Annotated in this window: 59 protein-coding genes (2 of these 59 only partly in view); 28 read left to right on the forward strand and 31 right to left on the reverse strand. The window is 73.2% G+C overall.

Features of this window, described 5'->3' with window-relative positions:
- On the forward strand, window positions 1-300 hold the final stretch of the coding sequence (locus tag DMH12_RS00785; RefSeq protein ID WP_125489547.1) for an isocitrate lyase/phosphoenolpyruvate mutase family protein. It extends 462 nt beyond the left edge of the window; 300 of the gene's 762 nt are visible here — the last part of the coding sequence; its start codon lies off the left edge, out of view; its stop codon occupies window positions 298-300.
- An 85-nt stretch (window positions 301-385) separates the two neighbouring features.
- Here DMH12_RS00785 and DMH12_RS00790 read toward each other — a convergent pair whose 3' ends face one another.
- The 4 genes from DMH12_RS00790 to DMH12_RS00805 form a co-directional block, all read right to left on the reverse strand.
- Entirely contained in the window at window positions 386-715 is a 330-nt protein-coding gene (locus tag DMH12_RS00790) for a putative quinol monooxygenase (RefSeq protein ID WP_125489548.1), read from the reverse strand.
- 82 nt (window positions 716-797) lie between these two features.
- On the reverse strand, window positions 798-2,309 hold the full coding sequence (locus DMH12_RS00795; RefSeq protein WP_125489549.1) for a tripartite tricarboxylate transporter permease: 1,512 nt from the start codon (window positions 2,307-2,309) through the stop codon (window positions 798-800).
- A 1-nt stretch (window position 2,310) separates the two neighbouring features.
- A complete protein-coding gene (locus tag DMH12_RS00800) occupies window positions 2,311-2,865 on the reverse strand; it encodes a tripartite tricarboxylate transporter TctB family protein (protein ID WP_125489550.1) in 555 nt (184 codons plus the stop codon).
- On the reverse strand, window positions 2,862-3,848 hold the full coding sequence (locus DMH12_RS00805) for a tripartite tricarboxylate transporter substrate binding protein (protein WP_185832080.1): 987 nt from the start codon (window positions 3,846-3,848) through the stop codon (window positions 2,862-2,864). The genes DMH12_RS00800 and DMH12_RS00805 overlap by 4 nt, the downstream gene beginning before the upstream one ends.
- A 243-nt stretch (window positions 3,849-4,091) precedes the next feature.
- Here DMH12_RS00805 and DMH12_RS00810 point away from each other — a divergent pair, with 243 nt between their 5' ends.
- Window positions 4,092-5,738 (forward strand): ATP-binding protein, encoded by a 1,647-nt coding sequence (locus DMH12_RS00810; protein WP_125489552.1) that lies wholly within the window; start codon window positions 4,092-4,094, stop codon window positions 5,736-5,738.
- Complete coding sequence (locus DMH12_RS00815; protein WP_125489553.1) at window positions 5,735-6,520, forward strand: response regulator; 786 nt, start codon at window positions 5,735-5,737, stop codon at window positions 6,518-6,520. Before DMH12_RS00810 ends, DMH12_RS00815 begins: the two co-directional genes overlap by 4 nt.
- On the opposite strand, the gene DMH12_RS00820 is transcribed toward DMH12_RS00815, so the two are convergent.
- Window positions 6,483-7,073 carry a TetR/AcrR family transcriptional regulator gene (locus tag DMH12_RS00820; RefSeq protein ID WP_122620795.1) on the reverse strand — a complete coding sequence of 197 codons (591 nt, stop codon included), beginning with the start codon at window positions 7,071-7,073 and terminating at the stop codon, window positions 6,483-6,485. The two genes, DMH12_RS00815 and DMH12_RS00820, sit on opposite strands and share 38 nt — an antisense overlap.
- Window positions 7,074-7,308: 235 nt before the next feature.
- Here DMH12_RS00820 and DMH12_RS00825 point away from each other — a divergent pair, with 235 nt between their 5' ends.
- The 4 genes from DMH12_RS00825 to DMH12_RS00840 are packed head-to-tail and all read left to right on the forward strand — an operon-like array spanning window position 7,309 to window position 12,182.
- A complete protein-coding gene (locus DMH12_RS00825) occupies window positions 7,309-7,902 on the forward strand; it encodes a 2Fe-2S iron-sulfur cluster-binding protein (protein ID WP_125489554.1) in 594 nt (197 codons plus the stop codon).
- A complete protein-coding gene (locus DMH12_RS00830; protein ID WP_125489555.1) occupies window positions 7,899-8,891 on the forward strand; it encodes a xanthine dehydrogenase family protein subunit M in 993 nt (330 codons plus the stop codon). The genes DMH12_RS00825 and DMH12_RS00830 overlap by 4 nt, the downstream gene beginning before the upstream one ends.
- Complete coding sequence (locus tag DMH12_RS00835) at window positions 8,888-11,059, forward strand: xanthine dehydrogenase family protein molybdopterin-binding subunit (RefSeq protein ID WP_125489556.1); 2,172 nt, start codon at window positions 8,888-8,890, stop codon at window positions 11,057-11,059. Before DMH12_RS00830 ends, DMH12_RS00835 begins: the two co-directional genes overlap by 4 nt.
- Entirely contained in the window at window positions 11,052-12,182 is a 1,131-nt protein-coding gene (locus DMH12_RS00840; RefSeq protein ID WP_125489557.1) for an XdhC/CoxI family protein, read from the forward strand. The genes DMH12_RS00835 and DMH12_RS00840 overlap by 8 nt, the downstream gene beginning before the upstream one ends.
- A 55-nt stretch (window positions 12,183-12,237) precedes the next feature.
- Here the strand turns inward: DMH12_RS00840 and DMH12_RS00845 are convergent, their stop codons facing one another.
- From DMH12_RS00845 to DMH12_RS00855, 3 genes are read right to left on the reverse strand one after another with little or no spacing between them, the layout of a single operon-like run.
- Window positions 12,238-13,032 (reverse strand): polysaccharide deacetylase family protein, encoded by a 795-nt coding sequence (locus DMH12_RS00845; RefSeq protein ID WP_125489558.1) that lies wholly within the window; start codon window positions 13,030-13,032, stop codon window positions 12,238-12,240.
- A 30-nt stretch (window positions 13,033-13,062) separates the two neighbouring features.
- A complete protein-coding gene (locus tag DMH12_RS00850) occupies window positions 13,063-13,983 on the reverse strand; it encodes a DMT family transporter (protein ID WP_125489559.1) in 921 nt (306 codons plus the stop codon).
- A gap of 16 nt (window positions 13,984-13,999) precedes the next feature.
- The gene (locus DMH12_RS00855; RefSeq protein WP_185832081.1) at window positions 14,000-14,854 is read right to left on the reverse strand and encodes an SDR family oxidoreductase; all 855 of its coding nucleotides are present in this window, start codon (window positions 14,852-14,854) and stop codon (window positions 14,000-14,002) included.
- 273 nt (window positions 14,855-15,127) lie between these two features.
- Between DMH12_RS00855 and DMH12_RS00860 the strand changes: the two genes are divergently transcribed.
- Both DMH12_RS00860 and DMH12_RS00865 read left to right on the forward strand, forming a co-directional pair.
- Entirely contained in the window at window positions 15,128-16,198 is a 1,071-nt protein-coding gene (locus DMH12_RS00860) for an MGDG synthase family glycosyltransferase (protein ID WP_125489623.1), read from the forward strand.
- A 79-nt stretch (window positions 16,199-16,277) separates the two neighbouring features.
- Complete coding sequence (locus DMH12_RS00865; protein ID WP_125489561.1) at window positions 16,278-16,670, forward strand: DUF2267 domain-containing protein; 393 nt, start codon at window positions 16,278-16,280, stop codon at window positions 16,668-16,670.
- A 30-nt stretch (window positions 16,671-16,700) separates the two neighbouring features.
- On the opposite strand, the gene DMH12_RS00870 is transcribed toward DMH12_RS00865, so the two are convergent.
- Window positions 16,701-17,108 carry a DUF5997 family protein gene (locus DMH12_RS00870; RefSeq protein ID WP_125489562.1) on the reverse strand — a complete coding sequence of 136 codons (408 nt, stop codon included), beginning with the start codon at window positions 17,106-17,108 and terminating at the stop codon, window positions 16,701-16,703.
- Window positions 17,109-17,166: 58 nt separating this feature from the next.
- On the opposite strand from DMH12_RS00870, the gene DMH12_RS00875 reads away from it, so the two are divergent.
- Entirely contained in the window at window positions 17,167-17,958 is a 792-nt protein-coding gene (locus tag DMH12_RS00875; protein WP_125489563.1) for a LysR family substrate-binding domain-containing protein, read from the forward strand.
- Between the two features lie 36 nt (window positions 17,959-17,994).
- On the opposite strand, the gene DMH12_RS00880 is transcribed toward DMH12_RS00875, so the two are convergent.
- The 3 genes from DMH12_RS00880 to DMH12_RS00890 form a co-directional block, all read right to left on the reverse strand.
- Window positions 17,995-18,735 (reverse strand): DUF4142 domain-containing protein, encoded by a 741-nt coding sequence (locus DMH12_RS00880; protein ID WP_125489564.1) that lies wholly within the window; start codon window positions 18,733-18,735, stop codon window positions 17,995-17,997.
- A gap of 63 nt (window positions 18,736-18,798) precedes the next feature.
- Window positions 18,799-19,509 (reverse strand): HAD family phosphatase, encoded by a 711-nt coding sequence (locus tag DMH12_RS00885; protein WP_125489565.1) that lies wholly within the window; start codon window positions 19,507-19,509, stop codon window positions 18,799-18,801.
- 20 nt (window positions 19,510-19,529) lie between these two features.
- Entirely contained in the window at window positions 19,530-20,006 is a 477-nt protein-coding gene (locus DMH12_RS00890) for an Lrp/AsnC family transcriptional regulator (protein ID WP_125489566.1), read from the reverse strand.
- A gap of 206 nt (window positions 20,007-20,212) precedes the next feature.
- Here DMH12_RS00890 and DMH12_RS00895 point away from each other — a divergent pair, with 206 nt between their 5' ends.
- Both DMH12_RS00895 and DMH12_RS00900 read left to right on the forward strand, forming a co-directional pair.
- Complete coding sequence (locus DMH12_RS00895; protein WP_125489567.1) at window positions 20,213-21,703, forward strand: FUSC family protein; 1,491 nt, start codon at window positions 20,213-20,215, stop codon at window positions 21,701-21,703.
- A gap of 138 nt (window positions 21,704-21,841) precedes the next feature.
- A complete protein-coding gene (locus DMH12_RS00900; protein WP_125489568.1) occupies window positions 21,842-22,876 on the forward strand; it encodes a lactonase family protein in 1,035 nt (344 codons plus the stop codon).
- Between the two features lie 161 nt (window positions 22,877-23,037).
- Here DMH12_RS00900 and DMH12_RS00905 read toward each other — a convergent pair whose 3' ends face one another.
- From DMH12_RS00905 to DMH12_RS00925, 5 genes are all read right to left on the reverse strand, one after another.
- Entirely contained in the window at window positions 23,038-23,961 is a 924-nt protein-coding gene (locus tag DMH12_RS00905) for a sirohydrochlorin chelatase (protein ID WP_125489569.1), read from the reverse strand.
- Window positions 23,962-24,096: 135 nt separating this feature from the next.
- Window positions 24,097-25,080, reverse strand: coding sequence for an N-acetylglucosamine kinase (locus DMH12_RS00910; RefSeq protein WP_125489570.1), 984 nt, complete (start codon window positions 25,078-25,080; stop codon window positions 24,097-24,099).
- Window positions 25,077-25,754 (reverse strand): uracil-DNA glycosylase, encoded by a 678-nt coding sequence (locus DMH12_RS00915; protein ID WP_125489571.1) that lies wholly within the window; start codon window positions 25,752-25,754, stop codon window positions 25,077-25,079. The genes DMH12_RS00910 and DMH12_RS00915 overlap by 4 nt, the downstream gene beginning before the upstream one ends.
- A gap of 70 nt (window positions 25,755-25,824) precedes the next feature.
- Window positions 25,825-26,979, reverse strand: a complete 1,155-nt coding sequence (locus DMH12_RS00920; protein ID WP_125489572.1) for an exo-alpha-sialidase — start codon at window positions 26,977-26,979, stop codon at window positions 25,825-25,827.
- Window positions 26,980-27,075: 96 nt separating this feature from the next.
- The gene (locus DMH12_RS00925; RefSeq protein ID WP_125489573.1) at window positions 27,076-28,782 is read right to left on the reverse strand and encodes a DNA alkylation response protein; all 1,707 of its coding nucleotides are present in this window, start codon (window positions 28,780-28,782) and stop codon (window positions 27,076-27,078) included.
- Between the two features lie 102 nt (window positions 28,783-28,884).
- Here DMH12_RS00925 and DMH12_RS00930 point away from each other — a divergent pair, with 102 nt between their 5' ends.
- On the forward strand, window positions 28,885-29,637 hold the full coding sequence (locus tag DMH12_RS00930; protein ID WP_125489624.1) for a PaaX family transcriptional regulator C-terminal domain-containing protein: 753 nt from the start codon (window positions 28,885-28,887) through the stop codon (window positions 29,635-29,637).
- Between the two features lie 4 nt (window positions 29,638-29,641).
- Here the strand turns inward: DMH12_RS00930 and DMH12_RS00935 are convergent, their stop codons facing one another.
- Window positions 29,642-30,442 (reverse strand): pectate lyase, encoded by an 801-nt coding sequence (locus DMH12_RS00935; RefSeq protein WP_125489574.1) that lies wholly within the window; start codon window positions 30,440-30,442, stop codon window positions 29,642-29,644.
- Window positions 30,443-30,638: 196 nt separating this feature from the next.
- On the reverse strand, window positions 30,639-31,718 hold the full coding sequence (locus tag DMH12_RS00940) for an NADH:flavin oxidoreductase/NADH oxidase (protein ID WP_125489575.1): 1,080 nt from the start codon (window positions 31,716-31,718) through the stop codon (window positions 30,639-30,641).
- Between the two features lie 122 nt (window positions 31,719-31,840).
- Here DMH12_RS00940 and DMH12_RS00945 point away from each other — a divergent pair, with 122 nt between their 5' ends.
- The gene (locus DMH12_RS00945) at window positions 31,841-32,203 is read left to right on the forward strand and encodes a helix-turn-helix transcriptional regulator (RefSeq protein WP_125489576.1); all 363 of its coding nucleotides are present in this window, start codon (window positions 31,841-31,843) and stop codon (window positions 32,201-32,203) included.
- Between the two features lie 115 nt (window positions 32,204-32,318).
- Complete coding sequence (locus DMH12_RS00950; protein WP_125489577.1) at window positions 32,319-32,774, forward strand: DUF6214 family protein; 456 nt, start codon at window positions 32,319-32,321, stop codon at window positions 32,772-32,774.
- A gap of 18 nt (window positions 32,775-32,792) precedes the next feature.
- Here DMH12_RS00950 and DMH12_RS00955 read toward each other — a convergent pair whose 3' ends face one another.
- Window positions 32,793-33,446: a DUF305 domain-containing protein gene (locus DMH12_RS00955; RefSeq protein WP_185832088.1), complete on the reverse strand. Its 654-nt coding sequence runs from the start codon at window positions 33,444-33,446 to the stop codon at window positions 32,793-32,795.
- 208 nt (window positions 33,447-33,654) lie between these two features.
- Between DMH12_RS00955 and DMH12_RS00960 the strand changes: the two genes are divergently transcribed.
- Window positions 33,655-35,157: an LVIVD repeat-containing protein gene (locus DMH12_RS00960; protein ID WP_125489579.1), complete on the forward strand. Its 1,503-nt coding sequence runs from the start codon at window positions 33,655-33,657 to the stop codon at window positions 35,155-35,157.
- On the opposite strand, the gene DMH12_RS00965 is transcribed toward DMH12_RS00960, so the two are convergent.
- Both DMH12_RS00965 and DMH12_RS00970 read right to left on the reverse strand, forming a co-directional pair.
- The gene (locus DMH12_RS00965) at window positions 35,145-35,828 is read right to left on the reverse strand and encodes a TetR/AcrR family transcriptional regulator (protein ID WP_125489580.1); all 684 of its coding nucleotides are present in this window, start codon (window positions 35,826-35,828) and stop codon (window positions 35,145-35,147) included. The genes DMH12_RS00960 and DMH12_RS00965 overlap by 13 nt on opposite strands.
- 480 nt (window positions 35,829-36,308) lie before the next feature.
- The gene (locus DMH12_RS00970; protein ID WP_241000106.1) at window positions 36,309-36,557 is read right to left on the reverse strand and encodes a hypothetical protein; all 249 of its coding nucleotides are present in this window, start codon (window positions 36,555-36,557) and stop codon (window positions 36,309-36,311) included.
- A gap of 113 nt (window positions 36,558-36,670) precedes the next feature.
- Here DMH12_RS00970 and DMH12_RS38890 point away from each other — a divergent pair, with 113 nt between their 5' ends.
- A complete protein-coding gene (locus DMH12_RS38890) occupies window positions 36,671-36,832 on the forward strand; it encodes a hypothetical protein (RefSeq protein ID WP_185832082.1) in 162 nt (53 codons plus the stop codon).
- A 147-nt stretch (window positions 36,833-36,979) separates the two neighbouring features.
- On the opposite strand, the gene DMH12_RS00975 is transcribed toward DMH12_RS38890, so the two are convergent.
- The 5 genes from DMH12_RS00975 to DMH12_RS00995 all read right to left on the reverse strand — a co-directional run bounded on the left by DMH12_RS00975 (window position 36,980) and on the right by DMH12_RS00995 (window position 41,178).
- Complete coding sequence (locus DMH12_RS00975) at window positions 36,980-37,405, reverse strand: hypothetical protein (protein WP_125489581.1); 426 nt, start codon at window positions 37,403-37,405, stop codon at window positions 36,980-36,982.
- 611 nt (window positions 37,406-38,016) lie between these two features.
- Window positions 38,017-38,724, reverse strand: coding sequence for an HAD family hydrolase (locus tag DMH12_RS00980; RefSeq protein WP_125489582.1), 708 nt, complete (start codon window positions 38,722-38,724; stop codon window positions 38,017-38,019).
- A gap of 39 nt (window positions 38,725-38,763) precedes the next feature.
- Entirely contained in the window at window positions 38,764-39,435 is a 672-nt protein-coding gene (locus DMH12_RS00985) for a phosphatase PAP2 family protein (RefSeq protein ID WP_125489583.1), read from the reverse strand.
- A gap of 66 nt (window positions 39,436-39,501) precedes the next feature.
- Window positions 39,502-40,437 (reverse strand): M56 family metallopeptidase, encoded by a 936-nt coding sequence (locus tag DMH12_RS00990; RefSeq protein ID WP_125489584.1) that lies wholly within the window; start codon window positions 40,435-40,437, stop codon window positions 39,502-39,504.
- A gap of 186 nt (window positions 40,438-40,623) precedes the next feature.
- Window positions 40,624-41,178, reverse strand: coding sequence for a DUF5134 domain-containing protein (locus DMH12_RS00995; protein WP_125489585.1), 555 nt, complete (start codon window positions 41,176-41,178; stop codon window positions 40,624-40,626).
- A 148-nt stretch (window positions 41,179-41,326) separates the two neighbouring features.
- Between DMH12_RS00995 and DMH12_RS01000 the strand changes: the two genes are divergently transcribed.
- Entirely contained in the window at window positions 41,327-43,048 is a 1,722-nt protein-coding gene (locus DMH12_RS01000) for an FUSC family protein (RefSeq protein ID WP_185832083.1), read from the forward strand.
- Complete coding sequence (locus tag DMH12_RS01005; protein WP_125489587.1) at window positions 43,045-43,602, forward strand: MarR family winged helix-turn-helix transcriptional regulator; 558 nt, start codon at window positions 43,045-43,047, stop codon at window positions 43,600-43,602. The genes DMH12_RS01000 and DMH12_RS01005 overlap by 4 nt, the downstream gene beginning before the upstream one ends.
- Window positions 43,603-43,674: 72 nt before the next feature.
- On the opposite strand, the gene DMH12_RS01010 is transcribed toward DMH12_RS01005, so the two are convergent.
- On the reverse strand, window positions 43,675-44,439 hold the full coding sequence (locus tag DMH12_RS01010; RefSeq protein WP_185832084.1) for a VOC family protein: 765 nt from the start codon (window positions 44,437-44,439) through the stop codon (window positions 43,675-43,677).
- 100 nt (window positions 44,440-44,539) lie between these two features.
- Window positions 44,540-44,932 (reverse strand): VOC family protein, encoded by a 393-nt coding sequence (locus DMH12_RS01015; protein WP_122620756.1) that lies wholly within the window; start codon window positions 44,930-44,932, stop codon window positions 44,540-44,542.
- 76 nt (window positions 44,933-45,008) lie between these two features.
- Here DMH12_RS01015 and DMH12_RS01020 point away from each other — a divergent pair, with 76 nt between their 5' ends.
- Window positions 45,009-45,548: a GNAT family N-acetyltransferase gene (locus DMH12_RS01020; protein ID WP_125489588.1), complete on the forward strand. Its 540-nt coding sequence runs from the start codon at window positions 45,009-45,011 to the stop codon at window positions 45,546-45,548.
- 14 nt (window positions 45,549-45,562) lie between these two features.
- On the opposite strand, the gene DMH12_RS01025 is transcribed toward DMH12_RS01020, so the two are convergent.
- Window positions 45,563-46,246 carry a glycerophosphodiester phosphodiesterase family protein gene (locus tag DMH12_RS01025; RefSeq protein ID WP_125489589.1) on the reverse strand — a complete coding sequence of 228 codons (684 nt, stop codon included), beginning with the start codon at window positions 46,244-46,246 and terminating at the stop codon, window positions 45,563-45,565.
- Between the two features lie 228 nt (window positions 46,247-46,474).
- On the opposite strand from DMH12_RS01025, the gene DMH12_RS01030 reads away from it, so the two are divergent.
- The 4 genes from DMH12_RS01030 (at window position 46,475) to DMH12_RS01045 (ending at window position 50,404) form a co-directional block, all read left to right on the forward strand.
- Window positions 46,475-47,872 (forward strand): DUF6421 family protein, encoded by a 1,398-nt coding sequence (locus DMH12_RS01030; RefSeq protein ID WP_125489590.1) that lies wholly within the window; start codon window positions 46,475-46,477, stop codon window positions 47,870-47,872.
- 59 nt (window positions 47,873-47,931) lie between these two features.
- The gene (locus DMH12_RS01035; RefSeq protein WP_125489591.1) at window positions 47,932-48,678 is read left to right on the forward strand and encodes an SDR family NAD(P)-dependent oxidoreductase; all 747 of its coding nucleotides are present in this window, start codon (window positions 47,932-47,934) and stop codon (window positions 48,676-48,678) included.
- Entirely contained in the window at window positions 48,675-49,745 is a 1,071-nt protein-coding gene (locus DMH12_RS01040) for a low specificity L-threonine aldolase (RefSeq protein WP_125489592.1), read from the forward strand. The genes DMH12_RS01035 and DMH12_RS01040 overlap by 4 nt, the downstream gene beginning before the upstream one ends.
- An 86-nt stretch (window positions 49,746-49,831) precedes the next feature.
- On the forward strand, window positions 49,832-50,404 hold the full coding sequence (locus tag DMH12_RS01045) for a transglutaminase domain-containing protein (RefSeq protein ID WP_185832085.1): 573 nt from the start codon (window positions 49,832-49,834) through the stop codon (window positions 50,402-50,404).
- 10 nt (window positions 50,405-50,414) lie between these two features.
- Here the strand turns inward: DMH12_RS01045 and DMH12_RS01050 are convergent, their stop codons facing one another.
- Window positions 50,415-51,143, reverse strand: a complete 729-nt coding sequence (locus DMH12_RS01050; RefSeq protein ID WP_125489594.1) for a 1-acyl-sn-glycerol-3-phosphate acyltransferase — start codon at window positions 51,141-51,143, stop codon at window positions 50,415-50,417.
- A gap of 266 nt (window positions 51,144-51,409) precedes the next feature.
- Here DMH12_RS01050 and DMH12_RS01055 point away from each other — a divergent pair, with 266 nt between their 5' ends.
- The 4 genes from DMH12_RS01055 to DMH12_RS01070 form a co-directional block, all read left to right on the forward strand.
- Window positions 51,410-51,790: a thioredoxin family protein gene (locus tag DMH12_RS01055; protein WP_125489595.1), complete on the forward strand. Its 381-nt coding sequence runs from the start codon at window positions 51,410-51,412 to the stop codon at window positions 51,788-51,790.
- 145 nt (window positions 51,791-51,935) lie between these two features.
- On the forward strand, window positions 51,936-52,445 hold the full coding sequence (locus DMH12_RS01060; RefSeq protein ID WP_125489596.1) for a flavin reductase family protein: 510 nt from the start codon (window positions 51,936-51,938) through the stop codon (window positions 52,443-52,445).
- A gap of 232 nt (window positions 52,446-52,677) precedes the next feature.
- Window positions 52,678-53,466: an electron transfer flavoprotein subunit beta/FixA family protein gene (locus DMH12_RS01065; RefSeq protein WP_125489597.1), complete on the forward strand. Its 789-nt coding sequence runs from the start codon at window positions 52,678-52,680 to the stop codon at window positions 53,464-53,466.
- Between the two features lie 82 nt (window positions 53,467-53,548).
- Window positions 53,549-53,806, forward strand: partial view of an electron transfer flavoprotein subunit alpha/FixB family protein gene (locus tag DMH12_RS01070; protein WP_125489598.1) — the start only. It continues 705 nt past the right edge of the window; 258 of the gene's 963 nt are visible here — the first part of the coding sequence; the start codon lies at window positions 53,549-53,551; the stop codon falls past the right edge of the window.

Genomic DNA, 53,806 nt, shown 5'->3' on the forward strand with positions numbered 1-53,806 from the left:
GACCTCTTCCTGCACGCGGAGGACGCGTCCGGCGTCCTCGACGAGGCGATCGAGCGGCTGCGGGCCCTGGAGCAGGCCGGCGCCGACAGTGTCTACCCGGTGCGTATCCAGGACGACGACGACCTGCTCGCGGCTGTGGTCGGCGCAGTCTCCATCCCCGTGAACTCCACGGCCCACCCGGTCAAGCACGACCTCGAGCGCTTCCGCCGCCTCGGCGTCGGCCGGATCACGTACGGCCCGCTGCTGCAGTTCGCGATGACGGACGCGATGAAGGACATGCTCGGGCCGTGGACGCCCTGACAGGCTGATCGAGCGACGGGCGCCCCCTGGGGAAGGGCGCCCCGAGCTCCGGCGGAGGCCGTCCCGACCGGACGACCGAAGACCGTCAGCCGCGATCGACCGCCATCTCACCCAGAAGCGACCAGTCGTCCTGGTCGAGCGACGCGTTCACGATGCGCGGTGTCCGGGCGAGGTAGCGCGGCAGCTGCTCCTGCGCGGCGCGGAAGTGTGCCGACTGGACGTGCGCGGCGCCCGCCTCGTCGTCGCGGAACGCCTCGACCAGGACGTATTCCGCGGGGTCCTCGACGCTGCGGGACCAGTCGAACCAGAGACAGCCGGGTTCCGCCCGGGTGGCCCGGGTGAAGTCGCCGGAGATCTCCGGCCACCGGTCCGCGTGCTCCGGAAGGACCTGGAACTTCGCGGTGATGAAAATCATGGGGCTCTCCCTCTGTCGTGCGGATGCGGGTCCTGCCGGACGGAGCAGGACCCGTCTCCGATCACGGTACGAGGATCCGGGGTCAGGCGTCGGCCCGCGTCCGTCCCCGGCCCGCCAGCCGCGCCAGCGGTCGCCTCAGCAGCGGCCAGGCCAGCAGCAGCACGATCACCGCGTACACCGTCACCGCGAACGGTGTGTCGACCAGGCCCGTCACGCTGCCGTCGCTGATCTGCAGGGCGCGGCGCAGCTGCTGCTCGGCGTTCGGGCCGAGGATGACGCCGATCACCGCGGGCAGGACGGGCAGGCCGTAGCGCCGCATGCCGAACCCCACCAGGCCGATGATCAGCAGGATCACCAGGTCGACGACCTCGCCGCCGACGGCGTACGCGCCGACCGCCGCGAAGAACATGATCCCCGCGTACAGGTACGGCCGCGGGATCCGCAGCAGCTTGGCCCACACGGGTGCCAGCGGCAGGTTGAGCGCGAGCAGCAGCACCATGCCGACGAAGAGGGACGCGATGAGGCCCCAGACCAGCTCGGGTTCGCGCTCGAAGAGGAGCGGGCCGGGCTGGATGCCGTACTGCTGGAAGGCGGCCAGCATGACCGCCGCGACCGCCGTCGTCGGCAGGCCCAGGGTCAGCATGGACACCAGCGTGCCCGCCGCCGAGGCCGACGCCGCGGACTCCGGTCCCGCCACGCCCTCGATGGCGCCCTTGCCCCACTCGTCCTTGTGCTTGGACAGGCGCTTCTCCGTGACGTAGGAGAGGAAGGTGGGTATCTCCGCACCGCCCGCCGGGATCGCGCCGAACGGGAAGCCGATGAAGGGGCCGCGCAGCCACGACTTCCAGGTGCGGCGGACGTCGCCGCGGCCCAGCCAGGGGCGGCCCACCGGGATCGGCTCGGCAGCGCCGCGCCGCAGGTGCGCCGCCACCCACAGGGCCTCGCCGATCGCGAACAGACCGACCGCGACGATCACCACGTCGACGCCGTCGGCGAGTTGCAGCGAACCGAAGGTCAGCCGCTGCTGCCCCGTCATCTGGTCCAGGCCCACCAGGCCGATGGTCAGGCCGATCAGCAGCGAGGCCAGACCTCTGACACGCGAGGAACCCAGCACCGACGTCACGGCGATGAACGCCAGCACCATGATGGCGAAGTAGTCCGGCGCACCGATGTCCACCGCCAGGTCGGCGACCGTCGGCGCCAGCGCCACCAGCAGGATCGTGCCGATCATGCCGCCCGCGAAGTGGCCGATGGCGGCGGCCGCCAGTGCCTGCGCACCGCGCCCCGCCTTGGCCATGGGGTTGCCCTCCATGGCCGCCACCACCGCGGCGCTCTCGCCGGGGGTGTTCAGCAGGATGGAGGTGGTCGAACCGCCGAACATCGCGCCGTAGTAGATGCCGGCGAACATGATGAACGCCGCGACCGGGTCGAGGCCGTACGTCACCGGCAGCAGCAGCGCAACCGCCATCGCCGGGCCGATGCCGGGCAGGACGCCGATCGCCGTGCCGAGCAGCACACCCAGGGCGGCCCACAGGAGGTTGAGCGGGGACAGGGCCGTGCCGAACCCGTCCATGAGGGAGTTGAGGGCGTTCATGTCAGAGCACTCCCATCAGCGGACCGCCGGGCAGCGGCACACCGAGCAGCTTGTCGAAGACGACATAGGTGAGCAGGGACAGCGCCGCGGCGATCAGCGGGTCGCGGTCCACGCGCCGGCTGCCCAGGGCGAAGGCGGCGCCCCAGAAGAGCAGGGCCCCGGCGACCGGGAAGCCGGCCGGCTCGATGAGCGCCGCGGCGCCCAGGAAGATCCCGGAGAGCAGCAGCACCGTGCGCCAGTCCGCCGGTTCGGACAGGTCGATGTCCTCGCCGCCCTCGGCCTCGCCCCGCCCGCCGCGCAGGACGTCCACGGCGAGCAGCGCGGCGATCACCAGCAGGCCGATGCCGACCACGATCGGCACGGTCTTCGGGCCGACCGGACCGCGCTGGGTGATGTCGACGTCCATGGTGAGCGCGTCGGTCAGGACGAGGACGCCCAGCGCCAGCAGCATGGCGCACACGCCGAGTTCGGAGTGGTCCCGCAGCCAGGAGCGGCGCTCGGGCGCCGGGGCGCCGGCCGCCTCCGGGGCGGGGGTGGCGTCGGTCGGAGTCGTCACAGTCCCAGCTCCTTCAGCACCGACACCACACGCTTGTCCTGGGCTTCCAGGAAGGTGCCGAACTTCTCACCGGTGAGGAACGCGTCGTCCCAGCCGTTCTTGTCCATCGACTCGCGCCACTCGGGCGAGTCGTGCAACTCCTCGACCAGGCGCGTCAGTTTGTTCCGCTCCGCCTCCGAGAGGCCGGGCGGGGCGACGATGCCGCGCCAGTTGGTGAAGTCCACGTCGTAGCCGGACTCCTTCAGCGTCGGCGCGTCCTCGAGGTCGTCCACCCGCTCGGGGCCGGTCACCGCGAGCACCCTCAGCTCGCCCGCCTTGATCTGGTCCAGGTACTCGCCGACGCCGGAGACGCCGAAGCCGACCTTGTTGCCGAGGATCGAGGCGAGCAGCTCGCCGCCGCCGTCGAAGGGGATGTAGTTGACCGACTTCGGGGCGATCCCGGCGGCCTGCGCCATCAGCATCGGCGCGAGGTGGTCGGGCCCGCCGGGCGACGAGCCACCGCCCACGGGGATCTTGCCCGGGTCCTTCTTCCAGGCGTCGATCAGCTCGCCGATCGTCCGGTACGGCGAGTCCTTGGCGACCACGACGACGTCCTGCTCCTCGGTGAGCCGCGCGATCGGCGTGGTGTCGGCGAGGGTCTTGGGCGCGTGGTTGGAGCGGGCGGCGCCGACGACGCCGAGGCCCATGGACATCGCGAGCTTGCCGTTGCCGTGTTCGCTCACCAGCCGGCTCAGACCCACGGTGCCGCCCGCGCCGGGCAGATTGAACACCTCGATGTTGTGCGTGAGCCCGGCGTCCTCGGCGTTCTTCGCGGCCGTGCGGGCGGTGATGTCGTAACCGCCGCCGGGCGTGTTGGGAACCATGAAGCGCAGGCCGGGAATCTGCGTGCCGGAGTCGGAGTCGCCGCCGGAGGAGAGCAGCGGCGGTCCCGCGAGCACGAGCACGGCGGCCCCGAGCAGGGCAAGGGGGGTGCGCAGGCGCACGTATGACACCACCTGTCGGTTGGGTAGATCGGTACGGGGAGCCCTGTGGGGAAGGGTGACGTGGGCCACATGGTGCCCGCGCTCCGGCGGCGTGTCTTCCTTGCGGAACCAAGGGAGGTTGTGGTCATTGCGGTCGCCGCTTCATTGCGAAGACGGCACATCTCTTTCCTTCGCCGCAGGTGGGCGCCATGATGGCGACCCGGCACACCCGCCCGCCCCCAGTCAGCCGAGATCGAGTCCGCCGTGGCACCCACCTTCCGCCGTCAGACCCTCGCGGGCGAGATGCTGGTCCTCCAGCTCGCCATCGTCGTGGTGGTCCTGTGCGCGGTCGCCGCCGTCTCGCTCGCCCAGTCCCGCGCCACCTTCAACCGCGTCGAGGGCCGCCGGGTCACCGCGCTGGCCGAACAGCTGGCCGCCACGCCGCTGGTCCGCAGCCAGCTGCTGCGCCCCGTGCCGCAGGAGGCCCTCGCCCCGCTGGTCAACTCCACGCAGACCCAGTCCGGCGTCACCTCCGTCACGATCGCCGACGCCGACGGCGGCGTCGTCAGCTCCACCGACCCCACGCTGATCGGCGGCCGGCTGCCGCGCGTGGCGGGCTCCGCCGCGGGGCGCGGCTGGTCGGGGCCCCTGACCCTGCGGGGCAGCCGTGAACTCGTCGCCCAGGTCCCGGTGCTCGGCGCCACCCGGGACACCCTGGGCCGGCATCTGGGCACGGTGATGGTCGGCGAGGCCGACCCGACGGTGTGGCAGCGGCTGAGCGGCGCCTCCTCCTACCTCCTCGCCTACCTCGGCATCGCCAGCGGCCTCGGCGTGGCCGGCTCCTGGCTGCTGGCCCGGCGCGTCAAACGGCAGACGCTCGGCCTGGAGCCGCGCGAGATCGCGGGGCTCGCCGAGCACCGGGAAGCCATGCTGTACGGCATCGCCGAGGGCGTCGTCGCCCTCGATCCACAGCACCGGCTCACCCTGGTCAACGAGATGGGCCGGCGCCTGCTCGACCTTCCCGCCGACTGCGTCGGCCAGAGCCTGGACGGCCTCGGCATCGAGGGGCGGCTGCGCGACGTACTGGCCGGGACCGCGCCGGACGCCGCCGAGCCCCGCGACGAGGTCGTCGTCCGCAACGGGCGGGTCCTGGTCATGAACCGCATGACCGTCACCAAGGACGGCCGCCCGCTGGGCTCGGTCACCACCCTGCGCGACCGCACCGAACTGGCCCGCCTGGAGCGGGAGATCGGCTCCTTCCGCAGCACCTCCGAGCTGCTGCGCGCCCAGGCCCACGAGTTCGCCAACCAGTTGCACACCATCTCCGGGCTCATCCAGATCGGTGAGCAGGACGAGGTGGTGCGCTACATCCGCGCGCTCAACCAGCGCCGCCAGTCCCTGGACGTCACGCTCAGCCGCCGGGTCCGCGACACCGCCGTCGCCGCGCTGATCACGGCCAAGTCCTCGCTCGCCGCCGAGCGCAGGGTCGCGCTGCGGGTCTCGGACCGCACGGCACTGGACCGGCTCGTCCCGCAGGACGCCGCCGACGTGGCGACCGTCCTCGGCAACCTCGTCGACAACGCAGTGGACGCCGCCGCGGCGGCGGGCGAGGACCACGACGCCTGGGTCGAGGTCGAGCTGCGGCAGGACGCCGCCAGCGTCGAGATAGTGGTCCGCGACTCGGGGCCCGGCGTGGCTCCCGAACTGGCCCGCGAGGTCTTCTCCCACGGCTTCACCACCAAGGCCGCCCGGCAGGGCGAGCGCGGCATCGGCCTGGCGCTGACCCGGCTCGTCTGCGAACGTCACGGCGGTGAGATCTCGGTGACCAACACCCCCGAGGGGGCCATGTTCACCGCACGCATGACCGTCAGCCACCTCACCGACGCGGTGGCGGAAGGAGCAACCTCATGACGGGTACGAGCGGCACGCCCCACGCCGCCGGTACGGCGGGGGCGCCGGCGGCCCACGGCCACGACGGCGCGATCGGCGTGCTCGTGGTCGACGACGACTTCATGGTGGCCCGCGTCCACCGCGCCTTCGTCGAACGCGTCGAACCCTTCCGGGTCGTCGGCGTCGCCGGCACCGGCGAGGAGGCGCTCGCCGCCGTCGCCGAACTCCGCCCCGACCTCGTCCTGCTCGACCTCTACCTGCCGGACGTCTTCGGCCTGGACGTCATCCCGAGGCTGCGCGCGGCCGGACACGACTGCGACGTCATGGTCATCAGCGCGGCCCGGGAGGCGGACGCGGTGCGCGGCGCGGTCCGCCACGGCGTGGTCGACTACCTGCTCAAGCCGTTCGAGTTCGAGGACCTGCGGGTCCGGCTGGAGCGCTACGCCGTCCAGCGCGGGCGGCTGCTCGGCACGGTGGTGCGCAGCCAGGCCGACGTCGACCGCGTCCTGGCGGGCGCGGTACCCACCGCCGCGGCACCGGCGCTGCCCAAGGGCATGAGCGTGGAGACCGCCGAGCTGGTCGAACGCACCCTCCGGGAGGCCGACGGCACGCTCTCCGCGAGCGAGTGCGCGGCACTGACCGGTATCTCCCGGGTCAGTGCCCGCCGCTACCTCGAGCACTTCCACACCGTCGGCACCGCGGAGGTCTCGCTGCGCTACGGCGTGGCGGGCCGCCCGGAGCGCCGCTACCGCTTCCGGGGCCCGGTCACCGGCCTGGCGCTCCCGCCCGCAGCCCGTCCATGACGAGGTCGAGGAGACGGGTGACCCTCGGTTGCCAGTCCTCGCTGGCGTCGACCTGCCAGAGGCCGCCGATGGCCAGGAAGAAGTCGTCCGCCGACACGCCGGGGCGGATGGTGCCGGCCTCCTCGTTCGCGCGGAGCAGCAGCTCGGTCGCCTCCGTGACCGGGGCGGGCTCCGGTTTCGCCGGGCTCCCCGGTGCGCTGGTGACCAGCCGGATCGCGTCCGCCAGGCCGACCTTGGTCAGGGCGAACCGGGCGAGCCGGTCCATCCACTCGCGCAGCGCCCGGTCGGGTTCCCGCGTGGCCAGCAACTCCCTCGCGGCCTCCGCCACCTGCTGCATCTCGTAGCGGTAGACCTCCAGGACCAGCGCCTCGCGATGCGGGAAGTTGCGGTAGAACGTGCCCTGCCCGACGCCCGCCTTCTTGGCGATCATGCTGAGCGGGGCGTTCGCGCAGCGCGTCAGCTCCTCCGTGGCGACGCGCAGGATGCGCTCGCGGTTGCGCTGCGCGTCGGAGCGCAGGGGCGCGTCCGTCCTGTCCTTCTTCGGCGGCGGCACTCCTCCTCCTTCCGGGTTCGTGGCCGAATCCCGTTCTTGCTAACCGGACAACTGTCCGTTACGTTTGCGTTCTCAGTGAGCGGACAGCTGTCCGGTTGTGAGTCCACTCTAACGGCGATCGGGGCCGGCGAGACCAGCCGGAGGCCCCCGGCCACGGATGATCTTCCCGCCCGCAGCCCGTTTCCAGTCGTCGGACACCCAAGAAGCTGTCACCAGAGACCAGAGAAGGCTGATCATGGCCCCAGCACCCTCCTCTACGACCAGCGCCGTAGCCCTGAACATCAACGGCGAGAAGCACCAGCTGACCGTCGACCACCGCACCACCCTGCTCGACGCCCTGCGCGAGCGGCTCGATCTCACCGGCACCAAGAAGGGCTGTGACCAGGGGCAGTGCGGAGCCTGCACCGTCCTGGTCGACGGGCGCCGCGCCGTCTCCTGCCTGAATCTCGCCGTCGCCGCCGAGGGACGCGAGATCACCACCATCGAAGGCATGGCCGAGGGCGACCGGCTGCACCCGGTGCAGCAGGCCTTCCTCGACCTCGACGGCTACCAGTGCGGCTACTGCACCCCAGGCCAGATCTGCTCGGCGATCGCCGTCATCGAGGAGCACGCCGCGGGCTGGCCCAGCGCCGCCACCGACGACGTACGCCCCGAGGCCGGGCCACCACCCCTGACGCCGGACGAGATCCGCGAACGCATGAGCGGCAACCTGTGCCGCTGCGGCGCCTACGTCTCCATAGTCCAGGCCGTCACCCGCGCCGCCGAGGCCCACGAGGCCGCGGTCCGCGACGACGACCACGCCCCGACCGCAGAGGAGGCGGCGGCATGAGGGAGTTCGGATACCAGCGTGCCGACGACGTCTCCGGCGCGGTGGCGCTGCTCGCCGCCGACCCGGACGCCCGCTTCCTCGGCGGCGGCACCAACCTCGTCGACCTGATGAAGACCGGCGTCGAACGCCCCGCCCGCCTCGTCGACGTCCGCGGACTCCCGCTGGACGGCATCGAACCGACCGCTGACGGCGGCCTGCGCATCGGCGCCACCGTCACCAACAGCGACCTCGCCGCCCACTCCGAGGTGCGCCGCCGCTACCCCGCGCTGGCCCAGGCGGTCCTGGCCGGCGCCTCCGGCCAGCTGCGCAACATGGCCACCGTCGGCGGCAACCTGCTCCAGCGCACCCGCTGCGGCTACTTCGCCGACCCGAGCCGGCCCTGCAACAAGCGCGCCCCCGGCAGCGGTTGCCCCGCCGTCACGGGCGAGCACCACAACCACGCGATCCTCGGCGCCTCCGACCACTGCGTGGCCACCAACCCGTCCGACATGGGTGTGGCACTCGCGGCCTTCGACGCCGTCGTCGGCTACGAGACCCTCGACGGCCCCGGCGAGCTGCCGCTCGCCGACTTCTACCTCCCCGTCGGCGACACCCCCGACCGCGAGACCGCCCTGCCGCCCGGGGCGCTGATCACCGGCATCACCCTGCCGCCCGCCCCGGTCGCCGCCCGCTCCCGCTACCGCAAGGTGCGCGAGCGCGCCTCGTACGCCTTCGCGATCGGCTCCGTCGCCGCCGCGCTCGACATCGAGGACGGCGTCGTGCGCGAGGCGCGGCTGGCCCTCGGCGCGGTGGCCTCGCGGCCCTGGCGGGCCCACGCGGCCGAGGCCGTGCTGACCGGCGCACCCGCCGACGGCGACACCTTCGCCGCCGCCGCCGACGCCGAACTCGCGGCCGCCAGGCCGCTGCCCGACAACGGATACAAGGTGACCCTCATGCGCAACCTCGTGGTGGCCGTGCTCACCGAACTCACCGAGGAGGCCGCCCGATGACCACCGCCACGACCGGCGGCCGTACGACGGTCAAGGGCGTCGTCGGCACCTCGCAGACCCGCGTCGAGGGCCGCGAGAAGGTCACCGGAGCGGCCCGCTACGCCGGTGAGATCCCCTTCGCCGACCTCGCGCACGGCTGGCTGGTGCTGTCCACCGTCACCCGTGGCCGCATCCGTGCGGTCGAGACCGAACCCGTCCTCGCCATGCCCGGCGTCCTCGCCGTCCTGCACCACGGCAACGCGCCGCGCCTCGAAACCGACTACGTCGGCCTGCTCGGCATCCCGCCGGACCCGACCGCCGCCGTCTTCCAGAGCGACCGGGTGCCGCACCTCGGCTGGCCGGTCGCCCTCGTCGTCGCCGAGAACTCCGAGCAGGCCCGCGAGGCCGCCGAGGCCCTGGTCGTCGCCTACGACGAGGAACCCCACGACACCCTGCTCACCGGCGCCCACCCCGAGGCGTACCCGGCCGCCGGGGTGATGCCCGCCGAGACCGTGAAGGGCGACCTCGACGCGGGACTCGACGCGTCGCCCGTCGTGGTGGACGAGGAGTACACCACCCCCGAAGAGCACCACAGCATGATGGAGCCGCACGCCGCCACGGCCCTGTGGGACGGCGGACGGCTGGAGGTCGTCGACTCCAACCAGGGAACCACCTGGATCCAGGGTGAACTGGCCAAGATGTTCTCGCTGGACGAGTCCGCGGTGCGGGTGCGCTCCGAGCACATCGGCGGCGGCTTCGGCAGCAAGGGCCTGCGCGCCCACCAGGTGTCCGCCGTGATGGCCGCGACCGTCCTGCAGCGCCCGGTGCGCGTCGTCATGACCCGGCGCCAGATGTTCACCCTGGCCGGCTACCGCAGCCCCACCGCCCAGCGGGTCAGGCTCGGCGCCGACGCCGACGGGCGGCTGCGGGCCCTGGACCACCGCTCGGTGAGCCAGACGTCGACCGTCTACGAGTTCGTCGAGCCCAGCGCGGGCGTGGCCCGGGTCATGTACGACGCCGAGGCGCACCGCACGGCCAACGAGGTGGTCCGCCTCGACGTGCCGTCCCCGACGTTCATGCGCGCGCCGGGCGAGGCGCCGGGCTCCTTCGCCATCGAGTCGGCGCTCGACGAACTCGCCGAGCGCTGCGGCGTCGACCCGGTCGAACTGCGCCTGCGCAACGAGCCGGAGACCGGCCCGGTCTCCGGACTGCCGTTCGGCAGCCGCAACCTGGAGGCCTGCTTCCGCGAGGGCGCCCGCCGCTTCGGCTGGGCCGAGCGGGACCCGCGCCCCGGCGTGCGCCGCGACGGGCGCTGGCTGCTGGGCACGGGCACGGCCGCGGCCTCCTTCGGCGCGGGCGCGGCACCCTCCACGGCGCTCCTCACCGCCGAGGCCGACGGCGGCTTCACGGTGCGGATCTCCGCCGCCGACATCGGCACCGGCGCCCGTACCGCGCTCACGATGATCGCCGCCGACGCGCTGGAGGTGGCACCCGACCGGGTCCGCGTCCGGATCGGCGACAGCGACTTCGGACCCGCCATGATCGCGGGCGGTTCGATGGGCACCCGTTCCTGGGCCTGGGCGGTCACGGAGGCGGCCCGCGAACTGCGCGAGCGGCTGGCGCTGGGCACCACCGTGCCGCCCGAGGGCATCACCGTACGGTCCGACACCACCGCCGCCCTGGGCAGCCTCGCCCAGAAGGAACGGCACTCCTACGGTGCCCAGTTCGCCGAGGTCGCCGTGGACACCGCCACCGGCGAGGTGCGGGTGCGCCGCATGCTCGGCGTCTTCGCGGCGGGCCGGATCGTCAACCCGCTCACCGCCCGCAACCAGCTGGTCGGCGGCATGATCTGGGGCGTCTCCATGGCCCTGCACGAGGAGGCGGTACGGGACCGCGCGAGCGGTGGCCTCTACGCCCCCGACCTCGCCGGCTACCACGTCGCCACGCACGCCGACATCGGCGACATCGACGCGGACTGGGTGGACGACGTCGACCCGGAGGACCCGGTGGGCATCAAGGGCGTCGGTGAGATCGGCATCGTGGGCGCGGCGGCGGCCGTCGCCAACGCGGTGTGGCACGCGACCGGAGTCCGCCACCGCGATCTGCCGATCCGGCCCGACCGCGTCCTGTCGGCGGCGACCGCGGGCGGGGGATCGGCGGGCACGAACGGGGGAGCGGCGGATGCTTGACATCGCCGCCGAACTGAACCGCTGGCTCGACGAGGGCCGGGAGTTCGCCGTCGCCACGGTGGTCTCCGTGGGCGGCAGCGCACCGCGGGGTCCCGGTGCCGCCCTCGCCGTCGACAGCGAGGGCACGGCGATCGGCTCGGTCTCCGGCGGCTGCGTGGAGGGGGCGGTGTACGAGCTGTGCTCCGACGCCCTGCGCAGCGGCGAGACGGTGCGCGAGCGGTTCGGCTACAGCGACGAGGACGCCTTCGCGGTCGGGCTGACCTGCGGAGGGGTCATCGACATGGTGATCACCCCGGTCGGTGCGGACGCGCCGGCGCGGGAGCTGTTCCGGGCGGCGCTTGCGAGCGCCGCCCGGGGCGGGACCGCCGCCCTCGCCCGGGTCGTCCAGGGCCCGTCCGACCTCCTGGGCCGGGCCCTGCTCGTCCGCGCCGACGGCACGTACGAGGGCGGTCTGGGCGGCCACCCGGATCTGGACCGCACGGCGGCGGCCGAGGCCCGTGCCCTGCTGGACAACGGCCGCACCGGCACGGTGGGCCTGTCGGAGGACGGCTCGCACTGCCCCGGTGGGCTCACCCTGCTCGTCGAGTCCAGTGTGCCGCCGCCCCGCATGATCGTCTTCGGGGCGATCGACTTCGCCGCGGCGCTCGTGCGGGCGGGGAAGTTCCTCGGCTACCACGTCACCGTCTGCGACGCCCGGCCCGTCTTCGCCACGCCGGCGCGTTTCCCCGCGGCAGACGAGGTCGTGGTCGACTGGCCGCACCGCTACCTGCGGGGCACCTCCACCGACGCGCGGACCGTGCTGTGCGTGCTCACCCACGACGCCAAGTTCGACGTGCCCCTGCTGACGGAGGCACTGCGGATGCCGGTCGCGTTCGTCGGCGCCATGGGCTCGCGCCGCACCCACCGGGACCGGGACCGGCGCCTGCGCGAGGCCGGCCTGACCGAGCACGAGCTGTCCCGGCTCCGCTCACCGATCGGCCTGGACCTCGGCGCACGCACACCCGAGGAGACCGCGCTGTCCATCGCGGCGGAGATCGTCGCCGCCCGGCGCGGCGGTACGGGCGAACCCCTGACGGGCGGGGCGACCCCGATCCACCGGGACCTGACGGAGACGGCCGCCTGAGCCGAGCGGGCCGTCGCGCATGCCGGCCGGTGCCCCGAGCGGTGACGTACCGACGTCATGGCACGGGCACCGGCACCGGCCCGCGCCGTCCGGCCCCGGTGCCGGTGGCGGCGTCCGCACCGGGGATCCCGTGCTCGCCCAGCGGCCCCACCTCCAGCCCCGTCGCGCGGCAGTCCCGCACGAGGTCGGGCAGGGCGCCGAGCGCGGCCCGCCAGCTGCCCGGGGCGGAGGCGTGGTCGGTGTCGTGGAGGAGGATCGTGCCGCCCCCGCCCAGGTCCGCCGCGACGGTCGCCCGCACCGACGCGGGTGTGGCGTCCGGCCGCCAGTCCTTGCCCCAGGCGGTCCACAGCACCGGCCGCAGCCCGGCCCCGCGGGCGGCGGCCCAGCGCCCCGAGCTGAGGATGCCGTACGGCGGGCGGTACCAGAACGGCGCCCGACCCGCGGCCTCGCCCACCACATGGGCGGCCCGCAGCAGCTCGCGCGCGTCCCGCCCCGGCGACGGCAGCCAGGGACCGTCGTGAGCCCAGCCGTGGACCGCGAGTTCGTGCCCTCGCCGGGCCAGCTCCCGGGCCGTCGCCGGGTGGCGTGCGACGTTCTCGCCGAGCAGGAAGAACGTGGCGCGCACCCCGAGTCCGTCCAGTACGTCGAGGAAGCGCGGCGTGGTCACCGGGTCGGGGCCGTCGTCGAAGGTGAGGGCGACGTGACCGGGGCGGCCCCACCCCGCCAGGCCCGGGAACCGGCACCGGCGCAGCTCCGGCAGCCAGGTCACGGCCGGACCGATGTGGGCCAGCGCGACGAGAGCGGGTGCGACGGCGCAGACCGCCCGTCCGGCATGGAACCCCTGACGCATCCCTGGTGCCTCCCGTCCGCTCGCCCCGACTCATGCCCCCCGGCGTCCCCCGTGCCGCCGCCCGGGTCCGTCCCGCGCGGCCGGCGCCGTGTCCCACGCCCCGTGGACCGACGGCGCCCGCGCCAGTCCGACACTGCCGAGGCCGATCAGCGCCACGCCGATCAGCTCGGGCAGCACCCGCACGCCGAGCACGATCTCCTCACCGAACAGACCCCATCCGAGGGCGACGCTGGTGAGCGCGTCACCGAGGGTCAGGGCCGGTTGCGACGCGGCCAGCGTCCCCGCCCGCAGGGCGCTCTGCAACAGCAGGAAGCTGACCACACCGACCGCCGCGGTGGCGTACGGCGGCCACTGGGACAGCACCGCGCCCACTCCCTGGGGCAGCCGCCCCGTGACCTCCTTCAGCAGCGCCGCAGTACCGCCGAACCCCACCGCGGCCGCCGATCCGAACAGCGCGGCGCGCGGCGCGCCCCGCACCAGGCTGCCGGCCGAGGCGAGCGCCGTCACCAGGACGAAGAGGGTGAGCCCCGCCCAGCCCCACCGGCCCTCGACGGCGGTGTCCTCACCGGCCGAGGGAGCCGCCGCGCCCAGGAACAGCGCGAGCCCCACGGCCAGGGCCACGAAGGCCACCCAGGTCCGCGCATCGGGACGCCGGTGGAAGACCACGCTGCCGACCATCAGGGTGAACAGCAGCTCGCTGGCCATCAGCGGCTGGACGACGGCCAGACTGCCCACCGCCAGCGCGGCCGCCTGCAGGACCGTCGTCACCGCCAGCAGCGCAGCGCCCGCCACCCAGTACCGGTCGCGCACCAGCCGCAGCAGTGAGCGCACCATCGTGTGCCTGGCGCCCGCCCGCTCCTCGTCCTGTGCCGCGGCCCGCCGCTGCAACACCGACGCCGCAGCGTTGGCCAGCGCCGCGAACAGGGCGAGGACGACGGTGAGGACACTCACCGCCGCGCGTTCCCGCTCATCCGAACCGCGCCGCCAGACGCCGGTACAGCCCCGGAGCGGCGCCCCGCACCCGGCACGGCAGCCGCAGCCAGGCGGGCACGTACACCTCGTCCCGGCCCCGCCGCACCGCGTCGCGCACCGCGTCGGCCACCCGCTCGGGGGGCACGGGGCGCGGCCTGGAGCGCCGGTAGGGAGCCCCGCGCCGCTCGAAGAACGGCGTGTCCACGACCCCGGGCACCACATGGGTGACGCCCACGCCGGTGCCCCGCAACTCGTAGCGCAGCGCGTCGGCGAAGGCGCCGATCGCGGCCTTGGCGGCGGAGTACACGGCCTCGTCGCGGACCGCCACACTGCCGGCCAGCGAGCCGATGAGCACCACCCGGCCCGAGCCCGCGGCCACCATCCCCGGCAGCACCAGCCGCACCAGCCGCAGCGTGGCCAGCACGTTGACGTCGAGCACGTCGTCGACCGTGTGCGGGGGCATGTCCAGGAACTCTCCGGCCCAGCCCACCCCGGCACCCGCCACCAGCAGGTCCACGTGACCCACCGTGGCCAGGGCGAAGTCGGTCAGCTGCCGGTCGGCCCCGGGCAGGGTGAGGTCCGCGGCGAATGCGGTGGCCGACGCGTCGTCGGCGACCTCCCGCAGCCGCACCGGGTCACGCCCGGTGAGTACCAGCCGCCAGCCGTCCTCGCCCGCCAGCCCGCGGGCCACGGCCGCGCCGATGCCGGAGGAGGCCCCCGTCACCAGCGCCGTCCGGGTCCGCGTGTCCGGGACGCCCGCGGGCTGCCGCCGGGTGCTCGCACGGTCCGCGTCGGCGGCGACGGCCCGCGGTCCGGGAGCGGACCGAGGACGGGAGAACGCATGGACCATGGGGACCACCTTGGCTCGGGGCGGACACCGGGGGCGTGCGACCGGGCGGTCGGGCTCCGGCGGCCGGCCGGACGGGCGGTCACGGAGTATCCCTGTCAGCCCGCCCGAAACGCACCCATGTGGGATGGTTTGGAACATGCCGGGTGGGCAACTTGGTCCGCCGTGCATCCTCGCAGTTCATCGGCCGGCCCCCCGACGGGCTCCCCGGCGTCCCGGCCGGCGGCACCGTCCGCCGCGCGGGAGGGCAGCCGTCTGCTGGTGGTCAGCGCGAGCATGGGCGCCGGCCACGACACCGTCGCCGCCGAACTGGTCCGCCGCGCCCGCGAGCACGGCGGGGACGCCCTGGTCGTCGACGTCCTCGCACTCCTGCCCTATGGCCTCGGCGGCGTCCTCCGGCGCTTCTACCGCGGGTCGGTACGCCACTTCCCCTGGCTGTACGCCGCGATCCACCGCCTCTTCCTGCGCCCCGGCCCCGGACGCCGCCCCGGCGGCACGCCCCTGGCCCGGCTGGCCGGCGGCCGGCTGCGCGAGCTGGCCGAGCGGTCCGGCGCGGACGTGGTCGTCCCCGTGTTCCACCTCGGCGCCCAGCTGACCGGGCACCTGCGCGGCCGCGGTCTGCTGCCGGTGCCCAGCGTCGTCCTCGTGATCGACTTCGCCGTCCACCGGCAGTGGCTGCACCCCGGCAACGACCACTGCCTGTGTCTCACCGAGGACGCGGCACGCGAGGCGCGCGAGAGTACGGGCGGCCCCGCGGGGACCTGCGGTCCCGTGGTGGCCCCGGAGTTCTTCGCCGAGGCCCCCGGCGCGGCCGCGTGGCGGGCGCTGTTCGACCGGCTCGGTCCCGGGCGGCCTCCCGTCGTGGTGTCCGCCGGCGCCTGGGGTGTCGGCTCCCACCTGGAGGGCACGGTCCGGTTCCTCGCGGACCACGGCTTCCTGCCGGTCGTGCTCTGCGGCGGCAACCAGCGGCTGCGCCGCACCCTGTCCGGCACCCAGGGCGTCGTCGCCCTGGGCTGGGTGACCGACATGCCCGGCCTGCTGCACGCCGCCGGCGCCCTGATCGACAACGCGGCCGGTCAGACGGCCGTACAGGCGCTCGCCGCCGGACTGCCGGTCGTGGGGTACCGCCCGATACCGGGCCACGGCGCGGACGGTGTCCGGCGGATGGCCGCGCTGGGCGTGTCGGAGGTCGCCGGGGACGAGACCGCGCTGCTCGCCGCGGTACGCCGGCTCACCGCCGCGGGCCCGGCCCGCCGTCGGCGGATCGCCGCCGGACGCGCGCTGTTCACGGACGACGCGCTGACCCGGGTGACCGACCTCGCCGCCGCGGTGCGCGCCCGCGGCTGAGCACGGGCGCGGGCTGGTTTCCCTCCGCGGGCCGTGGGCACCCGGCTCCGAGCCGGAAGCGGCGCAGGGAGGCGAGCACGTGCGGCTGGACGAATTCCTGACCCGGGTCCGCGACCTCGGCGAGTACCACGGCGACGACGAGGCCGAGCAGGTCAGCAGGGCCGTCCTGTGGGTGATCGCGTCCCGCGTCGCCCCCGGGGAGGCGGCCGCGCTCGCCGCCGACCTGCCCGCGCCCCTGGACGACGTGCTGCGCCCCGAGCGGGGGCGGCCCGAGTCCTTCGGACGCGAAGAGTTCTTGCGGCGGGTGGCCCAGCAGACCGGCGCCCGGCCGCGCACCGCGGAGTGGGACGCGGGCGCCGTGCTCGCCGCCCTGGCCGAAGCGGTGCCCCGCGAACGCGTCGACGGGCTCCTGGCCCAACTGCCCGCCGACTGCGCCGACCTCCTGGGCGGCACGGGCGAGGCATCGCGCTGAACCCCGGCAAGTCCGGGGCCCGGCGTGAGGTCAATCGCGGTCCGCGCGCTCGGCCCGCTCGGCCCGCTCGGCGTGCAGCTTCTTCACCCGGGCCGCCTCCTTGCGGACGTCGGCCTGGACGGCCTGCTCCCGCTCCAGCCACTCCGGGCGTTCCTGCTTCAGCGTCTCGATCTGCTCCGTGGTGAGCGGCTCCGACACTCCGCCCCGGTGCAGGCCCGCGATGGACACCCCGAGCTTGGCCGCCACCACAGGCCGCGGGTGCGGGCCGTCGCGCCGCAGGTCACGCAGCCACGCGGGCGGTTCGGTCTGGAGCGCGTTCAGCTCGGCGCGCGTGACGACGCCCTCCCGGAACTGAGCGGGTGTGGCTTCGAGGTACACACCCAGCTTCTTCGCCGCGGTCGCGGGCTTCATGGACTGGGTGTTCTGGTGCGACGTCATGCCGTCAAGGGTATCGAGCATGTGAGCGGCCCCCGACCACGCCCGGTAACCTGGCCGGGTGACAGGCTCGGAAGATCGCCCCTCGTTCCGGCTCGCGTACGTCCCGGGGGTGACGCCCGACAAGTGGGCGCGCATCTGGAACGAGCGGCTGCCGGACGTCCCGCTGTCCCTGACCCAGGTCCCCGCGGCCGGCGCCGAGGGCGTCCTGCTGGACGGTGACGCCGACGCCGGACTGGTGCGGCTGCCCGTCGACCGGACCCGCCTCAGCGCCATCCCCCTCTACACCGAGACCACGGTCGTGGTGATCCCCAAGGACCACCTCGTCACCGCGGCCGACGAGGTGACCGCCGAGGACCTCGCCGACGAGATCGTGCTGCACCCCCTGGACGACGTCCTCGGGTGGGAGGAGCGGCCGCCGGGCCGGCCCGCGCTCGAGCGTCCGGCCACCACCGCGGACGCCGTCGAGCTGGTGGCGGCCGGGATCGGCGTGCTGCTGACGCCGCTGTCGCTGGCCCGGCTGCACCACCGCAAGGACCTCACGTACCGCACGGTCACCGACGCCCCCCAGTCGGGCGTGGCGCTGTCCTGGCCGGAGGACGCGCACACGGACCGCGTCGAGGACTTCATCGGCATCGTCCGCGGCCGGACCGTCAACAGCACCCGGGGCCGGCAGCCCGACCCGGCGCCCGCCGGACGGAAGCCGGCGGCCGGGAAGCAGCAGTCGGGGAAGCAACAGTCCGGCAAGCAGCAGACCGGCAAGCAGCAGTCCGGCGGAGCCCGGCGCGGCGGCGGCACCCCGCGCAAGAAGAGCGGCAGCGGCGGCGGGCGCGGCAAGCCCCGCCGCCGCTGACCCGCCGGACCTCCTGACCGCCGGGCTCCGAGGGGGTCAGCGGACCGTCGGACTCGGCGTCGGAGCCGAGGTGTTGACGTCGAGACCCGGCGGCTGGGCGAGCGACAGCACCGGCTCACCCGGCTGCGGCGCGGGCGGTGTCAGCTGCACCTTGGGCAGGCTCGGCGGCGCCGTCTGCTGGAAGTTGACCTGGTCGAAGTTGACCAGCCCGGTCTTCTCCAGCACGGTGATGTGGTCCAGGACGGTGTCGTTGGCCTGATCCGCCAGCTGCCGCACCAGGGAGTTCTTGGTGTTGGCGCGGATCTTGGCGATGGCGGGGAAGATCTGGCCGTGCGTGATGCGCATGATGTTCACCGCGGTGGTGTCGAACTGCTTGCCCGTCGTCCCGTCCACGGTCGACACGAACTGCTGCTGCTGCGGGGACGCCAGGTTGGGCAGGGTGATGCCCAGCTCGGGAGCGATCTTGCGGCAGGTCGCGTCGAGCCGGGAGTGTCCGACGACCAGGTGCTCGCCGGCCTCCTTCATCTCCGGTGTCGTCCCCCGCTCGATCGCCATCAGCCCCAGCGGGTGCTCCCACAGCCCCGCGGCACGCACCTTGACCACGAAGTCCCGGTCCTGCTCGGTGAGCGGCCCGTACCGCGTGTTGGTGATGATCCTGGCCTGGTCACTGCCCGTGTTCTGCACCCCGAGCATGGTCGGGTAGGCGAGGGCGGTGAGGGTGAGGACCAGGGCACCGGCCACGAAGGCCGTCCCTGCCGTGGTGCGCGTGATGCGCATCGTGCCTCCTGGGGCGAAAACAGGCTCGGACACCAGGAGGTACGGATACGGGCCGTGCTCTGATCACCTCTCCGGGCAAAAACTTGCCCGCGCCGGTCCGGCGAGCCAGTCGTACGCCGCCCGTGCGGTGAACGCGTCCTGACCCCCGCGCACCAGCAGTCCGGCGGTGGCGAACTCGGGCGCGTCCGCCTGCGACGCGACGTAGGGCACCGCGATGCAGCGCATCCCCGCCGCGTGCGCGGCGGCGGCCCCGGGAGCGGCGTCCTCCAGGACCACGCAGTCGGCCGGGTCCGCGCCGATCCTGCGGGCGGCCTCCAGGAAGACGTCGGGGGCCGGTTTGCCCCGTGCCACCTCGTCGGCCGAGACGACGGTGCGCAGGTGCGCGTCCAGGCCGGTGCGGGCCAGGATCGCCCCGATGGCCTCGGGCGACGACCCGGAGGCGACCGCCAGCGGGACGCCCTCGGCGGCCAGCCACTCGACCAGCGTCCGCATCTCGGGGTACGCGCGGGCCGAGGTGCGGGCCAGCTCCAGGTAGTGGTGGTTCTTGACGGCGAGCAGCTCCTCCACGGGTGCCGACAGTGCGTACCGCCGCTTCCAGTCGGCGACCGTCTCCTGTGTGCTGATGCCCACGTACGTCTCGTGGTCCGTCCAGGTGAAGTCCGGGACGCCGTACTCGGCGAGGGTCAGCCGACCTGCTTCGTAGTAGTTCGGCTCGCTGTCCACGAGCGTTCCGTCGAGATCGAAGATGACCGAGATGCCGCCGAGAGTGCTCATGCGCTCCAGGATGCCAAGGATCACTTCCGGGCCGAGCGCCCGATCGACTCCACCAGGGGCAGCAGCCGGTGCGTGACGCGTTCGCGGAGCACCACCTCGCTGCGGGTGCGGACCACCCCGGGCAGGCTGATCAGCTTCTGGACGACGTCCTCCAGGTGCGCGTTGTCGCGCGCCACGACCCGGGTCAGCAGGTCCCCGCCGCCCGTGATGGAGAAGGCCTCCACGATCTCGGGCACGGCCGCCAGCGCCTCGCCCACCTCGTCGAGGTGGCCCTGGGTGACCTCGATGTGCACGAACGCGAGCACCGGGTGGCCCAGCGCGGCGGGGGAGAGGGACGGCGCGGTACCGGTGATCACGCCCTCGCGCTCCAGCCGGTCGAGCCGGGCCTGCAGCGTGCCGCGGGCGATGCCGAGGAGCCGGGCGTACTCGCGCACGCTGGTGCCCGGCTGTTCGAGGAGCAGTCGCAGGATGCGGGTGTCGAGTGCGTCGACGGCCATGACGTGCCGCGTCCTCCTTCGTCGGCCATTGGCTCTCGGGTGGCCGGGGGAATGCCACGACGACTGTACCAATGGCTCAGTTGCGAAGCGCCCGGTTGAGCCAGTGGCGGCAGGGATGCTCCTATAGGAGGGTCGATGGCGCTGCGGATCCCGCGGCGCCTTTTTTATGCCAATACGTTCGGGCCGGTGCGAGGGGGCGGTAAGCAGTGCTGAAGAAGGTGTTCATGAGCCCGGATCCGGGGCGGGCGCGGCTGCGGTTCGCCGCGCGCGCCGTCCTCGGCATCGGGGCGGCCGTCGTCGTGTGCGGGCTGGCGGGCGTCTCACTGGTGGGCGCCGTCATCGGCGGGCTCGCCGCGCTGCTGGCGCTGTTCACCGTCACCGACGCGACCGTCCGCGGCCAGGCCGTCACCACCGCGCTGCTGCCGTTGGCGGGACTGCCCGTGCTCGCCGCCGCGGCGGCTCTGCACGACCTCCCCGTGGCCCGCGACCTCACCTTCCTCGCCGTCGTCGGCGCGGGCGTCTACGCCCGGCGCTGGGGCCCGCGCGGGCACAGCCTCGGCGTGTTCGCGTTCATGACCTTCTTCATCGCCCAGTTCCTGCGGGCGACCACGGACCGGCTGCCCGAGATGTTCACCGCAGTCCTGCTGTCCGTGGCGACCGCCGCGGCGGTCCGCTTCGGCGCGTGGTGCTACGAGCGCCGCCGGCCCGCGCCCGTCGTCCCCGCGCCGCCCGGCGGCACCGGGCTCGCCCGGATCACCACCCGCCAGGCCGTCCAGGCCACCGCGGGAGCGGGCTTCGCGCTGGTCGTGGGCCAGCTGGTGTCGGGTGAACGCTGGTACTGGGCGGTCGGCGCCGCCTGGTGGGTGTTCGTCAACACCACCTCGCGCGGCGAGACCCTGGTCCGCGGCTTCCGCCGGGTTCTCGGCACCGTCGTCGGCATCGGCCTGGGCTTCCTGGTGGCCTTCCCGCTGGCCGGCTCCGTGGTGCCCACCGCCGTGCTCGCCGCCGCATGCGTCTTCGGGATCTTCTACACCGCGGCCGTCTCCTACACCTGGATGATGCTCTGCGTGACCCTCCTCGCCGAGCTGCTCTACGGCCTCCTGGGCGTCCTCAGCCCCGGCCTGCTCGCCCTGCGGATCGCCGAGACCGGCGTCGGTGCGCTCGGCGCCGTACTCGCCGTGCTCTTCCTCCTGCCGGTCACCACCCACGCCGTCACCGACGCCTGGATCCAGCGCGCCCTGCGCTGCGTGCACGCCTGCACCGCCGAGGCCGCCGCCCGGCTCGCCGGAACCGAGGGCGCCGACCCCGCGCCGCGCGTGGCCGAACTGGAGCAGCTGCTCGGCCGGGTCAGGCTGTCGGTCGCCCCGCTCGTGCACCCGCTGAACCCGATGTCCGGCCGCAAGCGGCGCGCCCGGCGCGTACTCGACCTGCTCGACGACTGCGCCCGGGAGATCCGCGGCCTGGTCGCCGTCGCCGCCGACCCGGAGGCCTCGCACGACGCCCGGCTGGCCGCCGCCTGCTGGCGGGTCGAGACCGCGGTGGAGGCGCTCACCGGCGGGGGCGACGTCCCCGCTCACGCGAGTGGACCGCGCGCCGTCGAACCGGCGCTGGCGCACCTCCACGACCTGGAGCGCGCCCTCGCCGAACTCGCCGCGCCCCTGCGCGCCCCCTCCGGGTCCCCGCTGGTCGGTGCCTGAGTCGTCCGGCGCCACGCCACCCGTTTGGTCTAGACCGCATGTGATCGACTGCTACCGTCGCTCCGGGGCGGACGACCGGTCGGTACCGACCCGCGCGGAACGGCGTGTGACGAGTGACGCAGGACGAGAGGGGCAGCGGTGGCGGACGGTGGCAGGCGGCAGCGGCGGGCGTACATCGGGTCGTTCACGGCGGCCGGCGGCCCCGGCATCCTGACGGCGGACGTCGACCCCGGCAGCGGCGCGCTCACCGTCGTGAGCGGCACGGACCGGCTGCCCGACCCGTCCTACCTCGCCCTGGCCCCCGACGGAGCAACGCTGTACGCCGTCAGCGAGACGGCCGAGGGCGCGGTGGCCGCCTACCGCGTGAACGGGGACAAGCCCGAGCCCGCCGGGCGCCCGGTACCCGTGGGCGGCGACGGGCCGACCCACCTCAGCCTGTACGACGGTCACGTGCTCACCGCCAACTACGGCTCGGGCACCGTCTCCGCCGTGCCGGTCCGCGCCGACGGCAGCCTCGCCCGGTCCGCGTCCGGCGTCCTGCGGCACACCGGTTCCGGTCCCCATGCCCAACGGCAGCAGGCGCCGCACGCGCACCAGGTGCGGCCCGACCCGAGCGGGCGGTGGGCGGTCAGCGTGGACCTGGGCACCGACTCGGTCCGGGTCTGCACCCTGGCGGACGGCGCCCCGGCCGTGCACCGGGAGACCGCGCTGCGCCCCGGCTCGGGCCCGCGCCACCTGGCCTTCCACCCGGACGGCAGCCACGCCTACGTCCTCAACGAACTGGCGCCCACCGTCACCGTCTGCCGCTGGGACGCGGCCGAGGGCGTCCTCCAGCCGCTCACCGAGGTGCCGGTGCTGACCGGGGCACCGGCCGGGGACGCCTACCCGTCCGGCGTCGTGGTCTCGCCCGACGGCCGCTTCGTGTGGACCGCCACCCGCGGCGAGGACGTCCTGTCCGTCCTCGCCGTGGAACCGGACGGACTGCGCCTGACGGCGACCGTGCCCTGCGGCGGGCACTGGCCCCGGGAGATCGCCGAGTCGGGCGGCTTCCTGTACGCGGCCAACGAGCGTTCCGGAGACGTGACCTGGTTCGCCCTCGACCCCGACACCGGCGTGCCCCGCCGGGCCGGCTCACTGGCGGTGCCGGCGGCGTCCTGCGTCGTTTTCGGCTGACGTCGCGCGGGGTTCACGGCCGACCGCCGAGGACCCTCTTCGCCACCCGGTACGACGGAGGGCCCGCTCCGGTGTCGGAGCGGGCCCTTGGGCATCCCTGAGGTGCCGTGTCGCGGTGTCCCGTGCCGCCCGCGACCGGCGTGCGCGCGGGCGTCCGCGGGTCAGCGGACCGGAGTGCCCTGCGGCTGCTGCGGTGAGATGCCGAGCGCCGTCGTGTACTTGGCCAGCGCCAGCTTGCCGATCGCCGGGTACGGGCCGAGCGGCTCGGCGGTGGAGCAGTCCGCCTCCTTGGCGGCCTCCACCAGCACGGACGCCTCGATCTCGGGGCCGATCAGGTAGGGCGCGAGCGCCAGCTGCTGGGAGCCCGAGGAGCGCAGCTGCTCGGCCACGGACGCGATCGAACCCTCCTCGTCCAGCGCGGCGGCGATCACCGGAACGGCGAGGCGCGCGGCGAGCAGCATGCCGGTGATCCCGGCCGCCTGGACCGCCTCGTCACCGCCCACGGAGGCCAGGATGATGCCGTCCGCGGCGGTCGCCACGGTGAACAGCCGGGCGCGGTCGGCGCGGGCCAGACCGGCCTCGGAGAGCCGCACGTGCAGGGCCTCGGCCAGCAGCGGGTGCGGGCCGAGCACGTCGGTCAGCTCGGCCGCGACCCTGCTGTCCATGACGGCCTGCCGGATCCGGCGCAGCAGCGCGTTGTCCGGGCCCGCGAGCAGCGGCACGACGACGGCGACGGGGCCGTCGGGCTCCTTCACCTCCAGGCCGGCGGCGCGCGCCTGCTCGAAGCGGGCGGTGCGCTCCTCGGCGGCGCTCACGAGCACGGCCGACAGCGAGGGGAACTCGGCGTCGTCCCCTTCGAGGTGTCCGACCCGGGCGTCGAGGCCGGGAAGCTCGGAGCGGGCGATGCTGATGACCTCGTCGGCGAGGCCCCGGGTGGCGCTACTGGGCGTCCCCGGGACCGCGAGGACAAGCGCGGGCGCGCCCTCGGGCGCCACCAGGGGTTCGGGGCGGCGGTGCCGTCCCGGCTGGCGGGGGCGCGGCATTCGTACTGGCAGGCCGGACGCGGGCCCAGTGGGGGAGCTCATGGCGCCGCATGTTACTGGTTTCCGGGGTTTCCCTGTTCGGGGAGGGTGCAGGTGAGCGGTATCCGTCCTGTTTTGTCTGATGAGTGATGTACGGATCGGCCGACATCGGCACGATTCACCTCTCCGGTGGACCGGTTATCGGCCTTCCGCCACGGTCGTCATCCACAACATCGCGTCGTCACCCGGGAGGGTGAGCGTGCCGGTCGCCAGGTCGGTGGCGATGCGGACCGAGCCGTCCAGGGGATCGCCCTCCGCGGCCGTCCGCCGTGCCTGCGGCAGCCGCTTCGCCAGCTCCTCCTCCAGCGGTACGACGAGCGGGTCGCCCAGCTTCAGCAGGCCGCCGGTGACCGCGAGGCGGGGCTCGCCGTCGCGGGGGCAGACCGCGGCGGCCGAGTCGGCCATGTGCCGTGCGGCGGCGCGCAGGATCTCGGCGGCCACGGGGTCGCCGGGCGCGCAGGCGGCCACGTCGGGCGCGAAGGAGGCGAGGACGGCGGGGCGGTCGGTCCGCGGATACAGCTGCCCGGGGATGCCCGCCGCGGGGCCGAAGCGCTCCCGGGCCCGGGCCAGCAGCGGCGCCGAACCGCCCTGCCGCCCGTCGTGGGCGCGCAGCGCGGCCTCCAGGCCGGCCCGCCCGATCCACGCGCCGCCCCCGCAGTCGCCCAGCAGATGCCCCCAGCCGTCCGCCCGGTGCCAGCGGGCCAGGTCGGTGCCGGTCGCGATCAGGCCGGTCCCGGCGGCCACCACCGCTCCGGGCCGGGGGCCGAGGGCGCCGACGTAGGCGGTCACCGCGTCGGCGACCAGCGCGACCTTCCGGGCTCCCAGCTCCCGGGCGAGCGCGCCCGGCAGCTCGGCGCGCAGGGCGTCGCCCAGGGTGGCCAGCCCAGCGGCCCCGACGACGACGGTGGCGAACCGGTCCACCAGGGTCTCGGTGGTCAACGCCCGCACCATGAGCAGCAGTTGGTCCATCAGGTGCTCCGGCTCGATGCCACGGGGCCCGGTGCGCACCGGCTCGCGCGACGCGCGCGTCCCGAGCGGGCCGCGCCCGTCGGCACCGGCGGTGCCCACGACCACGCGCAGTCCCGAGCCGCCGGAGTCCACGGCCAGGAAGCCGCCGCTCACGGCAGCCGCCAGTCGACCGGCTGGCCCCCCAGCCGCACCAGCAGGTCGTTGGCCCTGCTGAACGGGCGGGAGCCGAAGAATCCGCGGTCGGCCGACATCGGGGACGGGTGCGCGGACTCCAGGGCCGGCAGGTCGCCGAGCAGCGGCCGCAGGTTGCGGGCGTCGCGGCCCCACAGGATGGACACCATCGGCTTGCCGCGAGCCGCCAGGGCGCGTATCGCCTGCTCGGTGACCTCCTCCCAGCCCTTGCCGCGGTGGGCGGCGGGCTTGCGCGGGGCGGTGGTGAGCGCCCTGTTGAGCAGCAGCACGCCCTGCCGGGTCCACGGGGTCAGGTCACCGTTGGAGGGCTGCGGCAGGTTCAGGTCGGTGCTGAGCTCCCGGAAGATGTTGAGGAGGCTGCCGGGCAGCGGACGCACCTCGGGCGCGACCGAGAACGACAGCCCCACGGCGTGCCCCGGGGTCGGATACGGGTCCTGTCCGACGATCAGTACCCGGACGTCGTCGAAGGGCTGCTGGAAGGCCCGCAGGACGTTGGCTCCGGCCGGGAGGTAGGTGCGTCCGGCGGCGATCTCCCCGCGCAGGAAGTCACCCATCGAGGTGATCCGCCCGGCGACGGGTTCCAGCGCCTTCGCCCAGCCCGCTTCGACGATTTCATTCAAGGGTCGTGGTGCCACGGGCGTCACCCTACTGCCGTACGGGTGACGCCGATCAAGCGGTGGCCAAGGCCGGATCCCCCCGCCCGGTTCACGCCAGGACCGCGGCCCGCACGCACAGCACGTCCGGCAGGTGGGAGGCCAACTGCCGCCAGCTGTCGCCGTCGTCGGCCGACGCGAACACCTCGCCGTTGCGATTGCCGAAGTACACGCCCGCGCGGTCCGCGTCGTCCGTGCACAGCGCGTCGCGCAGCACCGTGCCGTAGTGGTCCTCCCGGGGCAGGCCCGCCGACAGCGGCTCCCAGCTCTTGCCCGCGTCCGCGGTGCGGAAGACCCGGCACCGGTGGTCCGCGGGCACCCGGTCGGCGTCGGCGTTGATCGGGAAGACGTAAGCGGTGTCGCCGCGGTGCGGGTGGGCGGCCACGGCGAACCCGAACGTGGACGGCAGCCCCTCGCCGATGTCCGTCCAGTGGGCGCCCGCATCGTCGCTGCGGTACACCCCCCAGTGGTTCTGCAGGTACAGGCGGTCCGGGTCGGCCGCGTCCCGCGCGACCTTGTGCACGCACTGGCCGAACTCCGGGTCGGGGTCCGGCAGGAAGACCGCGGAGACACCGGAGTTGGACGGCGCCCAGGTCGCGCCGCCGTCGGTGGTGCGGAACACGCCCGCGGTCGACACGGCGACCGTCACCGAGTCGGGGTCCCGCCGGTCGGTGAGGACGGTGTGCAGCCCTTCCCCACCGCCGCCCGGCACCCACCGGGACCGCGTGGGGTGCTCCCACAGGGGCCGGACCAGCTCGAAGCTCTCGCCGCGGTCCTCCGAGCGGTACAGCGCGGCCGGTTCCGTGCCCGCGTAGACCACGTCCGGCTCGGCGGCGGCCGGGTGCAGCTGCCACACCCGCTCCAGCGAGGCTCCGGTGTCCTTGGGGAACTTGACGGCCGGAGCGCTCGGTTCGGTCCAGGTGCGGCCCAGGTCGTCGGAGTGGAACACCGACGGGCCCCAGTGCGCGCTGTCGCCGCCCGCCAGCAGGCGCGGGGTGTCGCCGCGGATGTCGAGGGCGACCGAGTAGACGGCCTGGGCGTTGAAATACGGGCTCTCGTCGAACTCCCAGGTGCCACCCCGCCGGCGCCCGATGAACAGGCCCTTGCGGGTGCCCACGGCGAGCAGTACCTCGGTCATGCCGATCACCTCCGCGGCGTCCTCGTCGACGCCTTTGTCTCGGACACGGGCCAGTCTGCACCCAGCCACTGACAGTCACCTCTGGAGTCGGCGTCGTCGCAGCTCATCGCGGTGATGCGGAATGCTCGAGGGGGCGGCAGGGGGCCGGCACCCGACCCCGCCCGCTCAGTCCGCCGTCGGCAGCGCCCGCGCCAGGATGCCGCCGAGGCCGGCCGTGGACGGCAGCGTGCCGAAGGCGTGCCCCCAGTCGCCGCCGAGCCGCGTCGCGCAGAAGGCGTCGGCGACGGCGGGCGGCGCGTGCCGGACCAGGAGGGAGCCCTGGAGGGTGAGGGCCATCAGCTCCACCAGCCGGCGGGCACCGGTCTCGGACGCCTCGGTCAGCCCCCTCTCCAGCCGGGCCACGGCGGCGTCCAGCCGGGCGTCCGCCCCGCGTGCGAGGGCCAGTTCCGCGAAGAGGGCGTGGGCGGTAGCGGGGGAGCGGCCCAGCGCGCGCAGGACGTCGAGGGCGTTGACGTTCCCCGAGCCCTCCCAGATCGACAGCAGCGGGGCCTCGCGGTAGTGGCGGGGCATGCCCGACTCCTCCACGTAGCCGTTGCCTCCGAGGCACTCCAGGGCCTCCGCGGTGAACGCGGGTCCCCGCTTGGTCACCCAGTACTTGCCGACGGCGGTGGCGATCCGCCGGAAGGCCGCCTCGCCGGTGTCCCCGCGCACCGCCCGGTCCGCCGCCCCGGCCAGCCGCAGGGTGAGCGCCGTCGCGGCCTCGGACTCCAGCGCCAGGTCGGCCAGCACGTTGCGCATCAGCGGCTGGTCGGCGAGCCGGGCACCGAACGCGCTGCGGTGCCGTGCGTGGTGGCCGGCCTCGACCAGCGTCTTGCGCATCAGCGTCGCCGATGACATCACGCAGTCCAGCCGGGTGCAGTTGACCATCTCGATGATCGTCTTGACGCCCTGCCCCTCGGGTCCGACCAGCCAGGCGACGGTGCCGTCGAACTCGGGCTCGGACGACGCGTTGGACCGGTTGCCGAGCTTGTCCTTCAGCCGCTGGATGCGGAAGGTGTTGCGGGTCCCGTCCGGCAGCACGCGCGGTACCAGGAAGCAGGACAGGCCACCCTCCCTCCTGCCGGGCGCCACCTGGGCCAGCACGAGGAACACGTCGCACATCGGCGCCGACGTGAACCACTTGTGCCCGCGCAGCGTGTACACGCCCGGCTCGGCGGTCGGGGTGGCCGTCGTGGTGTTCGTGCGGACGTCCGAGCCGCCCTGCTTCTCGGTCATGCCCATCCCGGCCAGCAGGCCGCGCTTCTCCGTGGGCGCGCGCAGCCCCGGTTCGTACTCCCGGCCGGTCAGCAGCGGCTCGTAGACCTCGGCCAGCTCCGGGGTGGTGCGCAGCGCCGGGACGGCCGCGTAGGTCATGGACGTCGGGCACCCGTGCCCCGCCTCCGTGTGGCCCCACACCAGTCCGCCCGCGGTGCGCGCGACATGGGCGCCCGGCCGGTCGTCCGCCCAGGGCGCACCCGCCAGGCCCTCCCCGACGGCCACCCGCAGCAGGTGGTGCCAGCTCGGGTGGTAGTCGACCTCGTCGACCCGGTTGCCGTACCGGTCGTGGGTGCGCAGTACGGGTTCGTGGCGGTTGGCCAGGTCGCCCCAGTCCTGCGCCTGTGCGCTGCCGGCCCGCCGCCCGAGCCGGCGCAGCCCGTCCTCGGCCCACCCGGCGCCCTCCCGCCGCAGACCTTCCAGCAGTGCCGTGTCGTCCGAGGCGTCGTAGGGGGCCAGGGGAGGGGGCTGGTTGGTGACGTCGTGCGTGGCGTACCCCTCCGGGTGGCCCGCGGACTCCTCGTACTGCTCGTCCGGCTCCTGCGCGAGTGTCGTCATGACCCGAGTGTTGCACCATCACTGCGACCGCAGCAATAGTGCAACATCCAGGACGCACGTACAGTACGTGTTCATGTGGACGGACGACACGTGCCCGCGCGGATGAACGGTTCCGAGGCCCCCGGCGAGTCGCCGCTGCGCCCGCTGTCCGCGCGGTCGGTGGTGCTGAGCCTGCTGCTCGGCACCCATCCCCCCGAGCTGCCGGTCCGGGAGCTGGTGCGGCTCGTGGAGGGTTTCGACGTCGGCGGGTCCACGGTGCGCGCCGCGCTCAGCCGGATGGCCGCCGCCGGGGACCTGAGGCGCACGGACACCGGCTACCGGCTCAGCGAGCGGCTGCTGGAACGCCAGCGGCGCCAGGACGAGGCCCTGCGCCCGCGCACGCGCGCGTGGAACGGCGACTGGGAGATGCTCGTGATCACCGCGACCGGCCGCGGTCCCGCCGAACGCGCCGGACTGCGCACCCGGTTGACCGCACTGCGCCTCGCCGAACTCCGGGAGGGTGTCTGGCTGCGCCCCGCCAACCTGCGCCGTCCGCTGCCCGCCGCTGTCGACGGCGTCGCCGAGCGCCTCGTCTCGCGACCCGAGTGCCCGGCCGCCGAACTGTCCGCGCGGCTGTGGCCGCTGGACACCTGGTCCCGCACGGCCCGGGACCTGCTCGTGCGGGTCGGCCGGGCCCGGCGGCCGGCCGACCGCCTCACCGCCTTCGCGGCCGTCGTGCGCCATCTGCTCGCCGACCCGGTGCTGCCCACGGAACTGCTCCCGTCCGACTGGCCGGGGGCGGCCCTGCGGGACGCCTACACGGAGTATCAGCGGGAGCAGTCCGGACAGGTCCGGGCGCGCGGCACCCGGACCTGAGACGTCACTTGTAGGTGATGTCGGAGGACGCGTACTTGCAGTACGTGCCGTCGGCGCCCGAGCCGTTGGAGTCCGGCTCGTCGCCGTCGTCGTTGCCGATGTACTTCTGGCACGGGACGATCTTCTTGCTGCTGTCCCCGACGATGGTGATGTTGCGCAGGGTCGCGCTGTCGCCGTAGTTGGTGTTGATGCCGGCGATCCGGCCGCCCTTCCAGTTCACCTCGATGGTGTTGAGGTTGATCGTCCGCTTGTACTGCGACGAGCAGTTGCCGCAGGACCGGATGAAGGTGCCGAAGTTCTTCACGGCGAAGTTGGAGACGTTGAGGGTGCCGGCGCCGTTGAACTGGAAGACCTTGTCACTGGCTTCCTTGGCGCCGCCGCCGGAGACGGTGTAGACGTTCGACGACGAGGAGCCCCGGAAGGTCGCCGCGTCCTCGCCGACGTCCTCCCACCAGACGTTCTGCAGCGTGCAGCTGCCCTCGCAGTGGACGCCGTCCGCGGCGGGGGCGCCGATGATCACGTTCTTGAGGACCGCGCCGGGTGCCAGTTCCAGGATCGGGCCCTGGTCCTCGTCCTGGCCGCCGGAGCCCAGGTCGCCGGTGCCGTACAGGCGCTTCATCCCGTAGTCCTTGGTGCCGGACACCGAGATGGTGGAGGAGACGCCTTGGCTGCCGTTGGGGGTGGGCCAGGTCGCGGCGTGCGCGGAGGCCCCGGTGGTCATGAGCATGCCAACAGAGAGCCCGAGTGCGGCCAATGCGCCGACGGCCGCGCGCCGTTGCGCGTGGGGGCGTGTCGCTGCGGTCATGTTCTGATCCCTTCCATAGGGAGTGGGGGTGGAACGAACATGTACGTGAACGATGTGCGTCGACATGATTGAGCTACGCGCGCGGTGAGGTGCAAGCGGGGCATTGGGCGCCCCACCGCGCGCGCAGCGGTCATGCTGATGAACGGACCGTAGAGGGTAAGCGCTTTCTGGTCAACGCTTCGCGCGAAACGCCACCTCACATGCCCCAGCCGTACTGGTCCGGCATCCGGACGTCCTCGCCCAGCTCCCGCGCCGCGTGCTGCGCCCAGGACGGGTTGCGCAGCAGCTCGCGGCCCAGCAGTACCGCGTCGGCCTCGCCGTTGGCCAGGATCTTCTCGGCCTGCGCCACCTCGGTGATCAGGCCGACGGCGGCGACCGGCACCGCGGCTGAGGCCCTCACGCGCGCGGCGAAGGGCACCTGGTAGCCGGGCCCGGTCGGGATCCGCACGCGCGGGACGTTGCCGCCGGTGGAGACGTCCAGGAGGTCGACGCCGTGCGCCTTGAGGTCGCCGGCCAGCCGGACGGTGTCCTCCCGCGTCCAGCCGCCCTCGTCGAGCCAGTCGGTCGCCGAGACGCGGAAGAACAGCGGCCTGTCGTCCGGCCACACCTCGCGCACCGCGTCGACGACCTCCAGGGCGAACCTGGTGCGGTTCTCGTACGAGCCGCCGTAGGTGTCGGTGCGGTGGTTGGAGTGCGGCGACAGGAACTCGTGGATCAGGTAGCCGTGGGCGCCGTGCAGCTCGACGATCTCGAAGCCGGCGGCGAGGGCCCGGCGCGCGGCGTCCGCGAACCGGCCGACCACTTCCTGGATCTGCGGGACCGTCAGCTCGGTCGGCACCGGGTGCCGTGCGTCGAACGCGAGCGCGCTCGGCGCCACCGGCTGCCAGCCGTGCGCGTCCGGCCCCACCGGGGCACCGCCCTTCCAGGGCTGCGCGGTCGACGCCTTGCGGCCCGCGTGGGCCAGCTGGACCGCGGGGACGGTGCCCTGGGAGCGCATGAAGTCCGTGATCCGGCGGAACGCCTCGACCTGCGTGTCGTTCCACAGCCCCAGATCCTGCGGGGATATGCGGCCCTCGGGCGACACGCCGGTGGCCTCCACGACGATCAGGCCGGTGCCGCCGGCCGCGCGAGCGCCGTAGTGCGCGAAGTGCCAGTCGCCGGGGACGCCCGCCAACGGGCCCTGGGGCGCGGCGGAGTACTGGCACATCGGCGGCATCCAGACCCGGTTCGGGATCGTGGTGTCGCGCAGTTGCAGAGGCTGGAAGAGGGCGCTCATGGCGGGCTGCTCCCTGGGGTGTGGAGGGGCGTGGCAGCTCGTACGATACCTCTCGTAGTACGGCGAGTGTCAAACTACGGCGATCCTCGTACAATGAAGCCCCCGGACGAACTGGAGTCGCCGTGACCCCCGCCGCCACCGCCGCAGGCGCCCGCGAGCTGCCGCACCCCACGCGCGGGGAGATCCGGCTGGAGGGCGTGCTGCACGCGCTCTCCGATCCGGTGCGGCTGCGGATCGTGCGGGATCTCGCCGCCGACAGCGACGCGCTCTTCTCCTGCTCGCACTTCGACCTGCCGGTCACCAAGTCGACCACCACGCACCACTTCCGGGTGCTGCGCGAGAGCGGGGTGGTCCGGCAGACCTACCGGGGCACGGCCAAGATGAACGGCCTGCGCAGGGGGGACCTGGACGCGCTGTTCCCGGGGTTGCTCGACGCCCTGCTGTCCGCCGCCGCCCGCCAGGCCGCCGCCCTTGGTGACAGCTGACCGCGTGTTCCAGGCGCATGGAATGTGATCATTCGGTTACGTTGCGTATGTGCTCGAAGCATCCTTCTTTGATCGTTCTCTTCAGCTTTCCGATCGCTGTCCGGACGACGGTGAGATGTCCGTGCGGCACGCCTGGGTGGTGCGGGAGGCCGGCGCCACGGCCTCCTGGTTCGATGTCCGGCTGGATTTCGCCGACGGCGCCCGGGTGGACGCGCTCGCCGTCCTGTCCGGCCGGGAGGTGCGGGTCGAGGGCGTGCGGGCCGAGCCGCCCCTGTCCCTCGACGACCTCGCCGTGCTCGCGGAGTGGCTGGAGAACCCGCTCTTCGCGGCCTGTGTACCGGCGCCCGCCCGCGCGCAGCCGGCCATGTCGCGCCGGGGCCGCCCCGCGTGGCCGCGCGGCAGGGAGGAGCGCCGGCTGGTGGCGCGGGAGTACCAGGGGGCCCGCGAGGAGGGGGCCGACCCCGTCCTCGCGGTGATGCGCGTGACCGGGCACAGCAGGCGCAAGTCCCTCAGGCTGATCGGCCAGGCGCGTGACGAGGGGTTCCTGGCGCCGCGTCGCGCCCGCCGCTGAACCGCCGTCGGCCGAGGGTCACAGCATCTCGCGCATCCGCGAGATCTCGCTCGTCTGCTGGGCGGCCACGTCATCGGCCATCTCCTCGACCTGCACGTTGTTGCCCTGCGACTTGACGTCGGTGGCCATGGTGATCGCGCCCTCGTGATGGGTGATCATCAGAGTGAGGAAGAGCTGGTCGAAGGCCTTCCCCCGCGCCGCGCGCAGCTTCTTCAGCTGGGCCTCGGTCGCCATGCCGGGCATCCCGGCGTGCTCGTGCCCGCCGCCCGTCCCCTTCTCGTCCTGCTCCTTCTCGCCGTGGTTCTTCAGCCAGCCCCGCATCGCCTCGATCTCCGGCCCCTGAGCGGCGGAGATCCGTTCGGCGAGCTTCTTGATCCGGCCCGACTCGGCCTGCTTCGGCACGAGTTCGGTCATCTTCAGTGCCTGGGTGTGGTGCTGGATCATCATCCGCGCGTAGGAGACATCAGCCGAGTTGGGGGAGTCGTCGTCGGCGCGCTGCTTCTCGGCGTCCTCGGCGGACAGGGTCCGGTTGCCCTCGCCCGGCCGGCCGGGAGCGATCACCGAGGGCCCGGTCCTGGCGGCCGACCCGGTGTCCGGGTCCGAGTCGCAGGCGCTCAGGCCGAGCACGGCCAGTGCGGTCAGCGAGGCCGTGACGAGCGACGCGCCGGACATCGCGGGGCGAAAGGGCACAACAACCTCCTGTGGCAGGCGGAATGCGGAGCACCTCGTGGGTGCGATGACCGTCCTAGCACGCTTCCGCGCGTCACTGATCAAAAAACTTCATTGCGTGTTTGTTGCCCCCTGTTGGTATGAGCATGGCGAAGACGATACTGCGTGGTGCGTGAACCGTTCCGACGGGAACGGACCTAGGGAGGAAACAGTGACCCTGTTGAAGGACCCGCGAACGCGGCGCAGACGCCTGGGAGTCGCGGCGGTCGCCGCCGGACTGCTCTCCGCGCTGCTCACCGCCGGCCCGGCCGTGGCGACCCCAGACCCCGGGGACAGCCCGGCCACGTCGAAGGAGGTGTCGAAGAGCGCGCGCGCCGAGGTGCGCGAGGCGATAGAGAGCGGCGAGATACCCGGTCAGGACGAGATAGTCCACTCGGACAACATCGAGCACCTGACGAACATCCCCAAGGACGCACTCCCGGGCACCAATTCGGACCTGGCCTTCCAGGGCCGGTACGCCTTCGCCGGCAACTACGACGGCTTCCGCATCTTCGACATCAAGAACCCGAAGAAGCCGAAGACCGTCGCCCAGGTGCTGTGTCCCGGTTCGCAGAACGACATCTCCGTCTCCGGCGACCTGCTGTTCCTGTCGACCGACTCCTCGCGCAGCGACAGCAGTTGCAACAGCACCACGCAGCCGGCGACCGAGAAGTCCTCCTGGGAGGGCATGAAGGTCTTCGACATCAGCGACAAGCGGAACCCGAAGTACGTCGCCGCCGTCGAGACCGCCTGCGGCTCGCACACCCACACGCTGGTGCCCGAGCGCAAGAACGTCTACGTCTACGTCTCCTCGTACTCGCCGAGCGCCTCGTACCCCGACTGCCAGCCGCCGCACGACGGGATCTCCGTCATCAAGGTGCCGCGCAAGGCGCCCGAGCGGGCGGCGGTCGTGGACTTCCCGGTGCTGTTCCCCGGTGAGGGCCCCGACGGTGGCGGCAACCCGGGCGGGCCCACCAACCCGGGCGTCTCCAAGACCACCGGCTGCCACGACATCACCGTGCTGCCCTCCGAGGACCTCGCGGCAGGCGCCTGCATGGGTGACGGCATCCTGTTCTCCATCAAGGACCCCGAGCGCCCGAAGGTCATCGACCGTGTCCAGGACAACGTGAACTTCGCGTTCTGGCACTCGGCGACCTTCAACCAGAAGGCCGACAAGGTCGTCTTCACGGACGAGCTGGGCGGCGGCGGTGCGGCCACCTGCAACGCGGAGATCGGCCCGGACCGGGGCGCCGACGGCATCTACGACATCGTCGGCCGCGGCGACCACCGCAAGCTGGTCTTCCGCAGCTACTTCAAGATCCCCCGCCACCAGGCGGACACCGAGAACTGCGTCGCCCACAACGGCTCGCTGATCCCGGTCAAGGGCCGCGACATCATGGTGCAGGCCTGGTACCAGGGCGGCGTCTCCGTCTGGGACTTCACGGACTCCAAGCGCCCCAAGGAGATCGCCTACTTCGAGCGCGGACCGCTGACCACGGACGGCATCACCACGGGCGGTTCCTGGTCGGCGTACTACTACAACGGCTACATCTACTCGAACGACATCGCCAAGGGCTTCGACGTCCTGAAGCTCGACGACCGGCGCACCGACCCGGCCAAGCGTGTTCACCTGCATGAGCTGAACACGCAGACGCAGCCGGACTACTTCGACTGAGCCTGCTCGCCGGGCCCGCCGGTCGCGAAGAACCGCGACAGGTCCGCGTCGCACACGGTCCCGCCGGACGCCTCGGTGTCCGGCGGGACACCCGTCTCCCACTCCAGCCGGTATCGCTTGAACAACTCGGCGCGCAGCACCGGCACGGGCATCGGTACGCCGGGCACCAGGGCCGCGAAAACGGCTCCCATCAGCAGCGCGCGCAGCATCGGGTAGTCGCGGTCGACGTCGCGCGAGCCGTGCCGGGCGACGGTGTCCCGCAGCAGTTCCGCCAGCCTCCGCTGCTCGGGGCACGGCACGAAACCCACCTCGGCCTGGAGCAGGCCCGCCATGTGCTGGCGCATGAGCACCGGCCGGTCCCTGGCGAGGCCCAGGATCGCGTCGATGGCGCGCGCCATCCGCTCGGCCCCGTCGGCGGTGCGGGGTTCGCGCTCCAGGGCCTCCTCCAGGGTGCGGTGCATCAGCCGGTGCACGGCGGACTGCACCAGTTGGCGTTTGCCGGGGAAGTAGTACGAGACCAGGCCGCGTGCCGAGCCCGCGCGGTCGGCGATGGCGCCCAGCGTGGTCGCCTCGTACCCGTGCTCGCCCACCAGCTCCACGGCGGCCTGCAGAAGCCGCTCCTTGGAACGCCGCCGCAACTCTTCATTGACCGAGGCGCTGCGCGGGGACATGCTGTACTCCTGCGTTGACTGGCTGCCAGCCAACTATACTCGGCGCAGGCGGGCCGGCCCTTCAGAGGTCCGGTCCGGTCATGTCCGTCCCGGGCGACACGGGGGATCGTCCGGGGCGGACGCATCCGCCCCGCTGGTTGCCTCGGGCTATGACCAGCGGCGGAGAGCCCGCCCTCGTGCGTGCCGTACCCCGGCCGGGTGCCCCGGTTCGGGGACCAGTCGTGACCGAAGACGCCCCCATGCCGTTCTGCCTCTCACCCACCCCTGCCAAGGGCCGGTCTGCCAGGATCCGCCCGAGGGGCACGTACGAGACGAGCGGGCGTGACGGCGCCCCCGCCGCTGCCAGGTGCAAGCGGCGGGGCGTCTCGATCCGCACTGCTCCGCTGAGAGGAAGTGTCAGGTCGTAGGCGACGGCTGGCGGGTCTGACAGTGCCTGCGGCAGCGCCTGGCGTCTCGGCGGCTGCCGCGGTACGTCGGTGCTCAGCTCTCGTGGATGTGGGCGAGGCTGCCGTCGTGTTGTTCGTAGTGGGAGAGGGCGATGCCGATTCCGATGAAGGTGGGCGCCCATTCGCCTACGAAGATGCCCCATCGGTCGGCGCGTTCGATGCCGGCGGCTTCGGCCTTGAGGCTGCCGATCCAGGAGGCGACGCTGAGGCCGATGGAGGCGATGCCGGCGAGGTAGGCGTGTTCGCTTCTGATGCCGATGTCGTGCATCTTTTTGATGATCACGGCGGGTCCTCTCTGTGGGTTGGGGTCGGAGTTCCACGTCCGCTTCGTCCTATTCACGCCGTATAGGTGCATCTGCTCTGCGCTGGTTCCGCTCGGGGCTGTAACAGAGGGTCATGCCCCGAACGATCTGGTCCGGCGCCGTCTCCGGCGAGGGGGTGGGGCCCGTGACCGAGGCAGAGCGCGAGCACCGCGAGCCGGCCGTCGCACCCGGGCCGGCCGCCGAGTCGGGACGGCCGCCGAGTCGGGACGGCGGGGTGACCTGGTGGCCGCGCTGACGGAGTCCGGGTCGAAGGCCGAGCAGTCCCGTGGTGAGGACGCGGGGCCCGCGGACGTGCAAGAGGTGCCGGCGCAGCGGGCCGCGAAGAAGCAGCCGGCAAAGGAGACGGCCCGGAAGCCGAAGAAGTCCGCCTGGGTGACGGTGCCTACTCCCCCCTGCGCAGCTGCTCTTCAGCCTTCTCGGTCAGACGCCGGTAGTAGGGCCACACCGGCTTCGGCCGCTGGGCGTCCCGGTAGGCCAGGAACGGGGCGGCGGACCGCCCCAGCGTGACCAGCGCCGGGGCCCAGAGATCGAGGAAGTCCCTCTCGCTCACGTACCGTTTGGCGCAGTAGAAGCCGGCGATGTCGAGACTGGCCAGGGCTCGGTTCGCCAGCTCGTACTGCTCTGGGGTCAGGCTTTCCACGTCCTGCATCTCGTGCAGCACCTTTCGCCCGGTCTGGAGCTTCGGGTCGATCAGTGATTCGTGGAGCCGCAAGGTGATGTCTCGGCGGTCGTTGCGGACCGACCGGTACAGCGAGCAGAGGCTGATCACCAGGGCGATCCCGGATATGGCGACTGCGGTCCCGTTCACGTCTGCGCGTCCCCCTCGGCCGAAGCTGTGTCTGGGTCAGCAGTCGTACCCAGGGGGCGTGGGCCGCATCCCGCAGCGTGCTACCTGGTTGTCCAACTTCTGCCGTCGATGAGCAGCCACCCGGCCAGGACACGTGGACTCGAGCGGCCTTGCTGATTCGGCCGCCATGAACGGTCAGCGTGGCGTAGCGACGGAGAGCCGCCTACCGCTTTGCCTGCGGCGGAATCGTCTGCCGGCCTGGCGGGGACGGGACGAGCTGCTCAAGGCGCGACGCCCCGCCTCTGTCAGTGGCCCCTCGTAGACTCGTCCCATCGATCCGACGAGCAAGTCGGGTTTGTTGTGGCTGAAGGCCCCGTCTGGTCACGCAGGCGGGGTCTGCTGCTGCCCGGGGTGCATCCGTCGGCAGGGTGCGACGGGAAGGTGGGTGAGAGGGCTCATCCTCGGGACCCTCGCCGCCCCCGGTGCTCCGGCGGAATCACCACCGGGGGCGGCCTCACCCCGCAAGCTCCGGGTGCCGGACGACCTTCCTTGCGGCCCTCTCCACGTCGACGCGAGGCGTGCCTTCCGCGGTGGCCCGGGGTGGACGCACCCGCCCCGCTGATGGCCTCGGGTTACGCGCCCGGCCCCGTCCGGCGCACCAGGCCGAGCACCGGCCGCAGCCCGGCCGGGCGTTCGGTCACCGGCAGATGATCCACGAAGTGAACCCCGCAGCCGAGGGCCGCGGCGCCGCCGTCCGCCCGCCGGTCGTCGCCCACCATCAGGGTCCGTCCCGGCTCGGTTCCGAGCGCCTCGCAGGCCAGCGCGAACAGCCGGGGGTCGGGCTTGAGGATGCCGTGCTCGTAGGACAGGACGTACGCGTCCACGTACCGGTCGAGGCCGTGTGCGCGGAAGACGGGCCGCAGGTTCCAGCCGATGTTGCTGACCACGCCCACGGCGACGCCCTGCCCGCGCAGCGTCTCCAGCACCTCGGCGGCGTCGGGGTACGGGCGCCAGGCGCCCGGCGTCATGTGCCGCTCGTACAGCGCGTCGTGCAGCCCCGGGTCCGGCAGCGGCACCCGCCGGGACAGCCCGGTGTAGGCGGCCCGGTGCAGCTCGGAGCTCTGGTCGCGGATCTCCCACACGCCGGCCAGCTCCTCCGGTACGCGCACCGGCGGGGCGCCACCGGGCAGCGCCCCCGCGGCCTCCAGCGCCCGTGCGGTCTCGGCCAGCTCCGGACCGGACAGGGGCACCCCGGCACCGTCGAGCACGGCACGCAGCCAGTCCTCGGACGATTCGATGCGGAACAGGGTCCCGGAGAAGTCGAACAGCACGGCGGTCATGGGCGGATCCTACGAGGCGGACGGCGGCCGCTGCCGGGGTCAGGGATGCCGGCGCCGGTGCACCAGGACCGCGAGCACCGTCACCAGGACGCCGAGGAGCCAGCCGCCCGCCACGTCCGTGGCCCAGTGCACGCCCAGCCACACCCGGGTCACACCGACGCCCGCCACGGAGACCGCCGCCACGGCCCAGACGGCGCGGCGCAGGGCGGGGGAGGCACCGTAGTAGTGGACGAGCCACACCAGGAGGCCGCACACGAAGGTCGCCGTCATGGCGTGGCCGGACGGGAAGGCCGCGTAGTGGGCGGAGTCGACGGGGTCGGGCCAGACCGGGCGGGGGCGGTCCACCGCGGCTTTCAGGACCTGTTGGAGGAGGCTGCCCAGCAGGCAGGTGGCCCCCAGCCAGACGGCCGTCCACCGGTCCCCGCGCCGGAACCACAGCCACAGCACGACCGCCGCGCACAGGAGCCGCATCGTCCACGTGTCCCACACCCAGTCGGTGAGGACCCGCATGACCTGCGTGACGTGGGGTTCGTCGACGGCCCAGCGGTGCGTCGTGGCGGCGATGTCGTCGTCGAGGCGGATCAACGGCCCCCACTCGACCGCCACCAGCGTGAGCAGCAGCGCCGAGCACGCGGCCAGCGTCCAGGTCAGGCCGAGAGCCGTGCGGGGGCGGGGTGGAGTGGGCGGGGAGTCGACGGGCGGCGTCTGCATGCTGCGATCCTCGCCGACCGGATGGCCCCGAGGCGAATTCCCGGGGTCGGAGCGCCCGCGCGCCGGCTAGCCCAGCGCCCGCAGCCCCGGCGCGAACGCCACGAGTACCGGTACCGCCGGCACCAGGGCGGCCGCCGCCGTCAGCCGCAGCCGCCGGGCGGCCGAGAGGCGGTCGGGCGGGGTGAGCAACCGGTGCACCCGCTGCGGGACCTGGGCCTGCGGGGTCGGGCACGGACCGAACACACCGCGGTCCTCGTTGAGTTCGACCAGCGCCAGCGCGGTCGTCAGGCGGCCGAAGCGGCGGGACGCCACGTCGTCCGCGGCGAGTTCGACCAGGCGGTGCATCTCGTCGCGGAACGCGGCGAAGACCGGAACCTGGGGGAACCCGTCCGCCAGCGCGGCCGAGCAGTGCAGCAGCCAGTCGTGCCGCGCCTGCGCGTGCCCCTTCTCGTGGGCGAGGACCGCGTCCAGTTGACGGCCCTTGAGTCGGCTCAGCGCGGCCGTGGTGACGACCAGTTGCGGGGGAGTGCCGGGCAGCCACCAGGCGTCCGGCCGCTCGCCCTCCAGGACGACGAGCCTGTCCGGTCCTGGCACCTCGCCGGGCAACAGCGGGGCGCGGTGCAGGAGTTCCGCGCGGCGCACCCGACGCCGGGACCGGGCCCGTACGACCTCCCTGACGAGCATCGTGGCGCTCCACAACCCGGCGCAGGCCAGGGTGAGGGCGGTCGTGTCCGCCCAGAGGCCGGACGTGCCGAGCGCGTAGGCCTCGACCACCGGGCCCGGCGCCGTCGCGAACACGGGCCCGCCCACCGCGTGCCAGGCGGCCGCCGCGCTGAACGTCATAGACAGCGCGCAGCACACCAGCACGGCCGCCACCACGCACTGCCACACCCACAGGGCGACCACCGGTTCGCGGTCCGGCCAGTCGGCCCGGGCGAGCAGCCTCGGGGCGAGCACGGCCGTCAGGGCGCCGAGCAGCAGCAGTGCCGCGGGGAGAATCATGGGGGCAGCCTATGAGCGCGGCGCCGCCCGCAGTACGGGCCCAGGCGCAAAGTGACGCAGGCAACGGTTGCGCGCGGCGAACACCGGGCACGGCCGGCCGACGACACGGTCACGGTGCCGTGTCGCACGGCCCCGGCGCGCCGCCGGGTCACGGTGGCGTGCCGCACGGTCCCGCGCGCCGCCCGGTCACATGGCCGCCAGCATGGCCAGCATCGCGATGCCCATGGAGAGGCGGCAGGCCCGGGCGATCTCCGGCCGGTCCCCCCATCCGGCCGTCGGAGCGCCGCCCCCGGCGACGGCGACGACCGGCAGCAGGCGTACGCCGGACAGCAGGACGTATCCGGTGAAGTAGAGCAGCAGCGCACCCGTCGCCGCGGGCGGGCCCGACACGCCGTGCCCATGCGCGTGGGCGGGCGAACCGGCCATCACCACCGCCATGTAGACCATGGCCGCGGCTCCGACGAAGTGGTGCAGATGGTGGCCCCCGTACCGCGCAGCCGCATACAGGGCGCGCAGCCCGGCGGCGCCGAACACCACCACGTGTCCGGCCCAGGCCCACGCGGGCGGGGTGAACGCCGCCGCGGGCACGGCCATGGCGGCCATGCCGAACCCCATCAGCGCCTCGCCGCCCGCGGCGCGGCGCTGTTCCCCCTCGTGGCTGCGCATCCGCAGCAGGCAGTACGCGCCGGCCACCGCGCACAGCGCGACCAGCAGCCATCCGGGCGACACCGGTCCGTGCACACGCACCTCCCCGTTCGGCGGTCCACGGTCGGTCAAGGCCTGCCCCCGCCACGCGGTGCGCACGCGAGCGCATGGGAGTACGCAGGGGGTATCCGGGGGAGCGCGGAGATTATGATTCACGAGTAAAACACCTGCTAAAGTAATTCCCATGAGCAGTGCGCCCCCCTCCCGCCCCGGCACCTCACCGGGCCGACGTATGTCCCTGGCCGGCGTGCTGCGCCTGCGCCGGCCCTCCGAGATCTGGTTCAAGCCCGCCCTGAGTTCGGTCGCCGCGGTCGCCCCGCCCAACCTCCTCCTGCTGGCACTCGGCCGGCTCGACCTGGCGATGTACACGATGGCCGGGTCCCTGTGCGCGCTCTACGCCCACAACCGCCCCTACGCCGCCCGGGCCCGGGCGCTCGCGTGGGTGGTGCTCGGCATGCTCGGCGGCGTAGCCGTCGCCCTGGTCACCGCCTCGCTCACCCGGAACGCCGTCGTCCTGGTCACCGTCGGGGCCCTGCTGGCCGCCGTGCAGAAGGCGCTGTGCGACGCCACCCGCATCGGCCCGCCGGGCAACGTGGTCCTGACCTTCATCAGCTCCGCCGCCCTCTTCGTCCCGCACACCCTCGGCCAGATCCCCGCCCACCTGGCCCTGGGCGCCGCCGCCGGCACCTGGGCCTGGCTGGTCTGCATGGCACCCGTCCTGGTCCGACCGCACGGCCCGGAGCGCCGGGCCACCGCCCAGGCCCTGAACGCCGCCGCCGCGTACGCCGAGACCGTGCACGCCGAGACCGCGGACGCCGGCCCCCATGGCACGGGCGGCGCCCAAGCCGTCGCCCGTGCCGCCGGGTACGCCGCGGTGCAGAACGCCTGGCAGACGCTGCTGTCCCTCCCGGCCACCGGCGCCCGCGCCACCACCCGGCACGCCCTCGAACGCCTCGTCGTCCGCGCCGAGGTCGCGCTGGCCGCCCCCGCCGACACCGACCCCGAGCCGCTGCGCGCCTGGGCCCGTGCCCTGCGCGGCACCGGCCGCGTCCCCCGCACCGACGACGGCCCGGCCGTCACCGACGAACTCCTCGGCGTCGACGCCGAACTCGCCGCACGCCCCGCCCCCCTGTGGCAGCGGCTCGGCCCGCTCGCCCCGGTCGCCGTACGCACCGCCCTGGGCTGTGCGCTGGCCGGCTACGCCTCCTTGGCCCTCGGCGTCGGCCGCCCCTACTGGGCGCTGGTCACCGCCGCCGCGCTCTACCAGGCCAACCTGACCCTCACCTGGAGCCGGGCCGTGCAGCGCGTGGTCGGCAACCTCGCCGGGGTGCTGCTCTTCGCCGCCATAGCCCCGCTCGCCCACCTCGGCCAGGCGCCGCTCGTCCTGCTCTGCCTCGCCCTCAACTTCGGCGCCGAGGCCCTCATCACCCGCAACTACTGGCTCGGCAGCGTCTGCGTGACCCCGATGGCGCTGCTCATCACCGAGTTCGCCGGGTATCAGGAACCGGGTTCCCTGATCACCGAGCGGGTGGTGGACACCCTCGTCGGCGCCCTGGTCGGCTTCCTGGCCGCCGTCGCCGTCACCGACCGAGGCGCCGGGAACCGCGTCGAACGGGCGCTGCGGGCCGCCGACCGGGCCCGGGAGCACACCGCCCGCGTCCTGGCGGAGCCCGATCCGGCGCCCGGCGCCCTGGAGGCCGCCCGCCGGTCCCTGGCCGCCGCGCTGACCGACCTGCGGGCCACCGTGGACGGGGCGGCCGGCGAATGGTGGGGACGCGCGCTGCCGCAGGAGAGGGTCGTGCTCGCCGAGCAGTCCGGACACCGTACGCTCGCCGCAGCGGTGCGGCGCCGGGCAGCGCGTCGGGACCGGGACACGGGTACGAGAGCGGAGGACGTACGGCCATGACCGCAACCGACGGGGGCTCGGCGACCGGGGGCGACGGGAGAGGGGGACCGGGCGGCGACACCGTGGCCGCGGTCGTGCGGCAGTGGCGGGCCGTCCACCCGGACCTCGACACCGGGCCCATGGAGATCATCGGCCGGATCAACCGCTGTGCCGCCCTCCTTCAACAGGCCGAGGACGCGCCACTGCGCCGGGCGGGCCTGAGCCGGGCCGAGTTCGACCTGCTCGGCGCGCTGCGCCGCACCGGCCACGAGCTGACCCCGGGCGACCTCGCCCGCGAGACCTTCTCCTCCGGCGCCGCCGTCACCAAGCGCCTCAAGCAGCTCACCGAGCGCGGCCTGGTGGAGCGGCGCGGCGACACACGCGACCGCCGCGTCGCGCACGTCCGCCTCACGGACACCGGACGCGACCTCGTCGACGGCATCCTGCCCGAACAGCTCGCCTACGAGGCCGCCGTGCTGTCGGGCGTCGACGAACCCCGGCAGGGGGAGCTGGCGGCACTTCTCGGCGGACTGCTGGGCCAGCTGGAGGGCCGCCTGGACGCGCTGCGGGCCTGAGGCCGCCCCCCGAAGGCTCGGCGGCCGCCACACGCCGCGCCCCGGCGGCCGCCACACGCCGCCCCGGCGGGCTCAGCGCTCGTCCCCCGCCCGGTACACGCCGAACATCGCGCCCCGGGGATCGCGCAGCACCGCGATCCGCGGTCCGTCGGGCGGCGAGACGGGCTCCATCAGCACGGTGCCGCCGCCGTCGGTCGTGCCGGCCGCCGCCATGTCCACGTCCGTCACCGCGAAGTAGGGCAGCCAGTGCGCCGGCACCTCGTGCGGGAACTTGTCGTCCATCGTCACCATGCCGCCGAAATCCGCCCCGCCGATGCCCCACTGCGGGTAGTACTCCGAGGCGGTCAGGCTCCAGCCGAACACCGTGGTGTAGAAGTCGGCGGCCAGGTCGGGCTCGCGGGTGAGCAGTTCGACCCAGCCCAGCGATCCGTGCGCGTTGAACAGTCCGGCACCGGCGAACGAGCCGGGCTGCCACAGCTGGAACAGCGCCCCGGTGGGGTCCACGACCACCACGAAGCGGCCCTGGCCGGGGACGTCCGTGGGACCCTCCGGCACCGTGCCGCCGGCCGCGGTCACCTGCCGGACGGCGGTGTCCGCGTCGCGCACGGCGAACACCACGTCCCACGCGACCGGCTGCCCCGCCCGCGACAAGGGGGTCAGCCCGGCGACCGCATCGCCGCCGAGCCGGGCGATCGTGTGGCCCCCAGCCCGCTGCCTCGGGTCCGTCTCGGGGCGCCAGCCGAACAGCCCGCTGTAGAACCGCTCGGCCACCGCGAGGTCGTCGGTCCCCAGCTCCGCCCAGCAGGGTCCGCCGGTCACCGGTTCATGGAGCTTCATCGCGGGGCCTCCTTCCGCCGGGCCGCCCCCCTTCCAGCACGCTAAGGCCGCCCCGGTGCCGGGGCCATCCGGCGCACTTCGCCCCAGCGGCCCGGACGCCTCAGATCCCGGGCCGGTAACGCAGCGGATGCTCCGCGGGCACCTCCACCAGCACGATCCGGGTGCCGTCCGGATCCGCGATCCACATCTCCACCAGCCCCCAGGGCTCCTCGACCGGGGGCCGCACGATCTCGACGCCCTTGGCGCGCAGTTCGTCGTGGGCCGCCGCCGCGTCCTCGACCTGGAGCCACACCTTGAGCGCCGGGGAGAGCGGGGCCTCGGAGCGCCCGGACACCTCCAGGAAGCCGCCGCCGAGGAAGTAGACGGTGCCCCGTTCCGGACCGGTGCCGAACTCGCGGTGGACGGCGAGGCCGAGCTGGTCGCCGTAGAAGGCGCGGGAACGTTCGGGGTCGGTGGGACGGAGCAGGATCCGGCTGCTGAGTACATGCACCATGCGTCCCGACCTTACTGGCGGCGTTACCCTCGTCGATGCCCCCGCCGCGCCCGAGAGAGAACCGGAGACGCCCCACATGGACACCACCGCCGGCCGACTGATCTACCGCGATGCCACCGACGCCGACGTGGACGGGATCGTGGCGCTCATAGAGTCGGCCTACCGGGGCGAATCCAGCCGGGTCGGGTGGACCACCGAGGCGGACATCCTCCAGGGGCAGCGCACGGACCCGCAGGGCGTGCTGGACGTCGTGAAGTCGCCGGACAGCCGGCTGCTGACGGTCGAGCGGGACGGCCGGATCGTGGCCTGCTGCCAGCTGGAGCACCGCGGGGAGCACGCGTACTTCGGGATGTTCGCCGTCAGTCCCGCGCTCCAGGGCGAGGGCCTCGGCAGGACGATCATCGCGGAGGCGGAGCGGCGGGCCCGCGGGACGTGGGGCGTCACGGAGATGCACATGACCGTGATCTCCGTCCGCGAGGACCTCATCGCCTGGTACGAGCGCCGCGGCTACCGCCGTACGGGAGAGATGACTCCCTTCCCGTACGGCGACGAGCGCTTCGGGATTCCGCAGCGGGACGACCTGCAGTTCGAGCTGCTGGTCAAGCCGCTGGTCTGAGCCCTGCGCGGTCCTCAGGCGGTGAAGCGGCCGGTGCGCTTGATCTCGGGGTAGTCGGTCGTCGCGCCGTCGAGGCCCAGGGCGCGCACCAGCCGCAGCTGGTCCTGGGTGTTGACGGTCCAGGAGAAGACGCGCAGACCGGCCTTGCGGGCCCGTTCCACGATCTCCAGGGTGATCCGGTTGATGTCCAGACACAGGGTCCCGGCGCCCGCCTCCACGGCCCGGTCCACGACTTCCTTGCCGTAGTACTGCGCGACCAGCGCGGTGCGCACCCCCGGCACCAGCCGCGCGATCTCGACGATGGCCTCGTCGTGGAACGAGATCACCTCCACCCGGTCCACCAGGTCCCGGCGGAGCATCACCTCGGAGAGCGTCCGGGCGGCCGCCGCGTCCTTGATCTCGGCCTGCAACGGCACGGAGACGGCGTCCAGTACCTCTTCGAAGACGGGGACGCGCTCCCCGCGGCCCGCGTCCAGCGCCCGCAGCTCCTCGAGGGTCTTGTCGGCGATCGCACCGGTGCCGTCGGTGGTGCGGTCCACCTCCGCGTCGTGCATGACGACGAGCGCGCCGTCCTTGCTCAGGTGCAGGTCGAGTTCGACGACGTCGAGGCCGGCCTGCTCGGCGGCGACGAAGGAACGCAGGGTGTTCTCGGGTTCGACACCCATCGCTCCGCGGTGACCGATGGTGAGGAAGTTCAAGGCTCGACTCGCTTCCGTCGACGTCGGCGATGGCAGGGCGGCAGCCTAACGGCCCTGCGGGACCGTTTCCCCTCTGCCGCGCCTGGTATACGAGTCACGGCGTCCCGCAGGAAAAAATGCGGTGAAGGCCGGGGTGGGGCAGGATAATTTACGGAAGCTCCCCTTGCTGGGAGAAACCTCGTATGCATACGGTGTCCTGACGCAAGCTTCTCTCGTAGAGGATGGGACATGACGGAAATTCTTGTGCAGGTGGGTGCGGAGGGGAACATTCCTCCGGTGAGCAGGGTGGTTGAGCACCCGGCGTGGCCCGTGCTCAAGGATGCCGTGGAGCGGATCCGGCCATGGCAGTCCAAGGACGGGTCGATCGACTTCGACGCCGAGGGCGCGCCCGGGCGGACCGACGCCGAGGCCGCCGTGCGCCGGGTCGTCGCGGCGGTCCGGGAGCTGTCCCCGCTCCTCCCGCACGACCACGCGTACCACGAGGCCCTGGTGGCCGACCTCGGCCGCTGGGCCGACGGCGGCTTCGAGGTGCCCGACTTCCTCGACTCGCTGCTGGCCTTCCAGCCCGCCGCGAACCGCGCGGACGGCCTCCAGCACCTGGTCGTCTTCCCGATGTACACGCAGAACGGCAACCCGGACCGCAACTTCGAAGCGGTCGTGCTGCGCATGGTCTGGCCCGACTGGCTGGCCGAGCTGGAGCGCACCCGCTACGACAACCCGTTGTTCTGCGGCATCACCTTCGAGGACTTCACGGCCGGCTACGACACCAACTCGGCCGTCCTCTTCCCGGAGACCATCGCCGTGCGCGAGGCCCCCGAGCGCTTCTCCTGGGGCGGCATCTTCTGCGACCGCGAGGCCGCCCGCTTCCGCCGCGTCACCGAGGCCGCCGTGGGGATCCTGGGCCTGGAGCTGCCCGAGGACGTCGCCGCGCTGGTGGACGACCAGAAGCGCTGCGAGGAGGCCTTCGTCCTGTGGGACATGGTCCACGACCGCACCCACAGCCACGGCGACCTGCCCTTCGACCCGTTCATGATCAAGCAGCGCCAGCCGTTCTGGATGTACGGCCTGGAGGAGCTGCGCTGCGACCTCACCGCCTTCAGGGAGGCCGTACGTCTGGAGGCCGACGGCGTCCCGCAGGCCCGCGACGTGCAGGTCGCGGTCCTCTTCGACCGCATGTTCCGCTTCCCGGTCACCGGTGAGCGCGTGCGCAACTACGACGGGCTCGGCGGCCAGCTCCTCTTCGCCTACCTGCACAAGCACGACGTCGTCCGCTGGACCGACAACAAGCTCTTCATCGACTGGCAGCGCGCACCCGAGGTCACCAACGAGCTGTGCGCCGAGATCGAGACGCTCTACCGGGACGGCATCGACCGCCCGAAGATCGTCCACTGGTTCGCCGGCTACGAGCTGGTCTCCACCTACCTGGCCCCGCACCCGGGCTCGAAGTGGGCGAAGGGCCCCGACGCCCTGGACCTCACCCTGCCCCCGCGCAAGCTGGTCGACGACGTGCTTCCGGACGAGTTTCCGCTGAGCATGTTCTACGAGGCGCTGTCCAAGAAACTCAAGAAGGTGATCGCCTCGACCCGGGGCATCACCGCGGACGGCGCCGAGCGGGCCGCCGCGTGAGCGACGGCACCGGCGGTCAGGCACAACAGCGGCAGGCACAGGCTCGGGAGGCGAGGACCATGGGGAACGGGGCGCTCGACGGCGCGGTGATCGCGGTGGCCGGAGCGGGCGGACCCGCCGGACGGGCCGCGCTGCTGCGGCTCGCCGAGGCGGGTGCGACGGTCGTCGGCTCGGACAACGACCCGGAGCGGCTGGCGGAGGCGGTGGACGCGGCCCGCTACGCGCACGGCGGCGCCAGCGTCACCGGCGAGACCGTGGACCTGCTCGACCGGGACGCCGCCCAGGCCTGGGCCGACCGCATCGAGCAGGAGTTCGGGCGGGTCGACGGCCTCGTCCACCTGGTCGGCGGCTGGCGCGGCAGCCAGAGCTTCACCAAGACCAACCTCGACGACTGGGACCTGCTGGAACTGCTGCTGATCCGCACGGTGCAGCACACCTCCCTCGCCTTCCACGAGGCGCTCCAGCGCAGCGACCGCGGCCGGTACGTGCTGATCAGCGCCGCGGGCGCGAGCAACCCGACCGCGGGCAACGCGGCGTACTCCGCCGCCAAGGCCGCGGCCGAGGCCTGGACCCTGGCGATGGCGGACTACTTCCGCAAGGCGGGGGGCGAGCAGGGGCCGACGTCGGCGGCTGCGATCCTGGTGGTGAAGGCGTTGGTGCACGACGCGATGCGCGCCGAACGGCCCAACGCGAAGTTCGCGGGCTTCACGGACGTGCGTGATCTCGCCGAGGCCGTCGCCGGAGTCTGGGACAAGCCCGCCGAGGAAGTGAACGGAAACCGTCTGTGGCTGACCGAGAAGCCGTGAACCCCCCGAAGACCGACGCGCGTCGCCATCACGATCCCGAGGCCCGCGGTTTCGCCAGTGACAACTACGCCGGGGCCCACCCGGAGGTACTCGCCGCGCTGGCGCTGGCCAACGGCGGGCACCAGGTCGCGTACGGCGAGGACGAGTACACCGAGAACCTCCAGCGGGTGATCCGCGGCCACTTCGGCTCCGGCGCCGAGGCCTTCCCGGTCTTCAACGGCACCGGCGCCAACGTCGTCGCGCTCCAGGCGGTCACCGACCGCTGGGGCGCGGTGATCTGCGCCGAGAGCGCGCACATCAACGTCGACGAGGGCGGCGCCCCCGAGCGCATGGGCGGGCTGAAACTGCTCACCGTGCCCACGCCCGACGGCAAGCTCACCCCCGACCTCATCGACCGGCAGGCGTACGGCTGGGACGACGAGCACCGCGCGATGCCGCAGGTCGTCTCGATCACCCAGAGCACCGAGCTGGGCACGCTCTACACGCCCGACGAGATCCGGGCCATCTGCGAACACGCCCATGCGCACGGCATGAAGGTGCACCTGGACGGCTCCCGGATAGCCAACGCCGCCGCCTCCCTGGACGTGCCCATGCGGACGTTCACCAACGCCGTCGGCGTCGACCTGCTCTCGCTCGGCGGCACCAAGAACGGCGCCCTGTTCGGCGAGGCGGTCGTGGTCCTCAACCAGGACGCCGTCAGCCACATGAAGCACCTGCGCAAGCTCTCCATGCAGCTCGCCTCCAAGATGCGCTTCGTGTCGGTGCAGCTGGAGGCGCTGCTCGCCAAGGACCTGTGGCTGCGCAACGCCCGGCACGGCAACGAGATGGCGCAGCGCCTCGCCGAAGGCGTGCGGGCCGTCCACGGCGTGGAGATCCTCTACCCGGTGCAGGCCAACGCGGTCTTCGCCCGCCTGCCGCACGAGGTGTGCGCGCGTATGCGGAAGCGGTTCCGGTTCTACTTCTGGGACGAGGCCGCCGGCGACGTGCGCTGGATGTGTTCCTTCGACACCACGGAGGACGACGTCGACACCTTCGTGGCGGCGCTCAAGGAGGAGATGGCGCACTGAGCCGCGAGGCTCCGTTCATGCATAGATATGCGGTCGCCTGAAAAGTCATTGACTGACGGGTGATCGCGTTTCTATGCTCTGCGGGCATGGAGCTGATCCAGAAGACCCCCGACCTGTCCGCATATCTGGCTGCCGACGAGGTCATCGACCATGCCCACCCCCGCGTAAGGGAGGTGGCCGGCGGACTGGCCAAAGAGGCGGCCGACTCGTATGCCTATGCGCGACTGGCCTTCGAGTTCGTGCGGGACACCATCCCGCACTCGCAGGACTCCGGAGACCCGCGCGTCACCTGGCGGGCCTCCGACGTCCTGGAGCGGCGCACCGGCATCTGCTACGCCAAGGCCCACGCGCTGGCCGCCCTGCTGCGGGCCGAGGACATCCCGACCGCCCTCTGCTACCAGCGGTTCGACGTGGTGCACGGACTGGTCGCGGTGCGCTTCAACGGCGCCTGGCACCGGCAGGACCCGCGCGGGAACAAGCCCGGCGTGAACGCGCGATTCTCCCTGGAGGGGGAGCGGCTGGCCTTCACGCCGGACCACGAGGCCGGGGAGGCGGACTACCCGGAGCTGTACGCCGCGCCGCACCCGGCCGTGGTGGACGCCCTGAAGGCGGCCACCGACCGGCCCCATCTGTGGGCGACCCTCCCCACGGCGCTCTGACGCGCCCGGCTCAGTGCGCCTGGGCCGCGCGCAACTGCTCCTGCGTCGGCGCGGTGCCGCCGAGGTGGGCCGGCATCCACCAGGTGTCGTCCGCGCCCTTGGGGCGTACCGGGTAGGCGCGCTGAGCGGCCTCCAGCAGCTCCTGCACGCGCTCGCGCAGGCGGCGGGTGATCGCGCCCGCGTACTGCTCGCGGGGGGCCTCCATCGCCTCGCCGACCCGGATCGTGATCGGGGTGTGGCTGCGCTTGAAGTTGCGCGGGTGTCCCTTGGTCCACAGGCGCTGGGTGCCCCACAGCGCCATCGGGATCAGCGGGACGCCCGCTTCCTGCGCCAGGCGCGCGGCGCCCGACTTGAAGCTCTTCAGCGTGAACGACTCGGAGATCGTCGCCTCCGGGAAGACCCCGATGATCTCGCCGGACCGCAGCGAGTCCAGGGCATGGGCGTACGCCGCCTCGCCCTGCTTGCGGTCCACCGGGATGTGCTTCATGTTGCGCATCAGCGGGCCGGAGACCCGGTGCCGGAAGACCGACTCCTTCGCCATGAAGCGCACCAGCCGCTTCTGGGGCAGTGCCGCCAGGCCGTCGAAGATGAAGTCCAGGTAGCTGATGTGATTGCTCACCAGCACGGCGCCGCCCGCGCGCGGGATGTTCTCCGAACCCTGGCAGTCGATCTTGAGGTCCCACACCTTGAACAGGGTGCGGGCGAGACCGATGGCCGGGCGGTAGGCGAGTTCTGCCATGGGCGGGTCGGACCCTTCCTTGTCAGCCTGGGAAGGGGGCTCCCAGTCGAAAGTTACGGAGCCGTAGGTTTACGGCTTGTCGCAGATCGTGCCCCAAGAACGGCCCATGTACCAGCCTTGGTGCCCGTACGCGGCGAGATCCTCATCACTCGCCCGCCCATCGGGGTGGCCGGAAGACGATGGTGGACCGGGAATCTCCGGGCCGCCGCGAGTGCTGCACCTGGGGACGACCGGACCGGTGGCGCGCTGCCCAGGCGTGCCCATGAGTGCCGCGGACGCGGCGGATCGGGGGCGCGCTGGTGCGCGGGCAGGGTGACGACGGCGGGCTCGGGACTCCGGGCCCGCACCTCGACGCGGCCGACCTCGGGGCGGAACTCGGCGGCCGCGCCACGCTCGTGCAGTTCTCCAGCGCCTTCTGCGCCCCCTGCCGTGCCACCCGGCGGATCCTCGGCGAGGTGGCCCGCATGGTCCCCGGCGTCGCCCACGTCGAGATCGACGCCGAGGCCCGCCTGGAACTCGTCCGCGCCCTCGGCGTGCACAAGACCCCGACCGTGCTGGTCCTCGACGGCGGCGGCCGCGTCGTGCGGCGTGCCGTCGGGCAGCCGCGCAAGGCGGACGTGATCGCCGCCCTGGGAGAGGCGGTGTGATCAGCGCCACGCCGGGGGTGAGGCGTTCTCCACAGCCTCCGCGTGCCGGGACGTATTTGACTGTGTGCGCCACCTGTCGTCAGCCTGCCCGAAGGCCCCGTTCCCCGTCGCCCGGACCGAGGCACAACGCAGAAGGACACCCCGTATGACGGCCACACCCGACGTCGCCGCGCCGCGGCTCGCCACCGACGACCTGCTGCGGTCCGTCTTCCGGCGGCACGCGGCGGGAGTCGCCGTGATCACCGCGTCCGGTGCCGCCGGTCCGGCCGGCTTCACGGCCACCTCCCTCACGTCCGTGTCCGCCCGGCCGCCGCTGCTCTCCTTCGGCATCGGCACGGGCTCCTCCAGCTGGCCCGCGGTCTCCGCGGCCCAGTACGTCGGGGTGCACGTCCTGGGCGAACACCAGGAAGAGGTGGCCGCCACCTTCGCCCGCAGCGGCGCCGACCGCTTCGGGGCGCCCACCGCCTGGCGGGAGGGCCCGCACGGCGTCCCCCTGCTGGACGGGGTCCTCGCCTGGCTCGTGTGCCGCGTGGTCGGCCGGGTGCCCGCGGGGGACCACCGCATCGTGCTGGCCGAGGTGCTGACCGGCGACCCCTCGGGCACCGGCGGCCCGCTGCTGTACCACCGGGGCGGCTACACCGGCCTGCGCGACTGAGCGGTACCGGCGCCCCGGCACCGGCCGCTTCTGCGGAGGCGTCGAGTTCCGGTTACGCTGCGTTGCGAAGGTCACAGTTCAAAGCGCTTGCTTAGCGGGAAAGAACTGGGTGTACTGACGAGTAATATTCCGGTGCGAAGCGCAGGTCGCCCCGCCCGGGATCGGCCGCTTGGGGCGCCTATGCTGCCTGCAAGAGGCAGCACTGAAATGTCGACGCAGTAGGAGAGCCGGCGTGAGCTTGAGGATCGTTGTCACTGTGAAGTACGTGCCCGACGCCACTGGCGACCGGCACTTCGCCGATGACCTGACCGTCGACCGGGACGACGTGGACGGTCTGCTCTCCGAGCTGGACGAGTACGCGGTCGAGCAGGCGCTGCAGATCTCCGAGAATTCCGACGACGACGTGGAGATCACCGTCCTGACGGTGGGCCCCGAGGACGCGAAGGACGCGCTGCGCAAGGCGCTGTCCATGGGCGCGGACAAGGCGATCCACGTCGAGGACGACGACCTGCACGGCACCGACGCCATCGGTACCTCCCTGGTCCTGGCCAAGGCGATCGAGAAGGCCGGCTACGACCTGGTCGTCTCGGGCATGGCCTCCACCGACGGCACCATGGGCGTCGTACCGGCGCTGCTCGCCGAGCGCCTGGGCGTGCCGCAGGTGACGCTGCTGTCCGAGGTCTCCGTCGAGGGCGGGACGGTCAAGGGCCGCCGGGACGGCGACACCGCCACCGAGCAGCTGGAGGCCTCCCTCCCGGCCGTCGTGTCCGTCACCGACCAGTCGGGCGAGGCGCGTTACCCGTCCTTCAAGGGCATCATGGCGGCCAAGAAGAAGCCGGTCGAGTCCTGGGACCTCTCCGACCTCGACGTCGACGAGGACGAGGTCGGCCTGGAGAACGCCTGGACCGCGGTCGACTCCGCGGCCGAGCGCCCGGCGCGCACCGCGGGCACCATCGTCAAGGACGAGGGCGAGGGCGGCAAGCAGCTCGCCGCCTTCCTCGCGGAGCGAAAGTTCGTGTAACAGCCTCGCGGGCCAGAAGTTCATCTGAGCCCCGCTCCGCCGACCGCCCCTCATCTTTCGCAAGCAGGAGAGAAGAAGTCCCATGGCTGAAGTTCTCGTCTACGTCGATCACGTGGACGGTGCCGTCCGCAAGCCGACCCTGGAGCTGCTGACCCTGGCCCGCCGCATCGGCGAGCCGGTCGCCGTCGCGCTGGGCAACGGCGCCGCCGACACCGCCGCCGCCCTCGCCGAGCACGGCGCGGTCAAGGTCCTCACCCACGAGGCCGCCGAGTACGCCGACTACCTGGTCGTGCCGAAGGTCGACGCCCTCCAGGCCGCCGCCGAGTCGGTCTCCCCGGCC

Source organism: Streptomyces sp. WAC 04229 (genome assembly GCF_003947455.1).
GTDB lineage: Bacteria > Actinomycetota > Actinomycetes > Streptomycetales > Streptomycetaceae > Streptomyces.

Bases quoted from the DNA above. Each gene is read 5' to 3' on its own strand.
- DMH12_RS00880 (WP_125489564.1), bottom strand. From the start codon at position 18,735: ATGCGCATCACGCGCACCACGGCAGGGACGGCCTTCGTGGCCGGTGCC.
- DMH12_RS00825 (WP_125489554.1), top strand. From the start codon at position 7,309: ATGGCCCCAGCACCCTCCTCTACGACCAGCGCCGTAGCCCTGAACATC.
- DMH12_RS00955 (WP_185832088.1), bottom strand. From the start codon at position 33,446: ATGTCCGGCGCGTCGCTCGTCACGGCCTCGCTGACCGCACTGGCCGTG.
- DMH12_RS00835 (WP_125489556.1), top strand. From the start codon at position 8,888: ATGACCACCGCCACGACCGGCGGCCGTACGACGGTCAAGGGCGTCGTC.
- DMH12_RS00795 (WP_125489549.1), bottom strand. From the start codon at position 2,309: ATGAACGCCCTCAACTCCCTCATGGACGGGTTCGGCACGGCCCTGTCC.
- DMH12_RS00855 (WP_185832081.1), bottom strand. From the start codon at position 14,854: ATGGTCCATGCGTTCTCCCGTCCTCGGTCCGCTCCCGGACCGCGGGCC.
- DMH12_RS01030 (WP_125489590.1), top strand. From the start codon at position 46,475: ATGACGGAAATTCTTGTGCAGGTGGGTGCGGAGGGGAACATTCCTCCG.
- DMH12_RS00790 (WP_125489548.1), bottom strand. From the start codon at position 715: ATGATTTTCATCACCGCGAAGTTCCAGGTCCTTCCGGAGCACGCGGAC.
- DMH12_RS00860 (WP_125489623.1), top strand. From the start codon at position 15,128: ATGGGCGCCGGCCACGACACCGTCGCCGCCGAACTGGTCCGCCGCGCC.
- DMH12_RS01035 (WP_125489591.1), top strand. From the start codon at position 47,932: ATGGGGAACGGGGCGCTCGACGGCGCGGTGATCGCGGTGGCCGGAGCG.
- DMH12_RS01020 (WP_125489588.1), top strand. From the start codon at position 45,009: ATGGACACCACCGCCGGCCGACTGATCTACCGCGATGCCACCGACGCC.
- DMH12_RS01000 (WP_185832083.1), top strand. From the start codon at position 41,327: ATGAGCAGTGCGCCCCCCTCCCGCCCCGGCACCTCACCGGGCCGACGT.
- DMH12_RS00940 (WP_125489575.1), bottom strand. From the start codon at position 31,718: ATGAGCGCCCTCTTCCAGCCTCTGCAACTGCGCGACACCACGATCCCG.
- DMH12_RS00990 (WP_125489584.1), bottom strand. From the start codon at position 40,437: ATGATTCTCCCCGCGGCACTGCTGCTGCTCGGCGCCCTGACGGCCGTG.
- DMH12_RS00885 (WP_125489565.1), bottom strand. From the start codon at position 19,509: ATGAGCACTCTCGGCGGCATCTCGGTCATCTTCGATCTCGACGGAACG.
- DMH12_RS00840 (WP_125489557.1), top strand. From the start codon at position 11,052: ATGCTTGACATCGCCGCCGAACTGAACCGCTGGCTCGACGAGGGCCGG.
- DMH12_RS00925 (WP_125489573.1), bottom strand. From the start codon at position 28,782: ATGACGACACTCGCGCAGGAGCCGGACGAGCAGTACGAGGAGTCCGCG.
- DMH12_RS00905 (WP_125489569.1), bottom strand. From the start codon at position 23,961: ATGAGCTCCCCCACTGGGCCCGCGTCCGGCCTGCCAGTACGAATGCCG.
- DMH12_RS38890 (WP_185832082.1), top strand. From the start codon at position 36,671: ATGCCCCGAACGATCTGGTCCGGCGCCGTCTCCGGCGAGGGGGTGGGG.
- DMH12_RS00935 (WP_125489574.1), bottom strand. From the start codon at position 30,442: ATGACCGCAGCGACACGCCCCCACGCGCAACGGCGCGCGGCCGTCGGC.
- DMH12_RS00815 (WP_125489553.1), top strand. From the start codon at position 5,735: ATGACGGGTACGAGCGGCACGCCCCACGCCGCCGGTACGGCGGGGGCG.
- DMH12_RS00980 (WP_125489582.1), bottom strand. From the start codon at position 38,724: ATGACCGCCGTGCTGTTCGACTTCTCCGGGACCCTGTTCCGCATCGAA.
- DMH12_RS00830 (WP_125489555.1), top strand. From the start codon at position 7,899: ATGAGGGAGTTCGGATACCAGCGTGCCGACGACGTCTCCGGCGCGGTG.
- DMH12_RS01045 (WP_185832085.1), top strand. From the start codon at position 49,832: ATGGAGCTGATCCAGAAGACCCCCGACCTGTCCGCATATCTGGCTGCC.
- DMH12_RS00870 (WP_125489562.1), bottom strand. From the start codon at position 17,108: ATGACGTCGCACCAGAACACCCAGTCCATGAAGCCCGCGACCGCGGCG.
- DMH12_RS01050 (WP_125489594.1), bottom strand. From the start codon at position 51,143: ATGGCAGAACTCGCCTACCGCCCGGCCATCGGTCTCGCCCGCACCCTG.
- DMH12_RS00930 (WP_125489624.1), top strand. From the start codon at position 28,885: ATGAACGGTTCCGAGGCCCCCGGCGAGTCGCCGCTGCGCCCGCTGTCC.
- DMH12_RS00950 (WP_125489577.1), top strand. From the start codon at position 32,319: ATGTCCGTGCGGCACGCCTGGGTGGTGCGGGAGGCCGGCGCCACGGCC.
- DMH12_RS01005 (WP_125489587.1), top strand. From the start codon at position 43,045: ATGACCGCAACCGACGGGGGCTCGGCGACCGGGGGCGACGGGAGAGGG.
- DMH12_RS00985 (WP_125489583.1), bottom strand. From the start codon at position 39,435: ATGCAGACGCCGCCCGTCGACTCCCCGCCCACTCCACCCCGCCCCCGC.
- DMH12_RS01010 (WP_185832084.1), bottom strand. From the start codon at position 44,439: ATGAAGCTCCATGAACCGGTGACCGGCGGACCCTGCTGGGCGGAGCTG.
- DMH12_RS00890 (WP_125489566.1), bottom strand. From the start codon at position 20,006: ATGGCCGTCGACGCACTCGACACCCGCATCCTGCGACTGCTCCTCGAA.
- DMH12_RS00965 (WP_125489580.1), bottom strand. From the start codon at position 35,828: ATGTCCCCGCGCAGCGCCTCGGTCAATGAAGAGTTGCGGCGGCGTTCC.
- DMH12_RS01060 (WP_125489596.1), top strand. From the start codon at position 51,936: ATGACGGCCACACCCGACGTCGCCGCGCCGCGGCTCGCCACCGACGAC.
- DMH12_RS01015 (WP_122620756.1), bottom strand. From the start codon at position 44,932: ATGGTGCATGTACTCAGCAGCCGGATCCTGCTCCGTCCCACCGACCCC.
- DMH12_RS00845 (WP_125489558.1), bottom strand. From the start codon at position 13,032: ATGCGTCAGGGGTTCCATGCCGGACGGGCGGTCTGCGCCGTCGCACCC.